The organism is Shewanella hafniensis, from assembly GCF_019655335.1.
GTDB lineage: Bacteria > Pseudomonadota > Gammaproteobacteria > Enterobacterales > Shewanellaceae > Shewanella > Shewanella hafniensis.
In genome coordinates, this window is record NZ_BPFD01000001.1 from 115,344 (window position 1) to 173,014 (window position 57,671).

Genomic DNA, 57,671 nt, shown 5'->3' on the forward strand with positions numbered 1-57,671 from the left:
TTTCAACACAAAAAATAAATCACCGACAACACAGCGTCTTACTCGAACAACTACAGTTTTACCTACAATTTTACTTGTAGAAATCAGCATAGCATTAGATACTGTATAAACAAACAGTATCAGTTGTAATTTTTCGAGGTTCGTCATGAGTGTCTCGCTGATAGGCCGTAGCGGCGCACTTGCCTTCATCAAAGCCAAGCGCCTTCGTATTCCATTGTTTATGGAACGTGTTTCTGCTGGTTTTCCCTCACCAGCGCAGGATTATGTTGAGCAAACGCTCGACCTCAACGAGCTGTGCATCAAGCGACCGGCTGCAACGTTCTTTGTACGTGTTGAAGGTGATTCAATGATTGATGCCGGGATTCACCCAGATGATATTCTGGTGGTTGATCGCTCTGTCCAAGCCGAACACGGTGACATTGTCATCGCGGGAATCCATGGAGAACTCACGGTAAAGGAGCTTCAACTCAGGCCTTGCGTCAAGCTGATCCCAAGAAACCCGGCGTATGAGCCCATTCATATTCCTGAAGGGACAGAGTTAGAGATATTTGGTGTGGTCACCAATGTGGTGCGAAACATGCGCCGCAAGTCGTGACTATCCCATGCCAGTATTTGCCTTGGTGGACTGCAACAACTTTTACGCCAGTTGTGAGAAGCTGTTTCGTCCTGATTTAAAAGATACGCCGGTTGTGGTGCTGTCCAATAATGACGGCTGCGTGGTTGCACGGTCGCGTGAAGCTAAGTTACTCGGTATTAAAATGGGCGTACCCGTCTTTCAAATCAAAGCTGAAATGCAGCGTCATGGTATTTTGGCATTCTCGTCCAATTACGCGCTGTACGCAGATTTGAGCAGTCGAGTGATGCGCACTTTGGAAGAGATGGCACCACGAGTAGAGGTTTACTCCATTGACGAAGCGTTTTTGGACTTAACCGGTATTGAGTCTGCCCTATCCCTTGTCGAGTTCGGACAACAAGTGCGAGAGCGGATAGGTCACTGGATTGGGATCACCGTCTGTGTAGGCATTGCACCGACAAAAACACTCGCCAAGCTGGCTAACCATGCCGCCAAGAAATATCCGGCCACTCAAGGGGTTGTAGATCTAACCAATCCAGATCGGCAACGTCGATTGCTCACATTAGTCCCGGTTGATGATGTTTGGGGCGTTGGTAAACGGCTTTCTAAGCGATTAAATGCGTTGGGTATTACCACAGCCTTAGACCTAGCCAATGCCTCCCCTAGAGCCATCAGAGACCAGTTCTCGGTGGTTTTAGAAAGAACCGTCAGAGAGCTCAATGGTGAGTCGTGCATTGAACTTGAAGATATCCCGCCAACTAAAAAACAAATCGTCTGTAGCCGTTCATTTGGCGCAAAAGTAACGCAATTTGAATTGTTACGTGAGGCCGTATGTGAATACGCAACCCGTGCCACTGAGAAGCTACGCAAAGAACAGCAGCAAGCCAAAGTGCTGACCGTGTTCATACGAACCAGCCCCTTTAAGGACAACGAGCCGCAATACAGCAACTCCGCATCGGGCGAGTTGTTGATACCCAGTTGTGATACGAGGGATTTTATCGAGCTGGCCCGTCACTTACTCAAGCGGATATGGAAGGATGGTTTTCGTTATGCCAAAGCGGGCGTCATGCTGTCTGACTTTTACGATCCAGGCATGTTTCAACCAGGACTATTCGATGACGTATCGACCCGCTCCAATAGCCAACAGTTAATGTCTGTATTGGACACCATTAACCAAAGTGGTGCCGGAAAGGTTTTCTTTGCTGGACAAGGACTCAAGAAAGATTGGTCGATGAAGCGAGAGCATTTGTCTCCCGCTTATACAACACGCTGGGACCAGTTACCGCGAGTGAAGTAGGCCCGGTGATTCAATAGGCATTCACTCTGCGACGTAGCATGTTGAGCTTATCAACCTGCCGTCGAATGTCACTGAAGAATTCTTCTTTCTCCATGGCCAGAGAAAGCTAACCATCTTAGAACCTATTTCTTATGCCGGGTCCAATGCAGTGTAGAACTGTGTATTGAATGAACAGGACGCCGACTTCAAGCGCAATACATTGACTATTCATAAAAGAAAAAATGATCAAAAACTCGATTTTACTACTGAAAAGGGTTCTGGACTGAGAGATCTCCATGATAGCTTTTGAACACGGATACCCAGAAAAAGCTGAAGTTCTACACAATGTGACGATTCAAGATTTGTCTCAAGCTTAAGCCCCTGTTGGCATAACGTACCACCTCTGTGTAACAGGGGATTGAATTAAGCTTTTTCACGTAACTACTGACGAAGCCCAGCTAAAATGCGTTCACAAAACCTAAACCAAAATTCAATTAAGTGCTATTATGTTCAAAATTCAGCACCTATGTTCACATAAAGGCCTAAAAATGAAGTATGCGAGAGAATTATCAAAAATTATTGAAGGTGGAGTGCTTGGAAAGATCAATCAGGTAAAAGCTTATACAGAATTTCTTGCAGACAAATTAGAAAGTGATGGAGAGCATAAGATTGCCAAACGATTAAGAACTTCCATGTCCGATAGTCTTCTGGCTTCTGGCTATAACTTAGCATCGGCACAGCCAGCAAGGCAGTTGAGAGCACCTGTTGATAAAGATAGCCATATGGCGTTAGCTGATATTACCTATCCAGGGTCTAATCATTCTGGTATGGCAGTTCTTGATGCAACAACTAAAGCTCAAGTTGATGAATTTATTTCCTTTGTTTTAAAAGCAGAAAAATTAGCTGATGCAGGCCTAAGTAGTGCCCCATCGCTATTGTTGTATGGTCCTCCTGGTTGCGGTAAAACACTACTTGCTCACAATGTAGCCGCACAACTTGAACTACCGTTGTTCACTGCTCGTTGCGATTCTTTGGTATCGTCGCTTCTTGGCTCAACATCTAAGAATATAAGATCACTTTTTGACTTTGCATCGCAGCAGCCATGCGTTTTGTTTTTAGATGAATTTGATGCTTTAGCTAAAGCAAGAGACGATCAACATGAGTTGGGAGAGTTAAAACGTGTGGTAGTCAGTCTGCTTCAAAACATCGATGCACTTCCTAAAGATACAATAATCATTGCCGCAACAAATCACGAACAATTGTTGGATCCTGCTGTTTGGAGACGCTTCGAGCTTCGAATTAAACTAAATGCTCCAGATTCTGTTACAAGAGAACAGATTTACCGTAATGAGTTAGCAGAGTTTTCTCCATCTAAGCTACAGAAAACAGTTGAGCATTCAGTTGGACTATCGGGAGCAATTATTGCTCAAATATGCGTTGCAGCAAAAAGAAAAGCGATTTTGAATGATGAAAATCAGACTACTGAGCAAGAGTTGTTGTATCGAATTGCAATGGTTCGATACTCAAATGTAATTGAGTCTGAAAAAGAAGCCACGGACAAATTAGTAGAGTTGAAAAATCTAAACTCAGAACTTTTTACAGTGCGACTGCTTTCAAAAATATTTGGAATGTCTACAGGAAAAATATCAAACTTGCTAAATAGGGATGAAAATGAGCAATAAAAATAACCCAATACAAGCTGTAAAAATTACGCAACGCGATTTCAGGGAAACGCCACCTCCCAAAAGCGGACCAAAGCCACTTCGCGAAGTTACCAAGGAGTTGGTTGATAAACTGCAATCGGATATAGATAAGTCTACTTTAGAACTAAAACAGCACTTTCAATCGCATCCCAACGTGCCCGCTGTTCTAAAAGTCAGGTTACTAGAGAATGCATTGGCTAAATCGCACAGACCAGACAATGTATTTAAAGATAATACTTGCCCTATCATTGGAAGCGCTGATTTTGGAATTTTGCTCGTTAGCGCTAATGAGGAGGGGTTAGGCCAACTCAGACAGAGAGTTCAATCTAGGGCAAAAACAGTTCAACCAGATATCGCAGCAATTGAAGAGATTAGCGTATTTTCAAGTGAAGATAGGCTTCAAGTTAGCAGTTTAGATGACGATGATTTTGGTGTTCAGAAATACAAAATTCATCTATTTGATCACTTAAAAGACAGCCAGAATGCTGTTGTTAAGAACTACTTTGATGAATCAACTGCAAACGAATCTCTCGATATCACTTTTAGAGAGTTTTCGCCGCATACCAGATTTCACACGGTAAAAGCCAAGAGCAAACTCTCTATTCAAAACTTGGCAAATAACGTTGCTGTGCGCTCTATCGAAGAAATGCCAACCTACACTCCTACTGACTATAAATTAGCGACAAGCCCAGTTGGTCCGATTGACAATTTATTGCTACCCGACCCAACAACAGGCGTTGATTATCCGGTGGTAGCTGTTGTTGACTCGGGTATTTGCCGGAAATCAATACAGATTAATAAGTGGGTCGTAGGTCGAAAGTCTTTTGTACCTGAAGACCTGCTTGATACATCTCATGGCACAATGGTAGGAGGGTTAATTGCCTCTCCAAGCTCTCTAAACTATCAAGGTAGCGGTTTCCCTAACACGCAAGCAAAACTAGTTGATATTACCGTATTTGATACATCAGGAAGCGCTTCCGAAGACGATCTGATGGATATGATCTCAGAAGCAGTTGAAGAATTTCCCGAAATCAAAATTTGGAATTTATCAATAGGTCGGTCAGAGCCAACTCCACTTAATGCGTTTTCGGACTTTGGATGCTTCCTTGATGACCTCAGTGAGAAGCATGGTATTCTGTTTGTTGTTGCTTCAGGAAATCATAATTCGTTTACTTCGAGCAAACCTGAAGAAGAAAAGCTCCGTGAAAGTCGAGTATCCTCACCAGGAGATTCATTAAGAGCATTAACTGTTGGATCAATGGCTCATAAGGAAAACCCTCTGTCCGCTTCTGAAACAGGCCAATGTTCACCATTTTCGAGAATCGGCCCAGGACCTGCATTTACTCCAAAACCAGAAGTGATCCATTATGGAGGAAACTGCACTCCAAGCGGAAGTTTTGCACAAATAGGAGTCTTATCATGTGGGCCAGACAACCAAATGTTCGAATCTGTTGGGACTAGTTTTGCTACCCCTATAGTTTCTTCTATAGCGGCAAATGCATGGAAATCAATAGACGGAACAATTGTCGCTACACCTGAGAAGGTAAAAGCACTAGTAATTCATTCAGCAGTACTTGGCTGCAATGGTTACGAGTATTCTACAGGGTTTGGAAAGCCTGGAGATATCGACGACTTACTCTATTGCACAGATGATCAAATCACACTGATGTTTGAAGTCGATGTTCGGCATGGATTAGTTGAGTTTGAGCGAAGTCCAATTCCATTGCCAACTTCAGTTCAAGAAGCTGGAATGTTTAAGGGAGAAGTAGCCATGACACTGGTTTATTCGCCTCCTTTTGATAGATCTTTTGGTTCAGAATACAGTCGTGTAAACATTAGCGTCTCAATGGGGGAAACAAAAGATGTTCTGGACGAAAAAACAGGGGAGCTAAAAACTATATTTAAGGGAAAAGTACCGCCTTTGCCTTCTGAGAAAAAAGACTTATATGAAATTAACCAGCTAAAGAACTCCTTTAAGTGGTCACCTACAAAAGCTCACAAGAAAAGATATCCTCAAGGTACTGGAGTTGCTGCATGGAAGCTCAAGATGGAATCGACCATCAGGGCAGAAGAACAAAATCCGGCGACGCCTCAAAAAACAGTTTTACTTGTTACAATAAAATCAATCAAAGAAGGAACAAATCTTTACAGTGATGCTGTGAGATTGCTAAAGACTAATGGCTGGATACTAAACCCAGTTGCAGTAAATGTACCAATTACTATCCAGCAACAGTTATGAGGCATAATAATTGTGGGTCGTAATCTTAATTAGTTCACAACTATTACGAAGATTACGATCTCAATATGCATTAACCCTTCGACGCAGCATGTTGAGCTTATCAACCTGGCGTCGAATATCACTGAACAATTCTTCTTTCTCCATGGCCAGCGCTAACTCCCATTCTTTGGCCAAACCTTGGCAGTCCAAAAATGAGTATCTCAACTTCGTCTTTGAGATACGCAGCCCCTTGCTAAATACCACGCGTTTGCCTCGTTGACCGTGAAAACTGTTGATGTACCACTCGATGCCAAAGCCATACTTAAAGTCTCTGATACGGACACCAAGCAGCCCCCAATCTCTAAAGGGCGCATTTTCGCGAACCTTGTAATGGGTAAACCAAAAGTCATCAACTTCAGCTCGTGCCAGCGCTTTTAGCCTGTCTGTTTCTTGCTGAAGTAAATCTGATACCTCTGCTTTCCATTGTTCATTGACGATTTCTACCAAACCAATTTCCCCATCCAATTAACCCCAAAAGCCAAAACCACTATCCGTTTGGCTTTTGGATCGAAACGCCAAACGTAAAACTGCCGTCACAATCACTGTTTGGCGTCTCGATATAAATCGACTCGCTCAATCCCATACCCGACAAGGGATACAGTCTGATTTCACATAAAAATGCCTGAAAAGACGTATCGTCATGAAGATACAAACCGTTTGGCGAGTTCAGGCCAGAATGCAAACGACGTTTGGCGTCTCGATTTTTTTGACTAGGTCATCCGCCGCCAAACAGAGCCTATTCTCATACTTTTGCGAAAATGCAATAGGCAGATAGATGAAAGGATTTGTCACCTTTCTGCCCACCGCCAGTGCACCGAATCCTGATAATGACATTTGAGTGAACCGCCAGAGCACTTGGAAATGCCCAAGCGTGGCCAGTGCGGTTGATTGAAAACCGTTAGAGCACTTTGAGTGCACAGGAGATAAGTATGTTTGTACTAGGCGTAGATATCGGTTACTCAAACCTGAAGCTGGCAATTGGCCAATCAGGCAGTGAACCGAAAACCATTATTCTGCCTGCGGGTGCCGGTCCTGCGGATCGTATGCCAGAGCGTATCGGTGGAGGCGATGATGAAACTTGTTTGTATGTGTCAGTCGATAATGAGCGCTGGGCCGCTGGTGTTCCTGCTGGACGCCTTCAAGGCTGGGAACGAGAGCTTCACCCGGAATATCCCACCACAAAAACCTATAAGGCACTTTTTCATGCCGCCTTGTTAATGGCTGAAACAGAATCCATCGATTTGGTTGTCACTGGATTACCGGTTTCCCAGTTTCATGAACCACAACGTAAATCTGACCTTGTGAAGCGCCTAAAAGGTGTCCATCAAGTGACGCCTAAACGCAGCATCACCGTTCATGACGTCAAAGTGCTGCCGCAGCCTGCCGGTGCCTATATGGATCTGGTTCAAACAGGTGGTGATTTGGGCTTGATTGAAGAAGGTCGCGTCGTCGTCATCGATCCCGGCTTTTTTTCTGTTGACTGGGTTGCCCTTGAGGCCGGAGAAATTCGCTACAGCTCATCAGGAACCAGTCTTCAGGCAATGTCCGTGCTACTGGAAACCATTGATAAGCTGATTTCAGAAGATCACGGTGCCAAAGTCGGAATGGATCGACTTGAAAAAGCCATGAGAACTGGCGACTTACAGGTCCTGCTATTTGGAGAAAAAGTCGATATTTCACCTTATCTGAATGCTGCCATGAAAAAGGTAGCGCCTGTTGCTCTTACAGCCATGCGCCAATCCATGCGTGACGAAAGCATCAATGCGGACTTGGTATTGATCGCCGGAGGTGGAGCCATGGCTTATAAGGAAGCGGCCAAGGAGATTTTTTCACGAAGCAAGATAATCGTGCCGGAACAGTCTGTTTTGGCGAACGTCCGAGGCTTCTGGTTTTATGGGGCCTGATTATGAGAGTTGTCGTCAACATTCCCCCAGGGAGCCACCCTGAACTGCTCAAAGAATTGGAAAAGACGCCACCACGGGAACGCGCTGAGCGTCTGCGGATGCTGGCCACCTTTGGGTTAATTCACATGAGCCAACCCAATCTATCCACGACATCTGCACCGGTGGATGGCCATGCACCAGATGGTGACGTTACTTCCATGAGTACAGCGCCAGAACCCAAAGCAGAATCACGTAAACAATCATTAAAATCCAAACTAGGGCTGGGCTTATAACATGGCGTTATCAGTTAGCTGGCTCGATGCCAGGTTAAATAAAGAAGCAAAAGAAACCGTAGTAAAAGCCGACCGAGATGGGCTAAGTGCTCGGGTATCGCCCAAGGGCAAAATTGTTTTTCAGTTTCGTTATCGTTTCGATGGCAAGCAACAGCGGGTAGACATTGGTACTTACCCACTTATGAAGCTTGCTGAAGCTAGGAATGAGCTGGATAGGTTAAGGGCGGTACTCGACCAGGGCAGAAACCCCAAGCTCTACCTACAGCAGGAACGGGCCAAGTATTCTGCCAATCAAAGCTTCGAATCGATTTTTCGAGACTGGATAGACTCTGCCGGTAAGCAAGGGCTAAAGGAGAAAACGTGGCACTACCAAAAACGCAGCAGTGAAATATATTTGCTGCCCCGACTTGGCAAGTACCCATTAACTGACATCAATGAATTGTCCTTGCGAAACTGTCTTCGTGAGGTTTCGGAGTCGTCCCCTTCAAACACAGAACGTCTGGTGTCTGTGCTGCACAAGTTTTATGACTGGCTGATTGATGAACAAATTTTGGAAATTAACGCTGCCGCTGGGATCACAGCAAAAAAGGTTGGCGGTAAGAAAGGCAAACGAACTCGGGTTCTAAATGACAACGAGATCAGGATACTTTGGCGCTATTTGCATGAGTCAAAAATCACTGAGAAGAATCGCATCTACATAAAACTGCTTCTCTTATTGGGAGGGCGCAAGGGCGAACTCATTCAAGCTGAAAAGCATCACTTTGACTTGCAATCTGCAATGTGGACAGTGCCCATAGAGATCCGCAAACAAGGTGAGAAAATTGGAGCGCCGATCATGCGGCCATTGATTAAGCCAGCTATTGAGCTGATTGAACTGGCGATGCAGATGAGCAAATCAACCTACTTGTTTCCCGCGAACGGACAAGAAGAGCTTGCCACAAATGGCTTTGATACCACTATTCCTAACAATGTGAAAATTTGGGCTCGCAGGTCGCTTAGTGTCGAGATGGAACATTGGTCTATGCATGATCTTCGCAGAACTATGCGAACGCGAATGTCGGCCATCACGACGCAAGAAGTTGCCGAGTTGATGATTGGCCACAGCAAAAAAGGGTTGGATGCTATCTACAACCAATATCAGTACCTGGATGAAATGCGTCATGCTTACGACGTTTGGTATCAACAGCTAGAGACCATCATCGAGCCGACAGGCTTTCCGTTCAACTGGCGTTTCGGACAATAAAATAAAAGAAAGAGGCTCAGTCCTCTTTCTTCTCATACTCCTCCAAATCTTCAATGTGCCACAGCTTGTTTCGTGTATTTCGGTTGATACGAGGTTGCGGCAAGCTGCCATCTTTTATTCTTCGCCAGAGCGTCGTATAGCTAATGTGGTAACGAGCCATCACTTCGTAAGATGTTAGAAAAGGGGTTACCTGGTGCGCTACTGCTGTCATCTGCATTCTCCAGAAAATCAATGTAAAGCTATCATCGCCTGATTCATCACTTGTTGATGGTCAGAAAGATGCATGATTTGTTCAGAAGATCAGCCTTATCGAAACACGAATGTTGCTATTAGGTACTTTTCAGCTCAAACCTATGAATAACAAGGGCTACAAGGCGGTTTGTGTCATGAATAGCAATCAACACGCCTAACGAGAAAAATTTGTACACACTGTTTGTACACTCGCAACAATGACACATCAAAAACCACAATGACGAACCCTTTAAATTCATAAACTTATAAACAAAAAACTAGAGATGATCGCATTTATTCCGCTTTTGTAATGTCGAAACCAAAGTACCAAAAGCAGGAAGTACTTTCTTCATCAAACCCAGTAAACACAAAGCCTACAGCCAGATTTGTGTCATGGAATTTTCACCAAAGGCCTCTAAAACGGAATTTGTACTCAAGTTTGTACACACTTTCCGAGGTTACGCTTGAACATCATTGAAAAGCAAAGAAACGAGAAAAAGACAAAAAGCCTTTAAATTCAGTACGTAGAGATGTGATTGTGGTGTGCAATGAAAGGTGGTTTTAAGCGTTGAAAGGCTGGGCGGCATCAGGGTGCGATATGATCGCGAAGGTGCGACGTTTATCGACCTCTACTTTATTGCCTGACATGTTAACCTATGCACTAGTATCGCTAAAAAGGCGCAAATTATAGCGCCTCAGTTCGAGCTTGGCTAGGCAAAGCCCGAGATGAGCTCGGGCAGAGGGGGTTATTTTGTGGCTTCGAGCAAACCTTTAACTTTAGCGAGCTCAATCCGCGCATATCTATGTTCAACAAAATCATAAATATTGGTTGCCAGTGCTAAGCGGAAATAGTTAGCAGCATCTTGATATTGCTTGTTTTCTATAGCCATTTTCGCCAAGTAAAAATAAGCCTCACATAAACGTTCTGCATATTCTTTAGGATGAGTTAAGCCGACTTTGGCGGCAGCAAACACCTCATCATGGCTCTTAGTACCTAAATAATAATCAACGATAACGGTCGCCCATGCATCATTGTCTAAATTCTTACGGTTTTCAGCTAACTGTTTTTTAGCTGCGACAGCATCATCTTTAAAATCAATCAAATACAGCCATAATGCGCGATAACCGTCTTTATTATCGCCGGCATAAAATGCCTGCATATCTTTAGTGGCTAAATCGTTACGGTCGCCATAGTACAAGGCAATACCGCGATTCAAATAGGCATAATCGTAATTAGGAGCAAGCTCTAACACGCCATCGAATGCTTCATAGGCGCTAGCGTATTCGCCTTCTTGAGTGTAATAAATCCCTAAGAAATTATAGGCATCGGCGAGATCGGGTTGCAGCTTCAGCGCTTGCATAAAATCGATGCGAGCAAGCAGTCTTAAGCCCACACTGTCGTATATCACACCACGATCGTAATGAAATCTGGCTCTCTGCTCATTAGTTAATTCAACCGTAGCCAAAATCTCGTTGAGCTTCGCTAACGTCACTTCCACTTTATAATCGGGCATAACGGGGGCGATAACCAATTTACCTTCAACATCATTATGGTTATCTAAAGGAGACTGGGTGGTAGCGCATCCGGCTAACAACAGACTGGCGCCCGCCAGCACAGCAACGACAGCGGTTCTAATTTTAAGACTCATCCATTTCTACCTTTTTAGATTCCCAACATACGCAGAAGAATCTTCATGATAGCAATCCCACAACAGGACTGCTATTGGGGAATCAAGATTAATACTGACTTTCTTAATGCCAAAAACAAAAAAGGAGATCATTTGATCTCCTTTTGATGCAATCACTTAGAAAGTGTGTGCCTATAATAAGTCAAAGACTCATTATTCAGCAGCTGCAGCTTCTTTAGTTTGTGCTTCTTTGATTGACAGACGTACGCGGCCTTGACGATCCACTTCCATTACTTTAACAGCAACTTCTTGGTTCAGTTCAAGGTGATCAGACACGTTAGCAACACGCTCATCACTGATTTGTGAAATGTGTACTAAACCGTCTTTACCCGGCAGAATGTTCACGAACGCACCGAAATCAACGATACGGATAACTTTACCGTTGTAGATACGACCCACTTCAACTTCTGAAGTGATTTCTTCGATACGACGGATAGCTTCTTTGGTTGCTTCGCCATTTGAAGAAGCAATTTTCACAGTACCATCATCTTCCAGCTCAATCGTAGTGCCGGTTTCTTCGGTCAGAGCACGGATAACTGCGCCGCCTTTACCGATAACGTCACGGATTTTTTCTGGGTTGATCTTGATAACAGTGATACGTGGAGCGTGATCAGAAATATCATCACGGTGTGAACCAATCGCTTGATCCATCACGTTCAGGATATGTACACGCGCGCCATAGGCTTGTTGCAGTGCGATATCCATGATTTCTTTAGTGATACCTTCGATCTTGATATCCATCTGCAATGCAGTAATACCATCACGTGTACCCGCCACTTTAAAGTCCATGTCACCTAAATGGTCTTCATCACCTAAGATGTCAGAAAGAACAACGAAATCATCGCCTTCTTTCACTAGACCCATAGCGATACCCGCTACAGAAGTTTTGATAGGCACACCAGCATCCATCAGCGCTAGTGAAGTACCACATACTGACGCCATAGAGCTTGAACCGTTAGATTCAGTGATTTCAGATACAACGCGCACGCTGTATGGGAATTCAGCAGCTGAAGGCATAACAGCATTGATACCGCGCCATGCTAACTTACCATGACCGATTTCGCGGCGCTTAGGTGAGCCAACCATGCCTGTTTCACCAACAGAGTATGGAGGGAAGTTATAGTGCAGCATGAAACGGTTAGTGCGCTCGCCCATGATGCTGTCAATCTTCTGTGCATCACGTTCAGTACCTAAAGTACAAGTGACTAACGCTTGAGTTTCACCACGAGTGAACAATGCGCTACCGTGAGTACGTGGCAATACGCCCGCTAATACACTTAAGGCACGGATCATGTCTGGTTCACGGCCATCGATACGTGGCTCACCACGGATGATGCGACCACGAACCACTTTCTTCTCTAAGCTACCCAGCAAGTTGTCGACTTCACGTAAATCAACGCTTGGATTGCTCGCTAACAAGGCTTCTTTTGTTGCTGCTTTAACAACAGAAACTTGAGCATAACGATCTTGTTTAACTTGGATTTTATATGCATCACCTAAACCAGCTTCAGCAAGCTCTTTGATTTGGGCAACTAAATCGGCATCTTGCGTTGGTGCAGTCCAATCCCAAGTTGGTTTACCGGCTTCTGCTTTAAATTCAGCAATCGCTTTGATAACCACTTGTTGTTGATCGTGACCGTAAACAACAGAACCTAACATCACTTCTTCTGGTAATGCTTGGGCTTCTGATTCCACCATTAATACTGCACCAGCAGTACCAGCAACCACTAAGTTCAGTTGGCTGGTTGCAAGTTGCGCAACACTTGGGTTCAACACGTATTCGCCATCAATGTAACCCACACGTGCAGCACCTAAAGGACCGCTGAATGGAATACCAGAAATAGCCAGTGCCGCAGAAGTACCGATCATGGAGATGATATCTGGCTCGATTTGTGGATCGACAGATACTACGGTAATGATAACTTGAACTTCGTTTTTGAAACCATTAGGGAAAAGAGGGCGAATTGGACGGTCAATCAGACGAGCGATTAATGTCTCATCTTCTGAAGGACGGCCTTCACGCTTAAAGAAACCACCAGGAATTTTACCTGCTGCGTAGGTTTTTTCTTGATAGTTAACAGTCAGAGGGAAAAAGTCACGACCAGCTTCTGCTTCTTTTTTACCGACAACAGTGACCAACACAGTCGTGTCACCCATGCTCGCTAAAACGGCTGCATCTGCTTGACGCGCTATAACACCTGTTTCCAGGGTGACTGTATGTTGACCATACTCAAAACTCTTTACAATAGGATTCACGTGACCCATTCCTTAATTAATGACCTTGAATTACGCGCGTAAGTATACTGCAAATCGGATCAATAGATAAAGAGCAGATAATGATGACAAATACGCAACTTTTCACTAAAGTGGTTAAATCAACAAAGAGTTGCGGTTTACATTGATACGGAAATTCTCGCAGATGGTGAATAATTATCATAAAGGATGCGCCCGATGACAGGCCGTTTTAAGTCACTGACGTGGAAACAAACTAACCTAGTCGTATTTACTGCCCTCTTTTTTGCCATTGCCATTTTTATTGTTGAAATCGCTTTAGTCGTTGTATCAACCAAACAACAACTCACGACTACGCAGCAAGAACTCCTTGATTCAGTTGAACAACCCGCAGCAAATGCCGTCTGGGCATTGGATGACAATTTAGCCCGTCAAACCTTAGAAGGTGCCATTAAGGTTGAGCATGTCGGCTCGGCAGTGATCGAGCTGGACGATGGTTCCATGTTTGTATCAGTCAGCAATAATAAAAAGAATAACTCGCAGACTTTTATCAGCTTAAGTAACAAATTATTTGATGATCTCAAGGAAATATCTCGCCCACTCTATCGGCCTTTTTATTTCGAAGGCACTCAACAACAGCAACTCATTGGCACATTAACGGTTTTCTACGACACCCAAGAGCTGACAAACACCCTTTTCTCGCAGTTAAGATTTAGTTTTTTCGCCACGCTTGCCCGCGCACTCTTACTCACCTTAGTATTATCTGTCGTCTTCCATCGTTTCTTGACTCAACCTATCGCGCGTATCAGTGAGGCTATAGATAAGATTGAACCCGACTCACCGGACGAAAATCTCTTACCTATGTCCAATGCGCACAAGGATGATGAACTCGGTCTAGTGACCTCTAAATTCAACCAAATTCTTATCCAATTTAGCCAGACCCAATCCAAACTGCGCAAGATGGCGACCCGAGATCCGCTAACAGGCTTACCCAACCGCACGCTATTGCTTGAAACCATCGCAGTCACAATCCAACGTTCGCGAGTACACAAACGCAGCTTTGCCTTGATGTTTATCGACTTAGATCGTTTTAAGAATATCAACGATTCCCTTGGCCACGCATTAGGCGATCAATTTCTTGCCCGTATTGCCCGTATTCTTGAACGCTTCGTTGGCGATAAAGGCACAGTGTCTCGCTTAGGTGGCGATGAGTTTGTAATTTTAGCCGACACAGTACACACCCCAGATCAAGCCGCTGACTTTGTTGATAAGTTACTGATCCAGCTTAATGTGCCAATCCAGTTAAATGAGCATGCGATTCATCCTGCGGCCTCAATTGGGATATCCATTTATCCTGAAGACGGTAACAGCGCCGAAGATTTAATCCGTCACGCTGACATTGCCATGTACAGCGCTAAGGCTGCAGGCTCGAATCAGTGGGCTTTCTTTAAACAGCAGATGACAGAACGCGCAGCTGTGCGTTTACGCACCGAAGCATCTTTGCATGATGCGTTAAAAAACAACGAATTCTTACTGTATTTCCAACCTAAACTCGATCTGCAAACGGGCAAAGTGATTGCCTGTGAAGCTCTGATCCGCTGGCAAAAAGATGGGCGACTCATCAGTCCGGTTTCTTTTATTCCCGTCGCGGAAGAAACAGGGATCATCATTCCAATTGGACGCTGGGTAATAGAACAAAGCTGCAAGGTCTTGAGGGAGTGGCAGAAAAAATATAACTATGCCATCCCAATTGCGATTAATGTTGCCTCACAACAATTTGCCGATGCTAGTTTAGTGCCCGATATCAAGCAGATGGCATTACGCTATCAAATCCAACCCGAGTTGTTGGAAATTGAAATCACTGAAACCTCGTTGATGAACGACATTGAACTGGCTATCGCTAAACTTGAGCAACTAAAATCTGCAGGATTTGGTATTGCCGTCGATGACTTCGGCACTGGGTATTCATCACTTTCTTACCTACGCCATTTACCCATCACCACTATGAAAATTGACCGCTGTTTCGTGTCCGATTTACCAGGGGATAGTGCAATCGCATCGACCATTTTGATGTTGGGTAAGCAGCTTAATTTGACCATTGTGGCCGAAGGAATTGAAAACGAGCAGCAATTGGATTGGTTGAAGGAGAATCAGTGCCAAGTTGGCCAAGGTTTCTATTTTAGCCAACCCTTGCCCCAAGCGGAATTTGAAGCCCTGTATATAGCGACACAGACAGCAACGATAAGCACTTTAGATGGACTACGTGGTGCTTAGAGTTCTTTAATCAGACCCATGATTTATGCGGCGTTAAGGCCAGTGTAAAGACATAATATCGACATGCTCTGGCCTAAATCCTACACAGCTTGATTTAATCATCTACTGAATTTTAGACAATAAAAAAGGAGGCTTAAGCCTCCTTTTTCACGTTAGTCAACGCGAGATTAACGACGTAGACCTAACTTTTGGATCAGTGCAGTGTAACGTGCTAAATCAGTACGTTTCAGGTAAGCAGTTAACTTACGACGTGAGCTAACCATACGTAACAGACCACGACGTGAGTGGTGATCGTGAATGTGCTCTTTGAAGTGATCTTGCAAATGGTTGATTTGCGCAGTTAACAAAGCAACTTGAACTTCAGTTGAACCAGTGTCGTTTTCGCCACGGCCAAATTCAGCCAAAATTTTTGCTTTTGCTTCAGTACTTAGTGACATGTATATCTCCAAATAAATAATTATGAATCTCTAGCCGATCACTAACTCAGCCAGAGGGCGCGCTATTCTACCCAGAAACCCACCCTAGCGCAATAAAAGGTGGAGACTAATCCATGAACAAATTAATTAATTTGTTCATGGATAGCAGACTAATGCGATTCTACAGGCTCATCATGGATTACTATGAGTCGTTTCGGCGCAAGTAAGCCGTCTTCGTTCATAGTACCAATCCCCACAAATCGGCGGATGTCACCTAAAGTGATACGCACCAGTTCATCGGTTTTCAAGTCTGCATTAACGGGCACCCGAACAGCCTGACCTTGCATTAAGTAAGGGGCGATTGCATCTGGCACATTCACCTCAGGAAAATCGGCCACGGCCGTGTCCATAGGTAACAACAGCGGATCGAGTAAAACACTCGGATCTATCTGTTGTTCATGTGCTTGGGCAACAAGCGCTTCAAGTTGTTCTAAGGTAACCATTCTTGCATAGGGATATTGTGCAACTTGAGTGCGACGCAGCATGATCACATGGGCGCCACATCCGAGCATTTCGCCGAGATCGTCTATGATAGTGCGAATATAAGTGCCCTTAGAACAATGAATGTCTAAGGTCAACTCATCGCCTTCAAGACCGATGAAATTAAGCTCAAATACCGTAATAGGGCGAGATTCGCGCGGCACTTCAATGCCTTCACGGGCATATTTATACAGGGGCTGGCCCTGATATTTAAGCGCGGAATACATGGAAGGCACTTGCTGAGTCTCGCCGCGGAAGAAATCAAGCGCGGTTAATAACTGCGCCTCAGTAAAATCAATGGCGCGGGTTTGCACCACTTCGCCATCGGAATCACTGGTATCAGTTCGCTCACCCAGTTTTGCGGTAACTAAATAACGTTTATCGGCATCTAACAGATGCTGGGAAAACTTAGTCCCTTCGCCTAAGCACACAGGTAACATACCTGTTGCTAACGGATCGAGTGCGCCCGTATGCCCTGCTTTGTTCGCATTAAAAAAGCGCTTTACTCTTTGCAAAGCAAAGTTGGAACTCATGCCAGTGGATTTATCCAGCAACACTATTCCATCAATAAAACGACCTTTTGGACGACGAGCCATTAATCTTTACCTTCCGTTTCATCTGCATCATCGGCAACATCATCACCTAAGACTTCATCTTCAACCGATGCGTCTTCGCTGCCAAATTGCTGCTGCTTCGCTTTGTCTTGGTTGATCACTTGGCTAACTAAGTTAGACATGCGCATACCTTCAACGAGCGAGCTATCATAGATAAAACGCAGTTCAGGCATCACACGCAGCTTCATACGGCCCGCCACTAAAGTGCGGATATAAGGAGCGGCGCTGATCAAAGCGTTTAGCTTTTCTTGAACAACGGCTTTGTCTTCCTCGAAGAAAGTCACGAAGACTTTGGCATAGCTAAGGTCGCGTGAGACATCGACGTCATTCACGGTTACAAAGCCAATACGAGGATCTTTCATGTCGCGCTGTAGCACTTGAGCCAGTTCTTGCTGAAGCTGCTGAGCGATTCGACGAGTACGACTGAATTCTTTTGCCATAATATTTCTTACCATAGCTTAAATTGATAAGGGCGGCTAAAGCCGCCCTTATTATCGTTACAGAGTACGAGCAATCTCGACGGTTTCGAATACTTCGATTTGGTCGCCTACGCGAACATCGTTGTAGTTCTTAACGCCAATACCACATTCCATACCATTGCGAACTTCAGCAACGTCGTCTTTAAAGCGACGTAGCGATTCAAGTTCACCTTCGTAGATAACAACGTTATCACGTAGTACGCGAATTGGTGCGCTACGCTTGATGGTACCTTCGGTAACCATACAGCCAGCAATTGCACCCAGCTTAGGTGATTTGAATACGTCACGAACTTCAGCCAGACCGATAATTTGTTGTTTGAATTCAGGAGACAGCATACCTGTCATCGCTGCACGAACTTCATCAATCAAATTATAGATAACGCTGTAGTAACGTAAATCAACACTTTCGCTGTCGATTGTCTTACGCGCTTGTGCATCGGCACGCACGTTAAAGCCAACCAGGATAGCGTTAGACGCTGCTGCTAAGGTTGCATCCGTTTCAGTCAGTGCACCCACACCGCGAGCGATGATGTTCACTTTAACTTCGTCGGTAGACAGACCGGTTAACGAATCAGTAATCGCTTCGAGTGAACCTTGTACGTCTGCTTTAAGAACGATGTTCAGTTCTTTCACTTCGCCTTCAGTCATGTTCGCGAACATGTTTTCTAGCTTAGATTTTTGCTGGCGTGCCAGTTTCACATCACGGAACTTGCCTTGACGATACAGGGCAACTTCACGCGCTTTACGCTCATCACGTACTACTGTTGCTTCATCACCTGCAGACGGAACGCCTGACAGACCCAGAATTTCAACAGGAATAGATGGACCCGCTTCAGTGATTGAACGACCGTTCTCGTCTTTCATTGCACGGATTTTACCGTACTCAAGACCACACAGAACGATATCACCTTGGCGTAGCGTACCTTCTTGAACCAGAATCGTAGCAACTGGGCCGCGACCTTTGTCCAATTGTGATTCAATGACCACACCGGCAGCCATACCATCACGTACCGCTTTCAGTTCGAGAACTTCAGCCTGCAGTAAGATACCTTCTAACAGTTCGTCAACGCCTTCACCTGTCTTAGCTGAAACGAAGGCAAACATGTTGTCTCCACCCCAATCTTCAGACATAACACCGTGTTGTGACAATTCGCTCTTAACGCGATCGATATCCGCTTCCGGCTTATCCATCTTGTTCACAGCCACGATTAATGGCACGTTACCGGCTTTAGCATGTTGAATTGCTTCGATAGTTTGCGGCATTACACCGTCATCGGCAGCAACAACTAACACAACGATATCCGTTGCCTTGGCACCACGGGCACGCATTGCGGTAAACGCGGCGTGACCAGGAGTATCAAGGAAAGTGATCATGCCGTTTTCAGTTTCAACATGGTATGCACCGATATGCTGAGTAATACCACCGGCTTCGCCAGCAGCCACTTTAGCGCGGCGAATATAGTCGAGTAATGACGTCTTACCGTGGTCAACGTGACCCATGATAGTCACAACAGGAGCACGAGACTCTTGCTTGATGCCATCTTCATCGTCACGATCTTTAAGCACTTGGTGCTCAAGTTCGTTTTCACGGATAAGCACAACTTTGTGGCCCATTTCTTCAGCAACCATTTGGGCAGTCTCTTGATCCAACACTTGGTTGATCGTGACCATAGAACCCATTTTCATCATCTGTTTGATGATTTCAGTCGCTTTAACTGCCATTAAATGCGCAAGTTCAGAAACAGTAACAGTTTCACCGATACGCACATCACGGCTTACCGCTGCAACTGGCTTGTTGAAGCCGTGCGCCATAGACTCAGGTGCAGTACTGCGGTTACGCATGTGTTTTTCACGGCCGTCACGGGCATCTTTGCCACCACGTTTTTTGGCGTTGCTCTTGTTACGAGCACGACGTCCGCGTTTTTCTTCATCCAGATCAGAAGTATCTTCAGCAGCACGAGCTACTTTAGAAGTCGTGATGTGGTGATCACCGTTTTTCTCGGCTTCTAAACGTTGGCGCTCTTCTTCGGCCCAGCGCTTAGAATGTTCTTCAGCCAATAGGCGAGCAGTTTCTGCCGCTTTAGCCGCTTCTTCGTCTTGCTTACGTTTGGTTGCTGCTTCTTGCGCCGCTTTCAAACGTTCAGCTTCTAGACGAGCCGCTTCTGCTTCTGGTGACATATCTTTAACCACTTTCACTTCGGCTGCTGCTTTAGCTTTCGCCTTGGCTTCTGCTTCCACTTTTGCCTTAGCATCTGCTTCAGCTTTCACTTTTGCTGCCGCAGCAGCTTCTGCTTCGGCCTTTGCTTTTGCCAAAGCTTCTGCTTCGGCTTTCGCTTCTTCTTCAGCCTTCAGAGTAGCCTCATTAGCATCACGCTTAACGAAAGTTCGTGTTTTACGAACTTCAACTTTAACATCTTTAGATTGACCACCATTACCGGCCACACTTAGGGTCGATACGGTTTTACGCTGCAGCGTCATTTTCGTTGGCGCATTTTCGCCACCGTGCTGCTTTTTCAGATAATCCAGTAACTGCTGCTTTTCAGCTTCAGTCACGTTATCAGCTTGGCCTTTCTTAATTCCAGCCTGAGAGAATTGCTCAATCAGACGTTCAACACTTTTACCCACTTCCGTGGCCAATTTCTCTACGGTAGTATCTGCCATCAGTTAAATCCCCCTGTTGATCGACTTATGCTTCTTCGCCAAACCAACAGATATTGCGGGCTGCCATGATGAGCTCACCTGCTTTTTCTTCTGTCAATTCTTCAATTTCGATCAAATCATCAATGCCTTGTTCAGCCAAGTCTTCTAGAGTCACAATACCTTTGCTAGCGAAAACATAGGCTAAGTGTCTTTCAACACCTTCAAGTGCTAGTAACTCTTCACTTGGCTCCACACCATCCAGTGCTTCTTCAGTAGCGAGAGCTCGAGTTGAGATCGCCGCTTTTGCACGTTCACGTAAGGCTTCAACGAGATCTTCGTCAAAACCGTCAATCGCCAATAGTTCAGACACAGGCACATAGGCAACTTCTTCGAGCGACGTAAAGCCCTCGTCCGCCAGTACTTGTGCAAAATCTTCATCGACATCCAGTGAGTTAACGAATAAATCAACCACCTTGGCACTTTCTGCCTGGTGTTTCTTATTCATATCGTCCACTGTCATAACGTTCAGAACCCAACCTGTCAGCTGTGTTGCTAAACGTACGTTCTGGCCATTACGTCCAATGGCTTGTGCCAAACTATCTGCTTCAACAGCGATATCCATTGAATGGTTATCTTCGTCAACTATGATAGAGGCCACATCGGCTGGCGCCATGGCATTGATCACGTATTGTGCTGGATTATCATCCCACAACACGATATCAACACGTTCGCCACCCAGTTCATTCGACACAGCTTGTACACGTGCACCACGCATACCCACACACGCACCGATAGGATCGATACGACGGTCATTTGACTTAACGGCGATTTTAGCGCGCGCGCCTGGATCACGAGCAGCGCCCATAATCTCAATCAGTTCATCAGCAATTTCAGGTACTTCTACACGGAAAAGCTCGATTAGCATTTCAGGTTTAGTACGGCTTAAAAATAACTGTGCGCCGCGAGCTTCTGGACGTACTGAGTACAGTAATGCACGTACGCGGTCGCCTGGGCGGAAAGATTCACGTGAAATTAAATCTTCACGGAACAACACGCCATCAGCGTTATTACCTAAGTCAACCACTACGCTTTCACGAGTTGCTTTTTTGACTATACCAGTGATTAACTCACCTTCTTGGTCTTGGAACTGTTCAACCACTTGAGCACGTTCAGCTTCACGTACTTTCTGTACGATCACTTGCTTAGCGGTTTGAGTGGTAATACGGTCAAACACCACTGACTCGATATCGTCTTCGATAAACTCGCCAGGTTGGATATCTGGATTTTCGTATCGTGCCGCTTCTAACGTGATTTCGCGGTAAGGATTTTCTAACGCGGCACCGTTGTCATCAACCACCATCCAACGACGGAAAGTATCATAACCACCGGTTTTACGGTCGATAGCAACACGAACGTCAATATCACCTTCGTATTTTTTCTTGGTTGCTGTGGCCAGAGCAATCTCTAGCGCTTCAAAAATTTTCTCGCGTGGAACGGCCTTTTCATTTGAAACCGCCTCAGCGACTAGCAGAATCTCTTTATTCATCTCGTCTTGCCTCGTTCACCTTGAAACCATCAAAACTTAGCGATTAAGTTGCCTTTGCGGATATTATCCAATGCGACAACTAACTCTTTACCATTCACTTTCAGCGAGAGCATTTGCCCGTCGACCGCAGTGATGGCGCCTTTTAAATTACGACTGCCGTCAACCGGCATAGTCAATTGAAGCTTTACATCCTCGCCCACATAGCCCGCATACTGCTCAGCAGTAAATAAGGGTCTATCAACACCTGGCGAAGAAACCTCTAGGGTATATTCTGTAGAAATAGGATCTTCAACATCGAGTACAGCACTGACTTGGCGACTTGCATTGGCACAATCTTCAATATTGATACCATTCTCACCATCAATGAACACTCGCAGTGTGGAATGCTTACCCGCTTGAACATATTCAATGCCCCATAGCTGAAAGCCTAATGCTTCCACAGGTACTTTGAGCATTTCTGCCAGTCTGAATTCTAACGTTGCCAAGATTGACCCCCGAAAAAACAAAAAAGGGCTTAATAGCCCTAGTACAACGCCACATACGAAGCATGCGACAAATTTAAAAGTCCCAGATAACAAAAAACCCCGTAATCACGAGGTCATTAATTTCAAGAACCTGTAAACCATAACGAATTCAAACACTATTCGTTACTAGGAGCTGGTTGCGGGGGCCGGATTTGAACCGACGACCTTCGGGTTATGAGCCCGACGAGCTACCATGCTGCTCCACCCCGCGTCAACTGTGTGCAAGTATATTGACTATCGTCTTTGCTTGCAATAACTAAGAGAGAACTTATCTCGCCTATCTTAGTTATATTTGGTGCCGAGAGCGGGACTTGAACCCGCACGACCGTTAGGTCACAGCCACCTCAAGGCTGCGCGTCTACCAATTTCGCCACCTCGGCGACACCTTTTACTAGTCAGGAATTTTCGTTTCTGACTTTTGGGTTCCTTGCTCAACAGGTTGGGTCACCTGCTCAGTGTCTGAACCTAAATTTTTCCATGAATCTTCATTTTTTGCGTGGTTTGCACTTAAGTTGCCAATCAGCAGACTTAGAGTGAAAAACGCAATGGCAAGAATCGCCGTAGTGCGTGTCAGGAAGTTACCTGAACCGCTTGAACCAAACAGAGTACCTGATGCACCGGCGCCAAAAGAGGCCCCCATGTCAGCTCCCTTACCTTGCTGAATTAATACTAAGCCAATCAGACCTAATGCAACCAACAAGTAAATAACTACTAGAACTTCATACATATTATGCGCTCATCGCTATGGTACATAGACTTAAAAACTCGCTAGAGTTTAAGCTAGCACCGCCAATCAGTCCACCATCAACATCAGGTTGGGCAAATAAATCTGCAGCATTACTCGGTGTCACACTACCACCGTAGAGAATCCTGATATTTTCTCCGATAAACGGAGATACTTCAGAGAGGCGTTTGCGAATAAACGCATGAACTTCTTGTGCCTGCTCTGGTGTAGCGCTTTTACCTGTTCCTACAGCCCAAAGTGGCTCGTAAGCGATAATGGCGTTATCAAAAGCCATAGTGCCATTTTTCTGGATCACTATGTCCAACTCTTCAGCAATCACCTCAAAGGTACGTCTTGCTTCACGCGCTGGACCTGACTCACCCACACATAAAATAGGAGTTAAGCCATGCTTTTGTGCAGCGGCGAATTTCTCCGCTACGATATTACTCGTCTCTCCGTACATACGGCGACGTTCTGAATGCCCGATAATCACATATCGACATCCTGAATCTTTGAGCATCTGACCTGAAACTTCTCCGGTATAAGCGCCAAAGTCATGTTGACTTAGGTTTTGCGCGCCCATCCTAACAAGTGAACCGTCTAACGCTTCCTTGTTTGCTTCTAGCAGTTGCCTGACGCTCTCTAGATAGATAGAAGGCGGGCATAAAACCACTTCAGCTGAATCATTTTGGAGCTTAGAGGCAAATTTCTTGAACAACTCTTGGGCTAATGCCGCACTGCCGTTCATCTTCCAATTGCCAGCTACCATAGGACGTCTGAGTGCCATCACTGTCTCCTCTGAAAGCGGCGTGAATAATAGCGAACCACTTATTAAGTTACAATAGCTAAATTCGAATTTTTTCAGATATCAGGTTGGAGTGCTTGTTTTTTAGACTCAAAAGCTGATTTCTGTTCATTTGTGCAGCTAACACCTTAATTTTAAATTGGTATCAGCCGCACTCATTATTAAATAGGCAAAGATTAGCTTGCCGATTTTACCGCATCCGCAATCAAATTTGCGTGCGCCAATACTGTACTATGATCGTCACCTTCTACCATGACACGGATCAAAGGTTCAGTACCTGACTTACGTAATAGCACTCGACCACGAACACCAAGCTCTGACTCAACCTGAGCCTGTGCCGCTTTTACTTTATCTGATTGAAGCGGGTCATGCTCGCCCTCAAAGCGCACATTGACTAATACCTGTGGCAACATTTCCATCGCAGAAGTCAGTTGTTCTAGCGTGGCATTTTGGCGGCGCATGGCCGCTAACACTAAAATCCCAGCAACAATACCATCACCAGTTGTGCCGTGGTCAAGATTAAGGATATGCCCAGAGTTTTCACCGCCGATGCGCCAATCGAGTTCCTTCAGCAATTCCATCACATAGCGGTCACCCACTTTCGAACGCGCAAAGGGAATATCTAAGGCTTGCAAAGCTAAATCAAGCCCAAGATTCGACATTAAAGTACCGACCACGCCGCCACGCAATACGCCGCGGGATTTCGCATCACAGGCCAAAATATATAAAATCTGGTCGCCGTCAATGACTTCGCCTTTACTATTGACCATCATAATACGATCGCCGTCACCGTCGAGCGCAATACCTAAATCGGCACTTTCGGCGAGCACAGTTTCACAAATTTTACCCATGGACGTAGCGCCCACTTTGTCATTGATGTTAACCCCATTAGGTTTATCACCAATGGCAATCACCTCGGCACCTAACTCACGAAATACTGCGGGGGCTATGTGATAGGTTGCACCATGGGCACAATCGACCACAATTTTTAACCCAGTTAACGTGTGTTCTGCGGGGAAATTACCTTTGCAATACTCGATATAACGACCACGAGCATCTTCAATACGCGACACTTTGCCAAGCAGATGTGATTCAACGCAAACGAGGGGCTTTTCAAGCTCGGCTTCGATTTCTAGCTCTAAGTTATCGTCTAATTTACTGCCGTCGGTCGAGAAAAACTTAATGCCGTTATCGTAGTAAGGATTGTGCGAGGCGCTGATCACCACCCCAGCTTCTGCGCGAAACGTACGCGTTAAATAGGCGACTGCGGGCGTGGGCATAGGTCCCATTAACATCACATTAAGACCAGCAGCAGAAAGACCCGCTTCTAATGCCGATTCAAACATATAACCTGAAATACGGGTATCTTTACCTATGATCACCTTTTTGGTACCACTGCGGGACAATACACGACCCGCTGCCCAACCTAATTTTAGCGCAAGCTCAGGTGTCATTTGACCTGAACCGACCTTTCCCCGAATACCGTCAGTTCCAAAAAATTTACGTTCTTTCATATCGCCCCACAAACTCAAATGTGTCCCAATAATTTGGGATCATAATATTAATTAAATGCTTAACGAGAGCATAACGATGCTTAAAAATACGCTTGTGTCGCTTGTAACACCTTGAGCATATCCACAGTTTCAGCAACATCATGCACGCGAATGATATGAGCGCCCTTTTGGGCCGCTATCATTGCGCCAGCAAGGCTCCCAGCAAGACGCTCTGAGGTCGGTTTTGCTAAAAGGTTCCCTATCATGCTCTTACGGGACAATCCTATCAATAAGGGCAAATCAAACTTGGCAAAAGAGTCGAGTTTTGCAAGTAATTCATAGTTATGTTCTAAGCTTTTGCCAAAACCAAAGCCCGGATCGAGTATAAGTAATTCACGGGGGATCCCAGCTTGTAAACAAGCGTTAACCCGCTCGGTCAAAAAGGTAGACACTTCTTCAATAACATCATAATACGTCGGCGAAGACTGCATATTCTTCGGCTCGCCCTGCATATGCATTAAACAGATAGGAACGTGCAACTCCACGGCGGCTTGGAGCGCACCGGGTTCCATCAAAGCACGTACATCATTAATTAGGTGCGCACCCGCGGCAACGGCTTGACGCATGACTTCAGCTTTACTGGTATCGACAGAAATCCACACATCATGGTGCGCCGCCACATATTTTACTAACGGGATCACCCGCGCAAGTTCATCGGCTAAACTCACTTCGGCGGCGCCTGGCCTTGTCGACTCTCCACCAATGTCGATCATTCCCGCGCCTTGAGCCACCATATCATCGGCATGCTGACAGGCAAGTTCATAGGACGAATATTGACCACCATCGGAAAAGGAATCGGGAGTGACATTCAGAATACCCATCACAATGGGTGAAGATAACGCGAAGCGTTTAGTGCCAGCAATCAGTTCAAACACGCATTTACTCCAGTAATACGAACACTTACGATTTTACCTATAGGCATAACTTGCGTCATCAGTTTTAGCCTTCACTTTCTATCCAAGGTAATGATGTCAGAGGATAAATATCAGTAACGGCAAAGTGGATAAATGACAGCGCAGTCAAATTACTTACAAGGTAAAACAAGAAAACCCCTTTACGGGGTTTTCTTTTATTTCACAACAAATTACTTAGCAGGTGATTCATCAGGCTCTTTCAAGTCCGGTTCATCAGATGCATTAGTCACAGTATCTGCAGCTTTCTCAGCTGGCTCACCATGACCATTGCCTTTATCGTTAGAACCATTGTCATCAACTTGCCAATCGGCCGGTTGACGTACTTCACGACGCTTCATTAAATCATCAATTTGAAGTGAATCAATAGTTTCGTATTTCATTAAAGCTTCTTTCATCGAATGCAGAATATCGAGGTTATCGGTCAATATCTGTCTCGCTCTCGCGTAATTCTTGTCAATAAAGACTTTCACTTCAGCGTCAATGATAGTCGCAGTTTCATCGGACATGGCTTTGGCTTTACCCATGCTGCGACCTAAGAACACTTCACCGTCTTCTTCGGCATAGAGTAATGGACCTAGTTTGTCCGAGAAGCCCCATTGAGTCACCATGTTACGCGCAATAGATGTCGCGTATTTGATGTCCTGTGATGCGCCAGTCGACACTTTTTCGCTGCCGTAAATAAGCTCTTCAGCTAAACGACCACCGTAAGCAACCGAAATTTGGCTTTCTAGCTTACGACGGCTCTGGCTGACTGAGTCAGCTTCGGGTAAGAAGAAAGTCACGCCCAGCGCACGGCCGCGAGGAATGATAGTGACCTTGTGCACAGGATCGTGCTCAGGAACTAAACAACCCACAATCGCATGACCCGCTTCATGGTATGCAGTCATTTCTTTTTCGGCTTCAGACATCACCATAGAGCGGCGCTCAGCACCCATCATGATTTTATCTTTTGCACGCTCAAATTCTTCCATGCCTACAACTCGGCGATTTCCGCGAGCCGCAAACAGGGCAGCTTCGTTCACTAAGTTAGCTAAATCAGCACCCGAGAAACCTGGCGTACCACGAGCAATCACACTCGCCTTCACATCTTCAGAAAGCGGTACTTTACGCATATGCACTTTCAAAATCTGCTCACGACCACGCACGTCTGGTAAACCAACGACCACTTGACGGTCAAAACGACCCGGACGTAATAACGCAGAATCGAGTACGTCTGGACGGTTAGTTGCCGCGATAACAATAACGCCTTCATTACCTTCGAAGCCATCCATCTCAACCAGCATTTGGTTCAGTGTTTGCTCACGTTCATCATGACCACCACCTAAACCCGCACCGCGTTGACGACCGACCGCATCGATTTCATCGATGAATATGATGCAAGGTGCAGACTTTTTCGCTTGTTCAAACATGTCACGCACACGGGATGCACCGACACCAACAAACATTTCCACGAAATCAGAACCTGAAATAGTGAAGAAAGGCACTTTAGATTCACCCGCAATGGCTTTCGCCAGCAAGGTTTTACCTGTACCTGGAGGACCCACCATAAGTACGCCCGTTGGAATTCGGCCGCCCAATTTTTGGAATTTAGTTGGGTCACGCAGGTAATCAACCAGCTCTTTCACTTCTTCTTTTGCTTCATCACAACCAGCAACATCGGCAAAAGTAGTTTTAATCTGATCTTCGCTCATCAGCTTGGCTTTGCTCTTACCAAAGGACATAGCGCCTTTGCCACCGCCGCCTTGCATCTGGCGCATGAAGAAAATCCATACCCCGATAAGCAATAACATCGGGAACCAAGAGATGAAGATTTGGGTAAGGAACCCTGACTCTTCGGCTTCTTGGCCCTTCATAGTGATGCCTTTACGATCAAGATCATTAATTAAATCTTGGTCATATAACGGCATGATAGTAGTGAATTTTTCACCAGTTCGTTTAGCACCTTCAATAGTACGTTGGTCGCTCTTAACTTCAACAGTTGCGACCTGTCCATCACGGACATTATCTAAGAAGGTAGAATAATCCATCTTCTGCGATGACGAAGAAGAGGGGGAGTAACCCTGAAACACTGACATCAGCACAACGGCGATGACAACCCAGAGTATTAGATTTTTTGCCATGTCACTCAAATTACTAGACCTCATTAAGTCTTGCGATTATTAACGCTAGGTTACTACAACTTGTACCCAGTCGCCACAAGATAGACTTCACGGGAACGCGCCCGCGAAGAGTCCGGTTTACGTGTTTTAACTACTTTGAACGCCTCTTTTACCGCTTTCATGTATTCGTCAAAGCCCTCCCCCTGAAAGACTTTTACCGCAAAACAGCCGTTAGGTGCCAAAACTTGATGACACATATCTAACGCCAATTCCACTAAATACATGGCGCGCGGCTGGTCTACACCATCTGAACCACTCATGTTGGGCGCCATGTCAGACAACACAACGTCAACCTTAGCGTCACCGACTCGGGTAAGCAATGCTTGAAGGACTTTATCTTCACGAAAATCCCCTTGCAAAAAGTCTACCCCGACGATGGGATCCATAGGCAAAATGTCACAGGCGATGACCTTACCTTTTTCTCCGGCTAATTTAACCGCCACTTGAGACCAGCCTCCCGGCGCTGCCCCTAAGTCAACCACAGTCATACCGGAGCGGATAAGTTGATCCTTTTGCTGGATCTCCTCAAGCTTAAACGCAGCGCGAGATCGCAATCCCATTTTTTGTGCGAGTTTGACATAATGATCATCAAAGTGTTCTAGCATCCATCGATTGGAACTGGCCGTACGTTTTTTACCTGACATTTAAAATCCGCAACAATTGAGAGTTACACAAAGGCTATATAAGGGTAGAATAGCCGTTTTTCAACAGTAACTCAGCAAAAGTTGGTAGAAATGAACTTAACAACCAAACAAAAACAGCATTTAAAAGGTCTAGCGCATCCGCTAAAGCCAGTGGTGCTGCTTGGTGCCAATGGATTGACTGAAGGTGTACTCGCTGAAATTGAAAGCGCACTCGCTTATCATGAATTGATTAAAGTGAAAGTAGCCTCTGCCGACAGAGAGCTAAAAAATGCCATCGTTGATGCCATAGTACGTGAAACTCAATCCGCAAAAGTGCAACTTATTGGTCATATTCTGGTGATTTATCGTCAATCACCAGAAATGAAAATTGCTTTGCCAAAGGCAAAATAATTTTTCTTGATTTTTATTGTGTTAACAAAGAGGCCACTCAATTGAGTGGCCTCTTTGTTTTTGCTACGAATGAAAATAAAGCACTAAGGCGTATCAGAAATCACTTGTTCCTTATAATGCTCAGGCGTTAAACCTAAAAACTCAGGCAGTGAGGTGCCAACAGAAATCGATGAGAATGTACCGGTTAAAATACCGATAAACATCGCTATCGAGAATCCTTCCAGCGGCCCGCCGCCCATGATCCACAGCGCACCGACCGTCATTAAGGTTGTCCCTGACGTCACCATAGTACGGGAGAATGTCGCCGCAATCGCTTGGTTATTAATGTCTTGAATGGCAAGCTTTGGCTTAGCAATCAATAATTCACGGATACGGTCAGCAATGATAATCGAGTCATTTAACGAATAACCTAAAATCGCCAGCACAGCCGCCAGTACCGTTAAATTAAACTCCATCTGCGTTAGTGCAAAAAACGCCAGTACGAACACAACGTCGTGTACCAGCGCAAACAAAGCGCCCGATGCGAGTCGCCACTCGAAGCGATAACTTAAATAGCCTAAAATACACAGCATAGCGACTAACAGCGCTAACCCACCCTGCTCCGCCAGTTCTTGACCAATCTGCGGCCCAACAACGCTGCTGTTAAGGACTTGCACTTCAGAGTTAAGTGGCGCTAATGCCTGCTGAATATCGACATTGCTTTGCTCAGTATCAGCACTCTTTATATCACCATAGCGTAATACCCAACGCCCCGGCTCACTGGCCGAGATCACAGAGACTTCCTGCTGATAGGCAGCGTTGAGCAAAGGTTGTAACTCACTGCTGGTGATTTTTCTATCGAGCTGAACCTCAGTCACCACACCACCGGTAAAGTCTAATCCCCAGTTAAAACCCTTTACACCTATGATGGCTAATGACGTTATCATCAACAAAATTGAGATAGCACTGGAGACATAACGCCATTTTGTTAAATTGATATTTTTCATGGTTATACCCTCACATGACGACTAGCATCACGTCCGTAAACTAAGTTAATCAAGGCTCTTGAAGCAAAGATACCGGTAAACATGCTGGTCAACAGACCTAGACCTAAGGTCAAGGCGAAACCTTGTATTGGGCCATTACCGATGGAATACAGCACGACCGCCGTGATCATAGTGGTGAAGTTAGCGTCGAAAATGGTCGAAAACGCACTATCAAACCCCGTATCAATTGCCAGCGCAAAACTGCGTCCTTCTTTTAACTTATCTTTTATTCGCTCAAAAATCAGCACGTTGGTATCAACAGCCATACCGACTGTTAACACCAAGCCAGCAATACCGGGTAAGGTCAACACAGCACCAGGAATAAGCGCCAGTAGGCCGAACAAGATCACCATGTTCGAAATAAGCGCGATATTCGCCACCCAACCGAGACGACGATACCAAAGTGCCATAAACAACAAGGTAATACCCATACCTAGACCAAGCGCAGCAAAACCGTTTTCAATATTTTCAGCGCCTAACGTCGGGCCAATGGTACGCTCTTCCACAATCGTCACTGGCGCCGTCATAGAACCCGCTCTTAGTAACAGGGCTAATTGCTGCGCTTCTTGATAGGTGCCAGCGCCAGTGATGCGGAAGCGGTCTCCAAGCTGGGATTGAATGGTCGCGACGCTGATAATCTCTTGAGTTTGCTTAGCCTTACCTTGTTCATCACGGCTGTATTCGCTGTAAGACGTCGCCATAGGTTTGCCGATATTGGTTCGGGAGAACTCAGACATTTTCTGCCCGCCGACACGGTCGAGGTTAATGTTCACCTCGGCCATGCCCATCTCACCTAAACTCGCTCTGGCATCGACAATGTGATCGCCACCCAGTACTGGCGTGCGGCTCACATAAATAGGCTTACCCGACTTGTCGTTAAGCACCATGGCATTCACAGAACCTGACTCTTTCACCTCAAAGAAAGCCAGACTCGCTGTAGCACCAATGACGTTTTTCGCGGCTGCAGGATCTTGCACGCCAGGCAACTCAATCCGAATTCGATGATCGCCTTGGCGCTGTACTAAGGCTTCTGTGATGCCAAGTTCTTCAATACGACTGCGCATAACTTGCAAGTTTTGCTGCACAGTCAAATTACGCAGTTTAGTTTGTTCCTCTTGGCTCAACTTAATCTGTAAACCCGCGCCATCGGTATTGGATAATTGCCAATTTGGATAGGACTGTTTCATCATCTGACGCACGGCGGCGCGGGCGTCATTATCGGGCAGCGTCAGGTTTAACTGGTTAGTTTGATCCAAATAGACGCTGGCGCCACGGATCTTCTGCTCACGGATGAATTGGCGTAGCGAATCAACTAACGCCTCACCCTGAGTTTGATACACAGGATCAACATCCACATCGAGTAGAAACTGCACCCCACCACGTAAGTCGAGCCCTAGTTTAATCGGCTGAAAACCTAAGTTTTGCAACCAACTCGGCGCGGCACTGGCAAGGGATAAGGTCAACTCTTTGGGCTCTGTCACCATAGAAGAAACCAAGGTTTTGACTAAGGTTTGTTGGTTATCCGCATCGAGGACAATCAGGGTTTCGCCATTCTTTTGGTCGATGCGTTTTACCGTCACGCCTTCAGCTTGCAGCTTATCTCTAAGGGCTACGGGCGTAAGTGTTAACCCCGCCTTCGCGCCCACTTGCACCGCGGCATCCTCACCATAAAATGTTGGCAAGGCACTGAATAACATCACTATGATGGTGACGATAAGGACTATATATTTCCAAGCTGAATAGTGATTTAGCAGCCGTTTATTGGGTTTTCTTTCCATGGGATTAACTCGCTATTTATCACCTAACTTTTAAGTCAAAAGCTAAGCGAACATATTGATATCACTCCGAAACCTATCATTGAGCACCAGCAAATCTAGCCAGTTAGACTCAAGTCATCACAGCGAATGTAGCCGCGATAGAGATGGTTTCGGTGAGAACAAAAATGCAATGGCATGCAAGTTCAACGGGAGCAGACTCCAGTAGATAGCACACCTAAATAGGTGAGTTAAGCGGCTTGCTGACTAAATCGATATTGAAGATTTGAGACTTTCCACCCGGAAATTCGGGCTGGGGAAGATACAGCTGAAAGCGTCCAGTCGGATGTGATATCCAGAACGGTAGGTTCAACGACATCGGGTGTCGGTTCGGCAGTAAAGTCTACCGCGAGTACATAAATCGGTTTCACCTCACGCACATCGTGTTGGGCAAGACTAATAAAACGCGGCGAATTGATTGGGGCAAAATTTAAGTCGTCCGAATGACTCATGTAATCTGAGCTTGGACAAGGTGTTGGCTGGGATGCTGACTCTGAACTGGCACCATGGACATCATGGCTACTCAACGAGCCGCAGCTTTCAACGGTTTGGGCATCAGAATGTGAATGCGATTGAGCAATAGCATCGGGCAAACTTTGAGATTCAGCGCTTGGCTCTGCATCGGGAGTTGAACTATCAGGACTCACAGTGTTCATCTGGGCCGTTTGTTTTAGAGCCGCTTTATTAAGATTTGTATGTGTCTGAATATAATGATGACTTGTATCACTGCGTTGTACTGAGGTTTTTGGCGTATAGCTAGCCGAGTGCGCAATCAGCATGATCGCCACGCAAACTAACATCAATCCCGTACGCCAGTGTTTTACCAAAGCGTGCCCTCTTATTAAAACGAAAAATAACCCCATTCATGCTTAGCATTTGCTAGTTAACGTTAGGGTTTAAAATAAAACTCGTGCTAAATCAAACAACACTGAGTAATTACTGGTTAAGCTTGCTGATGAAGCTAGATTTGCAGCTTAAGTAAAAGTGCAGCAAGAGACAAATTAATCTTTATCCATCTTTCGAGTTCCCCTCTGAAACGCGGTCTCTATCCATAGCTAAATCTTAAATCCATAGCTACATCTTAAATTCACAGCTACATCTTAAATTCACATGCAAAACTCAATCTCTAAACATGCATGCCAACTGGATTTACAGATAACAAAAAACCGCCCTAGGGCGGTTTTAGAACCAGCACAAATCATACTCTCGGCACGACTTAGCAGACTCTATAGCTAAATCGATTCGCTGATTATAAATACTGTACTGAGATGATTTCGTAATCTGTCATGCCACCAGGTGTGGTAATCGACACTTCATCACCTTCATTTTTACCCACTAAGCCACGTGCTATCGGTGAGTTAACTGAAATCAGGTTTTCTTTAATATTCGCTTCATCATCGCCGACTATGCGATAAGTCACTTCAACGTCAGTATCGAGATTCAAAATAGTTACAGTGGCGCCAAAAATGATACGACCGTTGTTCACCATCTTAGTGACATCGATAATTTGCGCGTTAGATAACTTACCCTCAATATCACGGATACGTGCTTCACAAATACCTTGTTCCTCACGAGCCGCATGGTATTCCGCGTTTTCTTTCAGGTCGCCTAACTCTCTCGCTGAAGCAATGGCTTCAGTGATCTTAGGGCGACGGTCAAACTTGAGAATATCTAACTCTTTACGCAGCTGCTCTGCACCGACAACTGTCATAGGAACCTTAGTCATAACTTCTTTCGTCTCCTTTAAAACAAAAGCAACCCGTGCCAACGCTAAGGTCAACACAGTCAAATGAGGGTGGAATTGCGCTATTCTAATCGTTATGCGCCTTTGATGCATCAAGAACAATGCATTGACGCAGCTTACCCAACCTTAAGCGGAGTTACCAGCAATGAAATCTAAATCCGCGAGCCAGATAGGATCATTGTGGTGACATTGATAAAAAGCCGTATAGATAAAGGGAGGCTGAATACAAAAATGCCCACTCGACGTTGCGGCTGTGGGCATTTAACTATGAAGGCTAACTCATTAATAACACTCAATCATTCATCACACTCAGTCATTTATAACGCTTAGTCACTTAAGCGGAAAATGAATCCTATTCAAGCCCAGCTTCAAACGTAAGGAAAATCTCACTTACGGTTTTATCGGCAAGGGAAGTGTCTGAGTTTGGACGTTCAATCGATGCATGTAAAAGATAACGTCCCGCCGCTGGCAAGGTCATGGCTACTTTACCGTCTTTATCTGAGGTCAAGGCGATTTCTTCAGGCTTGTTTCGGTATAGGCTGCCGTCTTTCATAATCGCAACACTCACACCTGCAACGGGTTTACCATCATAAACAAACTGCAATGTGGCGGGTTCGTTTTCAACGATATCCGCAGGATGGGTCACAGGGACTAATTCCAAGTACTCGCCCTTAGGAGCCAAAACCTTATCCGTCGGCTTATTTCGGGTTACGTAGGTTTCCACCCGCGACACATTTAAAGAACCTTCTAATTCAGAGGCGCCCTTTGGCATGACAGCGGCGGTCGCTTTTTTATCTAAACGACTGCGGACAAAGCCTTCTTTGCCTTTCACTTTATAGCGGGAGAAATAACGCGGCGTGACTTCTTTCTCGAACTTATAGGTGCCATCTTGCAGCAATTGCACGTCAAATACCGACTTACGGCCGCCGGTATAACTTGAGCTTGGAGAGCTTGACTCACCATTGGGCAATAACACACGTACATCACTGGCACTGAAAGGTTTATCCATCATAAACACTTGATTACTAGCAGACACATCTGAAGTGATCCACACGGCCTCTTGGCTTTCGGCCGAAACGTTAAAGTGGCTAGGTAAGATCCATCTGTCGTGGCTGCTTGCCAACGGGCTAATACAAAGTGTGCTAAGTAATGCAATAAGACGTAATTTCATGCCTTTTCCTTAAGTTTAACGAGTAATGTACGGGCAATATGTTCATTTGAAGGCTCTGCGAGCCATGCCGCTTAAGCGTATGTCGATAACACCAGTTTCAGTGGTGGCGGGTAACTGCACAGAGAAGTCCCCCGTGGTTAAATCGATATTTTGTCGCACGAGATCGCGACCACCATGCTCACGCACCACTTCAATAAACACAGTATAACGAGCGGGCTCAAGTGCTTTACCCGCCTCATCTTTTAAATCCCAATCGATTTTGTAATGACCCGCAGGGCGTGTGGCAGATGCAATACCATCAACAAAACTCATATCGTCACGACCTGCTTTACGCCACCAACGGCGGATGTCTTTAAGCCATTTATGGCCTTCATCCCAAACCCAAAGGCTTAAGGTTTTTACCGGTTGTCCTTGGGCATCCTCAACCCATACCGCCACATAAGGTCTGTGATATTGGCCTTCGGTAATTTCCGGCAAGGTTAAATCGACAGTCATTTGTGGCGCAGCAAACGCAGCAGAACTCATAAACAAAGCACTCACCGCAACAGTACGAATAAGATGACGCATACTCGGTCTACACTCCTTAGGGAACGAAATAAACATACACAAGTCCGCAACTACCGCTGACGAGTACCATGTATAACAATGACTTTTTGAGGCGCTTGGTTTGAGGCAATAATAAGTAAGCCCCAGTAAGCGAAAATAAAATAATCAGTATGGCGCTAAGGTCGAGTATCCAAGCCCAAGCAATGCCTGTGTTGCGGCCCTTATGCAAATCATTCACTACGGCTACGACACCATAATCTAAGGTTTCGACATAGGCTTGGCCGTCGAGTAAGTCCAACGTCAGGCTACGGTAAGTTCCGGGCCCTTTGCTGACTAAGCTAATTTCATCTTCATCTATATCGGCAGTGGCCATATCCATAGCCCATTCACTTTTCAGCCAATGGCCCGTTGCCAAACGCCACTGCGCATCTTGAGTATCGACGGGTAATAAATAGGCAGGAATGGGCACTTGCTCCCGTTTAGGTTCCTGATCTGTTTGAGAAAACCAATTAGGGTGATTTAACGTTATGCCTGTCACCGCAAAAAACAGCATCAGCAGCAACAAGGCCATAGATACATATACATGGATAATTCGAGCAAAGGACAAAGACGACTTACTGACTCTTAATTTCAATGGTGCACTCTCAAAAGCAACCCGAAGAGAAATGCCTCCAGAATCGGCTTTCCCTATGCAGCCTAAAACTGAAATGAGCTGCATTAAACTAATTTAATGTGCGAGATTAAATGAGATCGATTATCAAATAGAACAAAGTTTACAAACTTTACATATTCAATACTGAAAAAGAAGCTGAAATATAGGATTGAAGAATAAGACTGAAAAAATAAACCGCTTACAGGCAAATCTGCATTTAACACTCAAAAGCCATTATCTTTGATTAAATTAGCAGCAAGTTATTTACGGTATCATCTGTAAATATTCATTAGATTCATAGAGATAAAATCCAACATTCACGCTAACTTTTTGGCATAAAATTTACTTTACGCCCCCACTCGTTTACCTCATGCCAATCGGCTACAATCCGCCGCCGGCGACTTGCTGGTACTCCCAAGGAAATATTATCTTGAGTACATCTCTGCTCAAAAAAATGCGCTGCCTGCATATTCTGTGGCTCGCGTTAATGCTCAACGCCTGTGTTGCTCCACTCTTATTAATGTCACCCCAAGGTCAACTAATGTGGGCCTTGCTCAAGCCCCTTGTCGGTTTAGATCCAAATGATGTCGGCTTATTCGAACAGCCACTCATTAAGAACCGTATGCAGGAATTGTTGGGTAAAAATTACGATACTACCCTGTCGCTGCTCAAAACGGCCGACAAGATCCAGCAGGAAGGTCCACTCATCTATTTAGTGTCAACTTATACTCCTGTACCTGAGATGGCAGAAAAAGCGGGGCTAGTTTGGAACTCTGACACCAACCAAATGGCAGTCATGCTAATGAAAGGCGGCGCGCCCTCAGTGTTTTCTGAGCAATTTAGTAATCAAGCGCAAAAGCTGGTCCCAAGTTGGCCGAAGGAATTAGCCGACTATACCGATCCGCAGAAGTTACAACAAAAAGCCTTAGATGCGGGCGCGAACCAAGTGCAGCAACAGTTAGCAGTGCCTAATGCCGTCAAAGCGGTTGCCAAGGGTGAAGTTAACGCGGTTCAAAGTGCTGTCACTGAGCATGCTGTATTGCCAGCAACGCTCACTGAAGCGGCAGCAAAAGTGGCCACATCTGCAATGCCAGCAGTTCCAGCGGAAATAAAATCGCTGCCTGTCGTGCCAGAAGTCAAAAAGCAATAACACAGATCACCACAGTGCCTAATCAACTGGCACTGTGGTATTCACTGTCGTCTTGTAAAGTGCCAATTCCCCAGTTCGACATTCTGATCCAAGCCCAGCTTCTTATGCCTGCTATTATGCTGGTGCTTATGTTGGCTCTTATGCTCACTCAAAGATTAGTTGTGCTTGCTAACTCTAAGCTTCACTCCACTCTCTGAATCCCAGAACTAAACAGATAAGGCTTATTCAGCTTGCTGACGACTTAAAATCCAATACATCATTATTGAGTTACCCAACCTATAAACGGCTTGATAAAAACAAACGACAGAAATTCAAACCAGCTATAGCAAGGACATTGATAGAAAAGGGAAAAGGGAAATGCTAAACGAAGAAAGCGAAAGAAACCAAACTGCGAATAATGCGAAAGCAGATAGAGAGTGAAATCGAATAGTAAGGATATAGTGAAAAGCCAGAAAGCCAGAAAGCCTGAAAGCAAAAAGCCTGTCCGAAGACAGGCTTTTTAACTTTTGGCTGGGGTACAAGGATTCGAACCTTGGAATGCCGAGATCAAAACCCGGTGCCTTACCACTTGGCGATACCCCAATAAACTGTGTTTAATCTTCTTTCTGAAGATTGCATTTTGATGGTACGGGAAGAGAGACTTGAACTCTCACACCTCGCGGCACCAGAACCTAAATCTGGCGTGTCTACCAATTTCACCATTCCCGCATCAAAATGTACCAAAATTGTTTGTTCAACAGCTTTGGATTTTTCTCTGATAAATCACTTTAACAGAGTTAAATATGGTAGCAATGGCGGGACTTGAACCTGCGACCCCAGCATTATGAGTGCTGTGCTCTAACCAGCTGAGCTACATTGCCATGGCTGGGGTACAAGGATTCGAACCTTGGAATGCCGAGATCAAAACCCGGTGCCTTACCACTTGGCGATACCCCAATCAACTTGGAAACTGAGAAAATGGCTGGGGTACAAGGATTCGAACCTTGGAATGCCGAGATCAAAACCCGGTGCCTTACCACTTGGCGATACCCCAACTAACTCTGTTTCAAACATCCGCTATCGCCGATGTTTCTAAAAATGGTACGGGAAGAGAGACTTGAACTCTCACACCTTGCGGCACCAGAACCTAAATCTGGCGTGTCTACCAATTTCACCATTCCCGCACAGCTTCGTGTTTACATCTTGAAGAGATGCTAGCAATCAATGCTAGAGTAAAATCGCCGTCTATTTTATATAAGAATATGCTTCTTAAATAAAATGGTAGCAATGGCGGGACTTGAACCTGCGACCCCAGCATTATGAGTGCTGTGCTCTAACCAGCTGAGCTACATTGCCACTTCGATATTACGCGCCCCTCTCAGCGAGGAACGGGGCGTATTATGCTTATTCGAGGTATCGAGGTCAACAGCTTTTTTTCGCTATTTCCCTTAGGTTAAGCTGTTCGGCTATTACTTCACCAAACTGAGCAACAGATGTGCTAAATAACACACTGTTACTCGTACTTAGCTTAATTTATCAAGGTTTAGGGCTTGTCTAATCCTAGTTATACGTTAAACAAGAAATGCATCACATCGCCATCTTTAACGATATAGGTTTTGCCTTCCACACGTAACTTACCGGCTTCTTTCGCGCCCGCTTCACCTTTGTGAGCGATAAAGTCATCAAATGCCATCACTTGAGCACGGATAAAACCACGTTCAAAATCGGTGTGGATCACGCCTGCCGCTTGCGGAGCACTCGCACCGACTGGCACAGTCCAAGCACGCACTTCTTTCACGCCTGCGGTGAAATAGGTTTGCAAATTCAGTAATTGATAACCAGCACGGATAACGCGATCTAAACCAGGCTCTTCGATACCCAGATCAGCCATAAACTCATCGCGATCTGAGATGTCCATTTCAGCTAATTCAGATTCAATCGCGGCGCACACAGCAACAACGATAGCGTTTTCTGTTGCAGCAATAGCGCGAACAGCGTCTAAGTGTGGGTTATTCTCAAAACCATCTTCCGCCACGTTAGCAATATACATGGTCGGCTTTAAGGTTAAGAAGTTAAGGTAAGCAACGGCTTCCAGTTCTTCTTTAGATAATTCCATTGAACGCAGCATTTTCGCTTCGTCTAAAATTGGACGCATTTTTTCTAATACTTCCACTTCAAACTTAGCGTCTTTATCACCGCCTTTAGCACGTTTTTGCTGGCGTTGAACCGCGCGTTCTAAGCTGTCTAAGTCCGCTAAGGCTAATTCAGTGTTAATCACTTCGATATCGCCAGCGGGATCAACCTTGTTAGCAACGTGAACAATATTGTCATCATCGAAACAGCGTACTACGTGACCAATGGCATCGGTTTCACGGATGTTAGCAAGGAACTTGTTACCTAAACCTTCGCCTTTAGATGCACCAGCCACAAGACCCGCGATATCCACGAATTCCATCGTGGTCGGTAATATACGTTGTGGATTCACAATCGCAGCTAACGCATCCAGACGTGGATCCGGCACAGGTACAACACCCGTGTTAGGTTCAATGGTACAAAACGGGAAGTTAGCCGCTTCGATGCCAGCCTTAGTTAACGCATTGAAAAGCGTTGATTTACCAACGTTAGGAAGACCAACAATGCCGCATTTAAAACCCATATGCTTACCTTTCTCTCGATTATTGGCTAACGAGTCACACTCATCAGCGAGGTTTAGTCGTCCTGCCCTATGGCAGCACATTACTGAATAATTAAATCACTTTATACTTGGGTCTCGCCAAAGCAAAACCTACTCCGCTTTAAAGGAGTGTAATCTGTTCATGGCTTTCACCATGTCTTGCTTAAACAAAATCTCGGTACAACGCACAGCTTCATCTATCGCCGCATCAATAAGCTCTTGCTCTTTGGCAGGTGCTTTGCCTAGTACGTAACCACTGACTTGGTTCTTATCGCCGGGATGACCGATACCTAAGCGTAAACGGTAGAAATTTTTATCGTTAGCCAGTTTAGCAATAATATCTTTCAAACCATTGTGGCCGCCATGACCGCCACCGAGCTTGAACTTAGCTACACCGGGCGGCAGATCGAGTTCATCGTGAGCAACCAGAATCTCTTCCGGCGTGATACGAAAAAAATTTGCCAAAGCACCCACCGCTTTACCGCTTAAATTCATATAAGTGGTTGGGATCAATAAGCGGACATCTTTACCGTGCAATACGGCTCTGGCGGTCAAACCAAAATACTTACTGTCGGCCACTAAAGTCACACCGCAAATTCGTGCCAGCTCTAGAACGTACCAAGCCCCCGCATTATGGCGAGTGTGTGCATATTCAGCACCTGGATTAGCCAGACCAACTATTAATTTTATTTCGCTCATGACACTCAATATCGTTATTTCGTCGATGGCAGCCGTGCAAAAGCGTCGACTGAACTGACCATAGCTACTAAAAACGCGGCATTTTAGCACTCAAAGCCCAAGTCAACAAATGCCACGTCATCCCACTCAGCCAGAACGCAAAACAACGCAGGATTAATTAAGCCCCATAGCATATTTTAAGACGGTCTTTTTGATCGGAGAATTGATGTTTGCCAACTTTAACGCGCCATTACGCAGCAGCTTAAGCGGCAAGATATCGTTGCTAAAACCGGCGTAAAACACATCCATCGCCGTCATCATCAGCTGGTTATCGCGATAACGTTTGCGCTGATATTGGGCCAGCACTTCATTCGACCACCAGATATTATCTTGGGTTAATGCATCCTTGATGACCGCCAAAAATGCTTCGACATCCTTAAACCCAAGGTTCACCCCTTGACCGGCGAGCGGATTGATAGTGTGGGCGGCATCCCCTAAAATCACCACGTTCTGACTATAGTAGCGCTGCGCATGGCGACGAGTCAGACCAAAACTGCCTTTATTCTCAACGGTAAAATCGGCATCTAGGCGCGCAGGGAAATGCAAACGTATCTGCTCTGCGAGCTGTTTATTATTCAGCTGCATTAACTGTTTTATTCGATTGGCATCGTCGTACCACACTAGCGAAGCGTTATTACCGGGCAGAGGTAACAAAGAGCGCGGTCCTTTAGGTGTAAACTGCTGCCATGTGACATCTTGCTGGCCCTGTGCGGTGCGGATATTGATCAGCATTGCCGATTGAGCGTAATCCCAACCCGATATACCAATCCCCGCCCATTGGCGCACCTGCGAGTGCGCACCATCGGCACCGACCAATAACTTAGCGTTAAGTTTATGATTCGATTGTAAGTGCACACTTACACTGTCGTTCTCACGGGCAAATGCCGCCACTTTATCGGGACAATATAAAGTGATGCCGGCCAATTGCGCCATCTGTTGCCACAGGGCAAGTTGGATTAATCGGTTTTCAACTATATGGCCTAAATGGCTGGCGCCAATTTGTGAACTGTGGAATTGAGTGATACAGCCATCGAGCTCCCAGGTTTCTAAACCAAGGTAAGGCACATTGCGCATTTTCAGCAGTGAGTCCAAGGCGCCAAGACGCTCAAGCAAACTTTCAGAAGCCACACTGATGGCCGAGACTCGCACATCTAACGGCTGCTCGGCTTGATAAGCCTCTGGCGCAAAGGATTCAATCACCGCCACTTTTAAACCTTGCTGAGCTAATCCAATTGCTGTCGCCGCACCGACCATACCGCCGCCGACAAGAATGACATCGAACTCAGTGCCTGCAGCATGATTGCATTCAACACGAGTGACGTCTAAATGAGTCACGTCAGAATGAGTTGTATCGGATGTCATCAGTGCACTTGTTTCATCAATTTGGCTCATCTTACTTACCACCTTAGTTACCACCTTTATTGCCTTGTTTATTAATGCCCAAACGACGTCTTTACACTATCTATGCGCCAGCTATTTTACACCGACAGCATTGACCAAACCTATGCAGGAAAAAGCCACTCACTTTGTATCAAAAGTATGTCTCTTAGCACTCAAACGTGAGCAAATGTTGCTATCACCCCACCTGCTCACAGTTGCTTACAAAGACAAAATTGCCCCATTACAACACTGACTACACTCAAGTCACACCTGCATCATAGCCAATATCACTTAATCCAAAGATTGTGATTCGGTTAGCGTTATGGGTGTTAAATACTTTCACTTAGCTAGCGCCTAGCCCTAAGTCGTATTGGACGAGTTAACAAGTGAATCCACCGTATCGATTAGCGAGGATGTCATGAAAACACTAACTCATTTACCCATAGCCAGTCGCCTATCAATTAGCAGCACTCTTAAGATGAGCACTCAGCTTAGATTAGGCACTGCACTTGCGTTAGGCACAGCACTCACATTAGGTATCACACCGCTAGCCCAAGCCATGGCGGCTAACTCAGCAGCTATCTCTACAGCTGGCCCAAACATTGAAACCATCACAGTGACCTATCGCGACCCGCTCGATTATGCCTTATATCAACATACCACGGAAATGTTGAGCGTATTTCGACTCGAAATCCGTGAAGACATCGGCATTCAGGCACGCAATAGCTTGATGGAAATGGCTAAAGCTCAGCATGTTAATCATCATAACCTCGCCCAAGTGCCAGCGAGTAATAAAAACCTAGCATTTGTATGGGTATCGCCCTCAGCAAAAGCCAATCGGTAAAAGTGTGGACAAAGCTGGTCAGCAGCCATAACAGCAGGTAAAATGTCGCGCTATTTTTATTGGTCATCTTAGGGCGACACAACTGATGAGTAAGAAACTCCATATCAAGACTTGGGGCTGTCAAATGAATGAGTATGACTCATCCAAGATGGCTGATCTGTTAGGCGAATACCAAGGTTATACCCTGACTGAAGAAGCGTCTGAGGCAGACATTCTCCTGCTGAACACTTGTTCAATCCGTGAAAAAGCGCAGGAAAAAGTGTTCCATCAGCTAGGACGCTGGAAGACGCTTAAAGATAAAAATCCCAATTTGATTATTGGCGTGGGCGGCTGTGTTGCTTCGCAAGAAGGCAAAGCCATTAAAGACAGAGCCCAATGTGTCGACATTATTTTTGGACCACAAACATTACACCGTCTGCCCGATATGATCGAGCAAGTACGCCGTGGTGACAAAGCGGTTATCGATATCAGCTTCCCTGAAATCGAAAAATTCGATCGCCTGCCTGAGCCACGCGCCGAAGGCCCAACGGCGTTCGTGTCTATCATGGAAGGTTGCAGCAAATACTGTTCATTCTGTGTGGTTCCTTATACGCGCGGCGAAGAAGTCAGCCGTCCATCGGACGATATCATCCTTGAGATCGCCCAATTAGCGGAGCAAGGCGTACGTGAAGTGAACCTGCTTGGCCAAAACGTCAATGCCTATCGCGGCGCAACCCACGATGACGGCATCTGTACCTTTGCTGAATTACTGCGTTTTGTGGCAGCTATCGACGGTATCGATCGTATCCGCTTTACGACCAGTCACCCGATTGAATTTACACAGGATATTATCGACGTTTATGAAGATACCCCTGAGCTAGTGAGCTTCTTACACTTGCCAGTACAATCGGGTTCTGATCGTATTCTCACGGCGATGAAACGTGGTCACATGGCGATTGAATATAAGTCAATCATCCGCCGCCTGCGTAAAGCCCGTGAAGGTATTCAAATCAGCTCAGACTTTATCATTGGCTTCCCAGGCGAAACCAAAGAAGATTTTGCCGACACCATGAAGTTGATTGAAGACATAGGTTTCGACCACAGCTTTAGCTTTATTTATAGCGCACGTCCGGGCACGCCAGCGGCGGATTTACCTGATGATGTTGATATGGAAGAGAAAAAGCAACGTCTAGCGATTCTGCAAGACCGCATCACCCAGCAAGCCATGCGCTACAGCCGCCATATGATGGGCACAGTGCAGCGTATTCTGGTTGAAGGTCCATCGGTTAAAAATCCAATGGAACTGCGTGGCCGTACCGAGAACAACCGTGTGGTGAACTTCGAAGGTCAGCCAAAACACATTGGTACTTTTGTGGATGTCGAAATCGTCGACGTTTATACTAACTCGCTGCGCGGTAAGTTTATCCGCGGTGAAGATGAAATGGATCTACGCCGTAGCCTACGTCCATCGGATATTTTGGCTAAGCACAAACAAGATGATGAACTGGGTGTGACGCAATTTAAGCCATAAGGGTGAAATCGGCTTAAACACTACCGATATAAACTTGCACAGTACGTATCATAAAGAAGGGCGACTTAGTCGCCCTTTTGCTTTAACGCACTTTTGTTTAAGTCTACCAAGGCAATTGTTATTTTCCGTTAGCAATTATCGGCCATGGCTCGTAAACTGAAATTATCTTGCAAGGGTTTAGCGACATCAACCTTGCTTTCTTATTCGCTATTGGGAGTGCTATTTGTCCAGTAAATTAACTACCATGAATCTGTATCTCGAACCCGCAGAAACCCGCCGTTTGGCTTCACTTTGCGGTCCATTCGATGACAATATCAAACAGATTGAGCGTCGCGTTGGCGTTGAAATCGTCCGTAAAAACAATCATTTTCAGATCACCGGACTGCCACGCAATTGTTTAAGCGCCAACAACTTACTCAAAGAGCTCTATATCGAGACCCAAACGGTCAAAGGCAGCACGCCCGATCTTGAGCCTGAGCAAGTCCATATTGCTATTCAAGAAGCCATCGCCCTAGAGCAAGAAGATGCGAGCGATGACAGCAGCATTAATATCAAAACCCGCCGCGGCGTCATCAAGCCACGCAATCCGAATCAAAGCTTATATGTGGCCAATATTGTGCGCCACGACATTACCTTTGGTATCGGCCCTGCGGGAACCGGCAAAACCTACCTTGCGGTAGCAGCGGCAGTGGATGCGTTAGAGCGCCAAGAAGTGCGCCGTATTTTGCTGACTCGCCCAGCGGTAGAAGCGGGTGAAAAACTCGGTTTCTTACCCGGTGATTTAAGTCAAAAGGTCGATCCATATTTACGTCCACTCTATGACGCACTATTCGAAATGCTCGGCTTTGAGAAAGTGGAACGCCTAATTGAGAAAAACGTCATCGAAGTGGCGCCGCTTGCCTATATGCGCGGCCGTACCTTGAACGATGCTTTTATTATTCTCGATGAAAGTCAAAACACCACAATCGAGCAAATGAAGATGTTCCTTACCCGTATCGGTTTTAATTCCCGCGCGGTGATCACAGGCGACATCACCCAAACCGACTTGCCTAAGCATCAAAAGTCCGGCTTACGCCACGCGATTGAAGTGTTAAGCCAAGTAGAAGAAATCAGCTTTAACTTTTTCGTCTCCCAAGACGTCGTGCGCCATCCTGTGGTTGCTCGTATCGTCGAAGCCTATGAGGCATTTGATTTAAAAGAGCAAACCTTAAAGGCTAAGAAAGAAAGCCAATACCAGAAACAACAGGAAGCCGCAGCACATGAGTCTTGATTTAGCCTTAGATATTCAACATGCAACCGCCTGCGACGGGTTGCCGACGGACGAACAATTTGCCCTTTGGGTCACAACCGCGATTGGCAATAGCATGGATGAAGCTGAATTAACCATACGTATCGTCGACAGCCGTGAGAGTCAGATGCTCAATAGCACCTACCGCGGCAAAGACAAACCGACCAATGTGCTGTCATTTCCCTTTGAGGCACCGCCAGAAATTGAACTTCCTTTACTCGGAGATCTTGTCATTTGCGCGGCAGTCGTTGAAAATGAAGCCCGTGAACAACATAAAACCTTAGAAGCGCACTGGGCACACATGGTTGTACATGGTTGCTTGCATCTGCTAGGGTATGATCACATCGAAGATGAAGAAGCTGAAGAGATGGAGTCGTTAGAGACACAACTCATTGAAGGCTTAGGCTTTACTGACCCATATAAGGAACAATAGTTAGCTAAGATAATCCCTATCAAAAGCTAATGAGAAAACTATGAGTGACGATATCCCCCCGAGTACGAACGCCCACAAGAAAGGTTGGTTTGATAGAGTAAGTCAGCTATTTCAGGGCGAACCTCAAAATCGCGAAGATTTAGTCGATGTGATTGATGGTGCCGAGCAGCGCGATCTGATCACTCAAGACACCCGCGAGATGATAAAAGGTGTATTAGACGTTTCTGATATGCGTGTTCGGGATATCATGATCCCAAGAGCTCAAATTGTCGCCCTCCAGATAGACAACTCGGTCGAAGAATTACTCGCCACCGTGATTGGTTCAGGTCACTCGCGCTTCCCCGTCGTTAACGAAGATAAAGACCATATCGAAGGCATATTACTTGCTAAAGATTTGATACCTTACGGTTTTTCTAACAGTGATGAGCCCTTCTCATTGGATCGGGTGATCCGTCCTGCTGTGGTTGTACCCGAAAGCAAACGCGTCGATGTTCTGCTAAAAGAATTCCGCTCTCAACGCTATCATATGGCGATTGTGGTCGATGAATACGGCGGCGTATCAGGTCTTGTGACTATCGAAGATATTCTGGAAGAAATTGTCGGTGAGATTGAAGACGAATTCGACCACGATAGCACAGAAGAAACCGAGATCCGCAAAGTTGGTAACACGGTTTATATGGTTAAGGCCTTGACGCCAATCGAAGATTTCAACGAAGAATTCAACACTGAATTCAGTGATGAAGAATTTGATACCGTCGGTGGCTTAGTCTCACACGCCTTTGGCCATCTGCCAGAACGTAACGAGAGCATCATCATTGAAGGCATTGAATTTAAAGTTATCAATGCTGACACTAGGCGTTTAATCCAACTCAGAGTTAAACTCCCCGATCCTAATACTGGCGAAGACGTAGAATAATCACTCGTGCTAAAACAAATCCGGGCTTTTGCCCAACAAAAGTCCCGACCTAGTGCTGTGAGACTCGTACTGGCATTTGCCCTTGGCGCCAGTACGGCGCTTTCATTTGCGCCCTATTCCATTTGGATTATCTATCCGTTTGCCATGGCAATTGCCCTCTGGCACAGCCGAGCGCTTGGCGCTAAGGCGAGCTTTTACTATTGGTTAAGCTTTGGATTTGGCTGTTTTGCCGTAGGGATCAGCTGGGTACATGTAAGTATGGATACCTTTGGTGGTATGCCGCTCATCGCCTCCGTTGGATTGATGGCCTTGTTGGCTTTGTATTTAGCCTTGTATCCGGCACTAACAGGTTTAGCGCTGGCTTGGTTAACTAAAACGCGCAGTAAAAATGGCGAAACCACGTTTAGCCTTTGGCGTAATCTCGCACTGTTCCCCGCCCTGTGGACCTTGACCGAATGGGCTCGTGGCTGGGTGATGACAGGTTTCCCCTGGTTATGGGCCGGTTACTCGCAAACCCAAGGGCCGCTAAAACCCCTTGCCAGTATCATAGGCGCACTCGGGTTAAGCTTTGTGCTGGCCATGCTCGCAGGTGCATTAGCCCTTTGTTTTACTAAGCGTTATAAGAGTTTACTGCTTCTACTGCCACTCAGTATTTTGGCTGTTTGGGGGGCATCTAAGGTTTCCGACATTCATCCTACGGGTGAAAATGTTAAAGTGGCACTGGTGCAAGGCAATATTCCCCAAAGCATGAAGTGGGAACCCGATGCCCTGTGGCCGACCCTTTTAAAATACATGGATTTATCCCGCGAACATTTTGATGCCGATATCATTATTTGGCCAGAAGCGGCGGTTCCCGCGCCAGAATCTATGGTGCAGGACTTTTTAGATAACGCCAATAAAGTCGCCAATTTAAACCATACTTCAATCATCACAGGCATTATCAGCCATCAACACAATGACTTTTATAATTCATTGATTGTGCTTGGTAATCATAATCAGAAACAACAAGCTGGCCCTGACTATGAAGGCGATGGCAGCAATCAATTTAAGAAACATCATCTGTTGCCGATTGGCGAGTTTGTGCCCTTTGAAGCGCTGCTGCGCCCGATTGCGCCTTTCTTTAATTTGCCTATGTCCTCCTTTGCCAGAGGCGAATACCAGCAGCCGAACCTAAGTGCCCTAGGCCATAAAATCGCGCCCGCAATTTGTTATGAAATTGCCTTTCCAGAACAGTTACGCGACAGCGTTAATCAAGGGACAGATATACTGTTAACTGTCTCAAATGACGCTTGGTTTGGTAGTTCAAACGGCCCATTACAGCATATGGAAATCGCCCAAATGCGCGCTGTTGAATTGGGCCGCCCTCTATTGCGGGCAACCAACAACGGCGTGACAGCGGTAGTCGATGAACAGGGCAATATCACCGCATCCTTACCCCAGTTTGAAACAGGTGTACTAAGCGCAACCATTCCCTTGGTGACAGGCCAAACTTGGTTCGCAAAATTAGGTCAAACACCCCTGCTACTGCTCTGTGGTTTACTGGTATTACTCGGCTTTGTCCGACGTGTAAAAGCGCAATAGGATCAAGACCATGCGTTACCCAATCAATAAACAAGATGCGGCTGGCTTTACCGTGATAGAACTGGTCGTGGTGATTATTGTACTTGGGATCTTGGCAGTGATTGCCGCGCCTAAATTTATCGGTTTGAGTAAAGAGGCTCGGGTACAAACCTTGAGCCAATTAAAAGCCAGCGTAAAAACTGCCAACACACTCGCCTACTCAAAAACCCAAATGCCCAGCCTGCGAAGCCAAGCCGTTGCAGGCCGCGATGATATTATTGATATCGACCTCAATGGTGATGGCACGCCCGATACCAGATTGAAATGGGGTTACCTTGATAATACCGATGTGGAAAACTGGATCACCTCAGATGATAAGCTCATCATTCAATATCAAGGCGTTGATATCACTTATATAGGTTACGATCTTAACAACAATACCTTAGTAGATGACGATCAATGCTATTTCCGCTACACCCAAGCCAGCGATGCCAACACCCCGCCGCTATATGATATCAACACCCAAGGTTGTTAGGCTGACGCCCTGTTAACCTGTGTTATCCCGCAATTGTCTGCGAATACATTAGGCTGATTGCGCGTTCCACGTTAAGGTGAACGATTAGACGTGGCCTTATACCAATCATAGTTACTGTTCATAGTTACTGTGCCTGCATAGCCAATATGATTGGTACCATTACCTCGTTCCTTAACTAAGGTACACATCAAGGCAACTCTATGGCACTGCTTCGCGTGCGCTACCAAACCCACGAGTTTGGCAATCTCGATATTCATGTCAGAACCCTAAGAGACAATCAGGAATTTGACGACATCGATGGCGAAGCCGAAAAGCTCGGTATTTCCTCCGCAACTTGGCCGTTATTTGGCATAGTCTGGCCATCGAGCCAAGTGCTCTCGCACCACATGGCAGACTACAAAATTGGCAATAAACGTATTCTTGAAGTGGGCTGTGGCATTGGGCTCGCGAGTCTAGTGCTCAACCATAGGCACGCCGATATCACAGCAACCGACTATCACCCAGAATCAGGAAATTTCCTTAAGCAGAATGTCGATTTAAATCATGGTCGGGCGATCCCGTTTGTGCGCACTGGCTGGGCAGATGCAGAAACGAATTTAGGCTTATTTGATCTGATCATTGGTAGCGATCTCTTATACGAACAAGAACATGCCGATCTCTTATCACAATTTATTGAGCAGCATGCTAAACCAATTTGTGATGTAGTCTTAGTCGATCCCGGTCGTGGTAATCATGCCAAATTCAGTAAACGTATGGTCACCTTAGGTTACGAACACACGCAACATAAACCCATTCACACTGAATTTTTATTAGCGCCCTTTGGCGGTCAAATCCTCAACTACTCTCGTACCAACAGTTGATACAGCCTAATTAATGCAAATATGAGCCATTTAGGTCTAATAGAACTCAAAAAAAAACGACGCTGAGGCGTCGTTTTAGCTGCATAACATCACCACCTTGATTAAGGCGTTAGCGGCTCGCGGGTAAATTCTTCATGGTCACATTCAGGACAGTCAGGGATGGGACTTGGAAATTCAATACTCATTTCATTGCCACAGTTAGTGCATACCATGATGCCCTGATTCACTATGTCACCACTTTGATAGTAACCATGATGCTTAAAATCTTGCGCTAGCTCATGCCATTCAACTTGGCTGCGGTCGGTGATTTCACTCAGCCAATGCCAAAGTGTATTCTCCAAAGTAATCACTGTGGGGCTATGACTCAGACTATCTGCATTTTGTTCACGCAGAAAACTCGCTATATCACGCTTTAGGAATTGTTCGACTAAAGCGAGTTCATCTTCTCCTGCCTGTTGTTTAAGGCGTAAAAACTCCTTTCCTTGAGTGACAGATTTAAATAAATTCTTTGCAGTCAGCGTGTTATCTTCTGAAAATTGAGATTTAACTTCGGCAATTAAGGCTTGATACAGTCCTAGTAACACGTTACTTCTATCATTCATAATCAATACTCCTTCATACGAACCTTTTTAATGCATCGCTTCTAGTTTATTCTATGCAGATCTTACTCGCGCTGATATGGCGTTAGATCAAATAATAGGCGGCACTGCCGGAAATAGAGTGATGCAAGAGCAATATAATCCCTCAGAAATTGAAGCCTTAGTGCAAAAGCACTGGCATGACAACAAAACCTTCGAAGTCACTGAAGACGCAAACAAAGAAAAGTTTTATTGCCTTTCGATGTTTCCGTACCCTTCTGGCAGACTCCACATGGGACACGTACGCAACTATACCATAGGTGACGTAGTTGCACGCTTTCAACGTCTTCAAGGCAAAAACGTGCTCCAGCCTATCGGTTGGGACTCATTTGGCCTGCCCGCAGAAAATGCCGCGATTAACAACAAGACAGCGCCTGCGCCATGGACCTATGAAAACATAGAATACATGAAGAACCAGCTGAAACTGCTGGGTTTTGGTTACGATTGGAGCCGTGAAATCGCCACTTGTACCCCTGAATATTATCGCTGGGAACAATGGTTCTTCACTAAGTTGTACGAGAAAGGCCTAGTCTATAAAAAGACAGCTTCAGTCAACTGGTGTCCAAACGATGAAACCGTACTGGCGAACGAGCAAGTTCAAGACGGTTGCTGCTGGCGCTGTGATACCCCTGTGGAACAAAAAGAAATTCCACAGTGGTTCATTAAGATCACTGCCTATGCAGAAGAATTGTTAAACGATATCGACACCTTAGATGGCTGGCCTGAACAGGTCAAAACCATGCAACGCAACTGGATTGGTCGCAGCGAAGGCGTAGAAATGACCTTCGGTGTCGCAGGCCACGATAAAAGCTTCGATATCTATACCACACGTCCAGATACCTTAATGGGCGTGACCTATGTGGCGATTGCCGCAGGTCATCCATTAGCTGAAATCGCCGCGCAAACTAATCCTGAGCTTGCCGCCTTTATCGATGAGTGCAAAAACAGCACAACATCAGAAGCCGAACTCGCGACCATGGAAAAACGCGGTGTCGCTACAGGGCTTTTCGCCATTCATCCTATCACTGGTAAGCAAGTGCCGATTTGGGCAGCTAACTTTGTGTTGATGAACTATGGCACAGGTGCCGTAATGTCAGTTCCAGGCCACGATCAACGTGACTTCGAATTTGCGAAAAAATATGGTCTGGCGATTGAAGCTGTGATCAAGCCAGTTGATGGCGACGTCGATATTAGCGAAGCCGCTTATACCGAAAAAGGCGTACTGTTTAACTCGGGAGAGTTCGACGGTTTAGACTTTGAAGCGGGCTTTAATGCCATCGCTAACAAGTTAGTCGCCGAAGGTAAAGGCAAGCGCCAAGTCAACTATCGTCTGCGCGATTGGGGTGTTTCACGTCAGCGTTACTGGGGCGCACCGATTCCTATGGTGACCTTAGCCGATGGCACTGTGATCCCAACGCCAGCAGATCAACTGCCAGTATTACTGCCAGAAGATGTGGTGATGGACGGGATTCAAAGCCCAATCAAGGCCGATAAAGAATGGGCTAAAACCCAAGTCAACGGTCAAGATGCGCTACGCGAAACCGATACCTTCGATACCTTTATGGAATCCTCTTGGTATTACGCCCGTTACTGTAGCCCGCATGCAGACGAAATGTTAGATCCGGCTAAAGCCAACTACTGGCTGCCTGTGGATCAATACATTGGCGGTATCGAACACGCTTGTATGCATTTGTTATATTTCCGCTTCTTCCACAAGTTGCTGCGGGATGCGGGTCTGGTTAACTCTAACGAGCCAGCCAAACAACTGCTGACCCAAGGCATGGTGTTGGCCGATGCTTTCTACTACATCAACGAAAAAGGCGCCCGTGTATGGGTGTCGCCGTTAGATGTAGCAACCACAGAAAAAGACGACAAGGGCCGCATTACGAAGGCTATCGACAAAGACGGCAATGAGCTGGTTTATACCGGCATGAGCAAGATGTCTAAGTCGAAAAACAACGGTATCGATCCTCAAGTCATGGTCGAAAAATACGGCGCCGATACCGTTCGCCTATTTATGATGTTCGCCTCACCACCAGAATTAACTCTGGAATGGCAAGAGTCTGGCGTTGAAGGCGCACACCGCTTCATTAAACGTCTGTGGAAACTGGCAAGCGAGTATATCGCCCAAGACAACAGCGAAGCCTTAGATGTCAGCAAGTTAGCTGCGGATCAAAAAGCGCTACGCCGTGAAGTTCACAAAACTATCGCTAAAGTGACCGACGATATCGGCCGCCGTCAGATGTTCAACACTGCGGTTGCCGCCGTGATGGAACTGATGAACCATCTGCAAAAAGCGCCACAAACCACAGGTCAAGACAGAGCCATTATCGGCGAAGCCTTATCGGCCATAGTGCGTTTGCTGTACCCTATCATTCCGCATGTGAGCTTTAACCTGTGGAACGAGTTAGGCAATGCAAGCAACATCGAAGACAGCCAATGGCCAGTCGTTGATGAAGCGGCGCTCGTTGAAGACAGCAAGCTCATCGTTGTGCAAGTTAACGGTAAAGTTCGCGCAAAAATCACAGTGGCCGCCGATGCTGATAAAGAATCAGTAGAAGCCTTAGGTATGAGTGATGAGCACGTGATCAAATACCTAGACGGCCTGACGGTGCGTAAAGTGATCTATGTGCCGGGCAAACTGCTTAGCATAGTGGCCAATTAACGGCTGCTAATAACTCGCTATACTCAAAGCCATTGAAGTTGCAGCATAGCTGCAACTTCAAGTCCGCAGGGTATACCACGAATAGGAAACCGCGAAATCTATGCTAATCAAACGCATATGCTTCGCAATCATGGCACTAGTGATTATGACTAGCGCCGGTTGCGGTTTTAAGCTTCAACGCAGTTATCAAATCCCCGATGTCCTCAATCATTTGAGTTTGAGCAGCGCGGATGAATACAGCGAACTCACCCGTTTAGTGCGAGAGCGCCTGCGCTTGAATAATATCCAAGTTGTCGACGCCGCCGATGACGTTCCAGTATTAAGGTTAATCACCGACTCCCTTGAACGCTCGACCTTATCTTTATATCCCACGGGTAACGTCGCCGAGTATGAGCTGATTTATTTAGTCGAATTTGCTGTGGCATTGCCGGGCAAAGAAGCGCAGCCTTTCAAGGTTGAAATTCGCCGCGACTACTTAGACGATCCCCGTACCGCATTGGCAAAGAGTCGTGAAATGGAATTGCTGACGAAGGAAATGCGTATCCAAGCTGCGGATCGTATTCTGCAAGCGATGGCCAGTACTGAGGTGAATTAATGCGGGTCATCAATTAAATGCGGATAATCTACTAAATGCGGATAATCAACTAAATGAGAGTCTATCCCGATCAACTCTCCCGCCACCTTAACCAGTTATTTCCTTGTTATCTGATTTTTGGGGATGATCCTTGGTTGATTGAAACCACCAAAGATCAGATCCGCCAATTTGCCAAGCGTCAGGGTTTCGATGAAAAAGTCCAACTCATTCAAGAGACGGGCTTTAATTGGAACGACTTGACTCAGGAATGGCAGGCCATGAGCCTGTTTTCCAGTAAGCGTCTGATTGAGTTAACCCTTCCACAATCTAAGCCCGGTGCCGAAGGCTCTAGCACACTGCAAGCCCTATTGCAGACGCCCAATCCCGATATGCTGTTGATTATCGAAGGGCCAAAACTCGCCACAGAGCAAACCAACAGTAAATGGTTTAAGACCTTAGATGCCCATGGCATGTATCTGCCCTGCGCCACGCCAGAAGGCGAGCAGTTTATGCGCTGGCTCGATGGCCGCATCAAGCACTTTAAGCTCAATCTGCAGCCGGATGCGCGTGCTATGTTGCATTCTCTGTATGAAGGGAATTTACTGGCTGCCGATCAAGCCATGCAATTGCTGCAACTCCTGAGCCCAGCAAAACCCGTCAGTGCCGACGAACTGGGCCACTATTTTGAAGATCAGTCGCGCTTCACCGTATTCCAACTCACGGATGCATTGCTGAATAATAAACAGGATAGCGCGCAGCACATGCTGGCCCAGCTCAATGGCGAAGGCACAGCCTTACCTATCCTGCTGTGGGCCTTGTTTAAAGAGCTCGGCTTATTATTCAATTTAAAATGCGAGCAAGCCCAAGGCGTTGCGCTGAGTGCACTCTGGGGTAAGCATCGTATTTGGGATAAGCGTAAGCCACTGTATCAAGCTGCGCTGCAACGACTTAGCCTTGAACAACTCGAACATATGCTCGCCCTCGCTTCGAAGCTTGAGCTCAATTTAAAGCAGCAGGGTAAAGAGGATTGGACTGGGCTGAGCCACCTGTGTCTGTTATTTGATCCTAGAGCCCATCGGCATCTGGCGCATATAGCCATAGACTAATCATAAGTTAACCAAAGAGTTGATATGCGCATTGGCATTTTAGGCGGCACCTTCGACCCGATACACTATGGTCATATCCGTCCGGCGATGGAAGTGAAACACGCATTAGCCTTGGATAAAATCCTGCTGATGCCGAACCATATTCCGCCCCATAAGCAGCAGCCCAATTTAACCACAGCGCAGCGGCTCAAGATGGTTGCCGATGTCTGCTCGCAACTGGATGGCTTTGAGCTATGCGATATCGAGGCAAAACGCGACACGCCTTCCTACACAGTTATCACCCTTGAGCAACTGAAAGCCTTACATCCTAAAGACGAACTGTTTTTTATCATGGGGATGGACTCTTTCATCCAATTACAAAGCTGGCATGAGTGGCAACGCTTGTTCGACTTTGCCCACCTCGTTGTCTGCCAGCGTCCGGGCTGGCAGCTCGATGCCGAGCATCCTATGCAGCAAATATTAACGGCCCGCAGTCAAGCCCAAGCACTCACTGAGCATGCTGCTAACCCCGCCCATAGAAATGATGGGCAGATTATCCCTGTGACAATTACGCCACAGGATATTTCCTCGACGCACATTCGTGAGCAACTGGCAAAAGGCGAAATCCCCGCCGATTTACTCATGCCCGTCACGCTAGATTACATCCAAAATCAACGACTTTACTTACCTTAGCTCGAAACGTAAGCAGATATCGCCCACTCAGCTGCCAATGGCAATGTATTCCGGCAAGCAACACTGGTATACTACCGCGCTATTTAAAATTAATGAGGTACGCCAGCGTGCAGAGCGCGGAATTAAAACAGTTTGTTGTCGACAAGATCGACGACTTAAAAGCCAGAGACGTTGTTGTTCTGGATGTCAGCAAGCAATCTAACATCACTGACTACATGGTCATATGTTCAGGTACATCAAAGACTCACGTTAAAGCTATCGCTGAAAACCTTGTGGTTGAAGCGAAGAAAGCCGGTATTCCACCTTTAGGTGTTGAAGGCCGTGAAAGCAGCGAATGGGTTCTTGTGGACATGGGCGATGTGATCCTGCACGTTATGCAAGATCAAACCCGTGATTTCTACCAGCTTGAAAAGCTCTGGTCAGAAAAGCAAGACTGATGAAGTTACAGCTCATCGCAGTAGGAACACGGATGCCCGATTGGGTTACCCGTGGTTTCGAAGAATACCAGCGCCGTTTTCCACGTGATATGGCGCTGGAGCTTATCGAAATACCCGCTGGAAAGCGGGGGAAAAATGCCGACATTGTCCGGATCCTTCAAAAAGAAGGCGAACAAATGTTGGCGGCCATTCCCAAAGGCAATCATATTGTTAGCTTAGATCTCCCCGGAAAAAACTGGACGACCCCCGAGCTTGCAACCGCGTTGACTAAATGGCAACTCGATGGTCGCGACGTCAGTTTACTGATCGGCGGACCTGAAGGATTAGCGCCAGCTTGCAAAGAAGCGGCAAACCAAAGTTGGTGCCTATCGGCATTAACCTTACCTCATCCCTTAGTTAGGGTTGTAGTCGCCGAAAGTTTGTACCGCGCGTGGAGCGTGAACACGAATCACCCCTACCATAGAGAATAGCGGGATCTTGATGTTAACGAGTGTCAACCACCCGTCATGGGATCAGCCGGAGATAGCATAAGTGTCGCCAAAAAAGCGGATAACAATGCATGATCACGCCGCCGAGGCGTCTCTTTTTAAGCGCCGAGCGCTATTCACTTTTTTTTGCGTTTTCGCCCTATTAAGCGTATTAGTCACCAACCTTTATCATTTACAGGTTGAATCCTATAAGGATTATGCAACTCGCTCTAATGATAATCGCATTCGTGTTGTTCCCATTGCTCCTAGTCGCGGCCTCATTTACGATCGTAACGGCGTGCTGTTAGCCGAAAACTTACCCTTCTATTCCCTCGATCTGGTTCCTGAAAAAATCAGTAACATGTCAGAGACCTTAGATGAGCTCGGCAAGTTAATTGAGATCAGTGAAGATGAACGCGAAACCTTTACCGAAGCGCTGAAATTTCATCGCCGCTTCAAACCACTGACGCTCAAAAACCAGCTCACCGAAGAGCAAGTGGCGATTTTCAGTGTTAACCAACACAAATTCCCAGGCATTTCCGTCGAAGCGGGTCTGAAGCGTAATTATCCCTACGGCGCGCAAATCACCCATGTGCTGGGTTATGTTGGCAAGATTAACACCCGAGACAGAGCCCAGTTAGAGCGCAGCGATCTGTGGAAAAACTATGCG

51 protein-coding genes and 9 tRNA genes (1 of these 60 only partly in view) are annotated in these 57,671 nt (G+C 45.9%); 25 read left to right on the forward strand and 35 right to left on the reverse strand.

The genetic code is table 11. The features are described from left to right. Positions 1-145: 145 nt before the first annotated feature. The 4 genes from umuD to iteS all read left to right on the forward strand — a co-directional run bounded on the left by umuD (position 146) and on the right by iteS (position 5,792). Complete coding sequence (gene umuD, locus K5Q99_RS00515) at positions 146-595, forward strand: translesion error-prone DNA polymerase V autoproteolytic subunit (protein ID WP_106651338.1); 450 nt, start codon at positions 146-148, stop codon at positions 593-595. Between the two features lie 7 nt (positions 596-602). After that, positions 603-1,871 (forward strand): translesion error-prone DNA polymerase V subunit UmuC, encoded by a 1,269-nt coding sequence (gene umuC, locus K5Q99_RS00520; RefSeq protein WP_106651339.1) that lies wholly within the window; start codon positions 603-605, stop codon positions 1,869-1,871. A gap of 527 nt (positions 1,872-2,398) precedes the next feature. Next, positions 2,399-3,532 (forward strand): AAA family ATPase, encoded by a 1,134-nt coding sequence (locus K5Q99_RS00525; RefSeq protein ID WP_023266703.1) that lies wholly within the window; start codon positions 2,399-2,401, stop codon positions 3,530-3,532. Further along, positions 3,522-5,792, forward strand: coding sequence for a S8 family anti-phage peptidase IteS (iteS, locus tag K5Q99_RS00530; protein WP_157825789.1), 2,271 nt, complete (start codon positions 3,522-3,524; stop codon positions 5,790-5,792). Before K5Q99_RS00525 ends, iteS begins: the two co-directional genes overlap by 11 nt. Positions 5,793-5,852: 60 nt before the next feature. On the opposite strand, the gene mobI is transcribed toward iteS, so the two are convergent. Further along, the gene (gene mobI / locus K5Q99_RS00535) at positions 5,853-6,278 is read right to left on the reverse strand and encodes a conjugative transfer protein MobI(A/C) (RefSeq protein WP_024008864.1); all 426 of its coding nucleotides are present in this window, start codon (positions 6,276-6,278) and stop codon (positions 5,853-5,855) included. Positions 6,279-6,760: 482 nt separating this feature from the next. Between mobI and K5Q99_RS00540 the strand changes: the two genes are divergently transcribed. From K5Q99_RS00540 to K5Q99_RS00550, 3 genes are read left to right on the forward strand one after another with little or no spacing between them, the layout of a single operon-like run. Then, entirely contained in the window at positions 6,761-7,735 is a 975-nt protein-coding gene (locus K5Q99_RS00540) for a ParM/StbA family protein (RefSeq protein ID WP_000497805.1), read from the forward strand. Positions 7,736-7,737: 2 nt separating this feature from the next. Next, positions 7,738-8,007 (forward strand): hypothetical protein, encoded by a 270-nt coding sequence (locus K5Q99_RS00545; RefSeq protein ID WP_001267005.1) that lies wholly within the window; start codon positions 7,738-7,740, stop codon positions 8,005-8,007. Between the two features lies 1 nt (position 8,008). After that, positions 8,009-9,250, forward strand: a complete 1,242-nt coding sequence (locus K5Q99_RS00550) for a tyrosine-type recombinase/integrase (RefSeq protein WP_024015921.1) — start codon at positions 8,009-8,011, stop codon at positions 9,248-9,250. A 977-nt stretch (positions 9,251-10,227) separates the two neighbouring features. Here the strand turns inward: K5Q99_RS00550 and nlpI are convergent. Both nlpI and pnp read right to left on the reverse strand, forming a co-directional pair. Continuing rightward, positions 10,228-11,130: a lipoprotein NlpI gene (gene nlpI / locus K5Q99_RS00555; protein WP_220775720.1), complete on the reverse strand. Its 903-nt coding sequence runs from the start codon at positions 11,128-11,130 to the stop codon at positions 10,228-10,230. A gap of 192 nt (positions 11,131-11,322) precedes the next feature. After that, positions 11,323-13,425 (reverse strand): polyribonucleotide nucleotidyltransferase, encoded by a 2,103-nt coding sequence (gene pnp, locus K5Q99_RS00560; protein ID WP_220775721.1) that lies wholly within the window; start codon positions 13,423-13,425, stop codon positions 11,323-11,325. A 195-nt stretch (positions 13,426-13,620) separates the two neighbouring features. On the opposite strand from pnp, the gene K5Q99_RS00565 reads away from it, so the two are divergent. After that, positions 13,621-15,675 carry a putative bifunctional diguanylate cyclase/phosphodiesterase gene (locus K5Q99_RS00565; RefSeq protein WP_006086938.1) on the forward strand — a complete coding sequence of 685 codons (2,055 nt, stop codon included), beginning with the start codon at positions 13,621-13,623 and terminating at the stop codon, positions 15,673-15,675. 167 nt (positions 15,676-15,842) lie between these two features. Here K5Q99_RS00565 and rpsO read toward each other — a convergent pair whose 3' ends face one another. From rpsO to rlmE, 14 genes are all read right to left on the reverse strand, one after another. Continuing rightward, positions 15,843-16,112, reverse strand: a complete 270-nt coding sequence (gene rpsO, locus K5Q99_RS00570; RefSeq protein WP_106651344.1) for a 30S ribosomal protein S15 — start codon at positions 16,110-16,112, stop codon at positions 15,843-15,845. A gap of 149 nt (positions 16,113-16,261) precedes the next feature. Then, positions 16,262-17,227 (reverse strand): tRNA pseudouridine(55) synthase TruB, encoded by a 966-nt coding sequence (gene truB / locus K5Q99_RS00575; RefSeq protein ID WP_220775722.1) that lies wholly within the window; start codon positions 17,225-17,227, stop codon positions 16,262-16,264. Further along, entirely contained in the window at positions 17,227-17,685 is a 459-nt protein-coding gene (gene rbfA, locus K5Q99_RS00580; RefSeq protein WP_014620813.1) for a 30S ribosome-binding factor RbfA, read from the reverse strand. Before rbfA ends, truB begins: the two co-directional genes overlap by 1 nt. Positions 17,686-17,742: 57 nt before the next feature. After that, positions 17,743-20,385, reverse strand: a complete 2,643-nt coding sequence (infB, locus tag K5Q99_RS00585) for a translation initiation factor IF-2 (protein ID WP_220775723.1) — start codon at positions 20,383-20,385, stop codon at positions 17,743-17,745. Between the two features lie 25 nt (positions 20,386-20,410). Further along, positions 20,411-21,910, reverse strand: coding sequence for a transcription termination factor NusA (gene nusA, locus K5Q99_RS00590; RefSeq protein ID WP_106651347.1), 1,500 nt, complete (start codon positions 21,908-21,910; stop codon positions 20,411-20,413). Between the two features lie 29 nt (positions 21,911-21,939). Then, positions 21,940-22,395, reverse strand: coding sequence for a ribosome maturation factor RimP (gene rimP / locus K5Q99_RS00595; protein WP_006082718.1), 456 nt, complete (start codon positions 22,393-22,395; stop codon positions 21,940-21,942). Between the two features lie 173 nt (positions 22,396-22,568). Next, positions 22,569-22,645: transfer RNA gene (locus tag K5Q99_RS00600), tRNA-Met, on the reverse strand. Between the two features lie 82 nt (positions 22,646-22,727). Then, positions 22,728-22,814, reverse strand: a tRNA-Leu gene (locus K5Q99_RS00605). An 11-nt stretch (positions 22,815-22,825) separates the two neighbouring features. After that, positions 22,826-23,161 carry a preprotein translocase subunit SecG gene (gene secG, locus K5Q99_RS00610; RefSeq protein ID WP_006082719.1) on the reverse strand — a complete coding sequence of 112 codons (336 nt, stop codon included), beginning with the start codon at positions 23,159-23,161 and terminating at the stop codon, positions 22,826-22,828. Between the two features lies 1 nt (position 23,162). Continuing rightward, positions 23,163-23,945, reverse strand: a complete 783-nt coding sequence (tpiA, locus tag K5Q99_RS00615; RefSeq protein ID WP_006082720.1) for a triose-phosphate isomerase — start codon at positions 23,943-23,945, stop codon at positions 23,163-23,165. Positions 23,946-24,139: 194 nt separating this feature from the next. After that, positions 24,140-25,477 (reverse strand): phosphoglucosamine mutase, encoded by a 1,338-nt coding sequence (gene glmM, locus K5Q99_RS00620; RefSeq protein WP_106651350.1) that lies wholly within the window; start codon positions 25,475-25,477, stop codon positions 24,140-24,142. 80 nt (positions 25,478-25,557) lie between these two features. After that, positions 25,558-26,391, reverse strand: coding sequence for a dihydropteroate synthase (gene folP / locus K5Q99_RS00625; protein ID WP_106651351.1), 834 nt, complete (start codon positions 26,389-26,391; stop codon positions 25,558-25,560). A 209-nt stretch (positions 26,392-26,600) separates the two neighbouring features. After that, positions 26,601-28,574 carry an ATP-dependent zinc metalloprotease FtsH gene (gene ftsH / locus K5Q99_RS00630; RefSeq protein WP_220775724.1) on the reverse strand — a complete coding sequence of 658 codons (1,974 nt, stop codon included), beginning with the start codon at positions 28,572-28,574 and terminating at the stop codon, positions 26,601-26,603. A 29-nt stretch (positions 28,575-28,603) separates the two neighbouring features. Further along, a complete protein-coding gene (rlmE, locus tag K5Q99_RS00635) occupies positions 28,604-29,233 on the reverse strand; it encodes a 23S rRNA (uridine(2552)-2'-O)-methyltransferase RlmE (protein WP_106651353.1) in 630 nt (209 codons plus the stop codon). A 90-nt stretch (positions 29,234-29,323) separates the two neighbouring features. Between rlmE and yhbY the strand changes: the two genes are divergently transcribed. After that, positions 29,324-29,623 carry a ribosome assembly RNA-binding protein YhbY gene (yhbY, locus tag K5Q99_RS00640; RefSeq protein WP_006082725.1) on the forward strand — a complete coding sequence of 100 codons (300 nt, stop codon included), beginning with the start codon at positions 29,324-29,326 and terminating at the stop codon, positions 29,621-29,623. A gap of 83 nt (positions 29,624-29,706) precedes the next feature. Here yhbY and secF read toward each other — a convergent pair whose 3' ends face one another. The 7 genes from secF to K5Q99_RS00675 all read right to left on the reverse strand — a co-directional run bounded on the left by secF (position 29,707) and on the right by K5Q99_RS00675 (position 36,557). Beyond that, positions 29,707-30,609 (reverse strand): protein translocase subunit SecF, encoded by a 903-nt coding sequence (gene secF / locus K5Q99_RS00645; RefSeq protein ID WP_220775725.1) that lies wholly within the window; start codon positions 30,607-30,609, stop codon positions 29,707-29,709. 2 nt (positions 30,610-30,611) lie between these two features. Then, complete coding sequence (secD, locus tag K5Q99_RS00650) at positions 30,612-32,426, reverse strand: protein translocase subunit SecD (RefSeq protein ID WP_107403985.1); 1,815 nt, start codon at positions 32,424-32,426, stop codon at positions 30,612-30,614. A gap of 227 nt (positions 32,427-32,653) precedes the next feature. After that, the gene (locus K5Q99_RS00655; RefSeq protein ID WP_220775746.1) at positions 32,654-33,262 is read right to left on the reverse strand and encodes a hypothetical protein; all 609 of its coding nucleotides are present in this window, start codon (positions 33,260-33,262) and stop codon (positions 32,654-32,656) included. A gap of 449 nt (positions 33,263-33,711) precedes the next feature. Then, on the reverse strand, positions 33,712-34,188 hold the full coding sequence (greA, locus tag K5Q99_RS00660; protein WP_028761461.1) for a transcription elongation factor GreA: 477 nt from the start codon (positions 34,186-34,188) through the stop codon (positions 33,712-33,714). 370 nt (positions 34,189-34,558) lie between these two features. Beyond that, a complete protein-coding gene (locus tag K5Q99_RS00665) occupies positions 34,559-35,377 on the reverse strand; it encodes a DUF4198 domain-containing protein (RefSeq protein ID WP_220775726.1) in 819 nt (272 codons plus the stop codon). Between the two features lie 42 nt (positions 35,378-35,419). Further along, complete coding sequence (locus K5Q99_RS00670) at positions 35,420-35,944, reverse strand: DUF2271 domain-containing protein (protein ID WP_220775727.1); 525 nt, start codon at positions 35,942-35,944, stop codon at positions 35,420-35,422. A 16-nt stretch (positions 35,945-35,960) separates the two neighbouring features. Then, the gene (locus K5Q99_RS00675) at positions 35,961-36,557 is read right to left on the reverse strand and encodes a PepSY-associated TM helix domain-containing protein (protein WP_220590925.1); all 597 of its coding nucleotides are present in this window, start codon (positions 36,555-36,557) and stop codon (positions 35,961-35,963) included. A gap of 472 nt (positions 36,558-37,029) precedes the next feature. On the opposite strand from K5Q99_RS00675, the gene K5Q99_RS00680 reads away from it, so the two are divergent. Next, entirely contained in the window at positions 37,030-37,725 is a 696-nt protein-coding gene (locus tag K5Q99_RS00680; RefSeq protein WP_220775747.1) for an Ivy family c-type lysozyme inhibitor, read from the forward strand. 507 nt (positions 37,726-38,232) lie between these two features. On the opposite strand, the gene K5Q99_RS00685 is transcribed toward K5Q99_RS00680, so the two are convergent. The 10 genes from K5Q99_RS00685 to K5Q99_RS00730 form a co-directional block, all read right to left on the reverse strand. Further along, positions 38,233-38,307 (reverse strand) — tRNA-Gln (locus K5Q99_RS00685). A gap of 41 nt (positions 38,308-38,348) precedes the next feature. Next, positions 38,349-38,433, reverse strand: a tRNA-Leu gene (locus K5Q99_RS00690). A gap of 75 nt (positions 38,434-38,508) precedes the next feature. Continuing rightward, positions 38,509-38,585, reverse strand: a tRNA-Met gene (locus tag K5Q99_RS00695). A gap of 1 nt (position 38,586) precedes the next feature. Next, positions 38,587-38,661, reverse strand: a tRNA-Gln gene (locus tag K5Q99_RS00700). A 22-nt stretch (positions 38,662-38,683) separates the two neighbouring features. Beyond that, positions 38,684-38,758: transfer RNA gene (locus K5Q99_RS00705), tRNA-Gln, on the reverse strand. Between the two features lie 45 nt (positions 38,759-38,803). Next, positions 38,804-38,888 (reverse strand) — tRNA-Leu (locus tag K5Q99_RS00710). A gap of 95 nt (positions 38,889-38,983) precedes the next feature. Continuing rightward, a tRNA-Met gene (locus K5Q99_RS00715) sits at positions 38,984-39,060 on the reverse strand. A 208-nt stretch (positions 39,061-39,268) separates the two neighbouring features. Beyond that, positions 39,269-40,360, reverse strand: a complete 1,092-nt coding sequence (ychF, locus tag K5Q99_RS00720) for a redox-regulated ATPase YchF (protein ID WP_106651360.1) — start codon at positions 40,358-40,360, stop codon at positions 39,269-39,271. 129 nt (positions 40,361-40,489) lie between these two features. Beyond that, a complete protein-coding gene (pth, locus tag K5Q99_RS00725; protein WP_106651361.1) occupies positions 40,490-41,077 on the reverse strand; it encodes an aminoacyl-tRNA hydrolase in 588 nt (195 codons plus the stop codon). Positions 41,078-41,230: 153 nt separating this feature from the next. Then, positions 41,231-42,508 (reverse strand): FAD-dependent monooxygenase, encoded by a 1,278-nt coding sequence (locus K5Q99_RS00730; RefSeq protein ID WP_220775728.1) that lies wholly within the window; start codon positions 42,506-42,508, stop codon positions 41,231-41,233. A gap of 406 nt (positions 42,509-42,914) precedes the next feature. Between K5Q99_RS00730 and K5Q99_RS00735 the strand changes: the two genes are divergently transcribed. From K5Q99_RS00735 to K5Q99_RS00770, 8 genes are all read left to right on the forward strand, one after another. Continuing rightward, complete coding sequence (locus tag K5Q99_RS00735) at positions 42,915-43,340, forward strand: hypothetical protein (protein WP_220775729.1); 426 nt, start codon at positions 42,915-42,917, stop codon at positions 43,338-43,340. Positions 43,341-43,425: 85 nt separating this feature from the next. Then, entirely contained in the window at positions 43,426-44,850 is a 1,425-nt protein-coding gene (miaB, locus tag K5Q99_RS00740; RefSeq protein WP_106651363.1) for a tRNA (N6-isopentenyl adenosine(37)-C2)-methylthiotransferase MiaB, read from the forward strand. A 223-nt stretch (positions 44,851-45,073) separates the two neighbouring features. Next, a complete protein-coding gene (locus tag K5Q99_RS00745) occupies positions 45,074-46,120 on the forward strand; it encodes a PhoH family protein (RefSeq protein ID WP_006082740.1) in 1,047 nt (348 codons plus the stop codon). Then, positions 46,110-46,571, forward strand: coding sequence for an rRNA maturation RNase YbeY (ybeY, locus tag K5Q99_RS00750; protein ID WP_106651365.1), 462 nt, complete (start codon positions 46,110-46,112; stop codon positions 46,569-46,571). The genes K5Q99_RS00745 and ybeY overlap by 11 nt, the downstream gene beginning before the upstream one ends. Before the next feature lie 40 nt (positions 46,572-46,611). Then, a complete protein-coding gene (corC, locus tag K5Q99_RS00755) occupies positions 46,612-47,487 on the forward strand; it encodes a CNNM family magnesium/cobalt transport protein CorC (protein ID WP_006082742.1) in 876 nt (291 codons plus the stop codon). Between the two features lie 6 nt (positions 47,488-47,493). Continuing rightward, complete coding sequence (lnt, locus tag K5Q99_RS00760; RefSeq protein WP_220775730.1) at positions 47,494-49,068, forward strand: apolipoprotein N-acyltransferase; 1,575 nt, start codon at positions 47,494-47,496, stop codon at positions 49,066-49,068. Between the two features lie 10 nt (positions 49,069-49,078). Beyond that, a complete protein-coding gene (locus tag K5Q99_RS00765; RefSeq protein ID WP_220775731.1) occupies positions 49,079-49,582 on the forward strand; it encodes a prepilin-type N-terminal cleavage/methylation domain-containing protein in 504 nt (167 codons plus the stop codon). Positions 49,583-49,782: 200 nt separating this feature from the next. Continuing rightward, a complete protein-coding gene (locus tag K5Q99_RS00770) occupies positions 49,783-50,442 on the forward strand; it encodes a class I SAM-dependent methyltransferase (protein ID WP_220775732.1) in 660 nt (219 codons plus the stop codon). Between the two features lie 101 nt (positions 50,443-50,543). On the opposite strand, the gene K5Q99_RS00775 is transcribed toward K5Q99_RS00770, so the two are convergent. After that, on the reverse strand, positions 50,544-51,044 hold the full coding sequence (locus K5Q99_RS00775) for a zinc ribbon-containing protein (RefSeq protein ID WP_220775733.1): 501 nt from the start codon (positions 51,042-51,044) through the stop codon (positions 50,544-50,546). A gap of 121 nt (positions 51,045-51,165) precedes the next feature. Between K5Q99_RS00775 and leuS the strand changes: the two genes are divergently transcribed. From leuS to mrdA, 7 genes are all read left to right on the forward strand, one after another. After that, positions 51,166-53,745, forward strand: a complete 2,580-nt coding sequence (gene leuS, locus K5Q99_RS00780) for a leucine--tRNA ligase (protein ID WP_220775734.1) — start codon at positions 51,166-51,168, stop codon at positions 53,743-53,745. Between the two features lie 100 nt (positions 53,746-53,845). Beyond that, on the forward strand, positions 53,846-54,340 hold the full coding sequence (locus K5Q99_RS00785; protein WP_006086960.1) for an LPS-assembly lipoprotein LptE: 495 nt from the start codon (positions 53,846-53,848) through the stop codon (positions 54,338-54,340). A gap of 53 nt (positions 54,341-54,393) precedes the next feature. Further along, entirely contained in the window at positions 54,394-55,425 is a 1,032-nt protein-coding gene (gene holA / locus K5Q99_RS00790) for a DNA polymerase III subunit delta (RefSeq protein WP_220775735.1), read from the forward strand. Between the two features lie 24 nt (positions 55,426-55,449). Continuing rightward, positions 55,450-56,097, forward strand: coding sequence for a nicotinate-nucleotide adenylyltransferase (gene nadD / locus K5Q99_RS00795; protein ID WP_220775736.1), 648 nt, complete (start codon positions 55,450-55,452; stop codon positions 56,095-56,097). A gap of 107 nt (positions 56,098-56,204) precedes the next feature. Beyond that, positions 56,205-56,534, forward strand: a complete 330-nt coding sequence (gene rsfS / locus K5Q99_RS00800) for a ribosome silencing factor (RefSeq protein ID WP_006082751.1) — start codon at positions 56,205-56,207, stop codon at positions 56,532-56,534. Next, complete coding sequence (gene rlmH / locus K5Q99_RS00805; RefSeq protein WP_006082752.1) at positions 56,534-57,004, forward strand: 23S rRNA (pseudouridine(1915)-N(3))-methyltransferase RlmH; 471 nt, start codon at positions 56,534-56,536, stop codon at positions 57,002-57,004. The genes rsfS and rlmH overlap by 1 nt, the downstream gene beginning before the upstream one ends. Positions 57,005-57,065: 61 nt before the next feature. Then, positions 57,066-57,671, forward strand: the 5' end (the start) of a protein-coding gene (gene mrdA, locus K5Q99_RS00810) for a penicillin-binding protein 2 (protein WP_106651372.1). Its footprint extends 1,251 nt past the window's final position; only the first 606 of its 1,857 coding nucleotides appear in the window; it begins with the start codon at positions 57,066-57,068; its stop codon lies beyond the right edge, outside the window.

Coding starts and splice junctions, on each gene's coding strand:
- umuD (WP_106651338.1), top strand. CDS start 146: ATGAGTGTCTCGCTGATAGGCCGTAGCGGCGCACTTGCCTTCATCAAA.
- umuC (WP_106651339.1), top strand. CDS start 603: ATGCCAGTATTTGCCTTGGTGGACTGCAACAACTTTTACGCCAGTTGT.
- K5Q99_RS00525 (WP_023266703.1), top strand. CDS start 2,399: ATGAAGTATGCGAGAGAATTATCAAAAATTATTGAAGGTGGAGTGCTT.
- iteS (WP_157825789.1), top strand. CDS start 3,522: ATGAGCAATAAAAATAACCCAATACAAGCTGTAAAAATTACGCAACGC.
- K5Q99_RS00540 (WP_000497805.1), top strand. CDS start 6,761: ATGTTTGTACTAGGCGTAGATATCGGTTACTCAAACCTGAAGCTGGCA.
- K5Q99_RS00545 (WP_001267005.1), top strand. CDS start 7,738: ATGAGAGTTGTCGTCAACATTCCCCCAGGGAGCCACCCTGAACTGCTC.
- K5Q99_RS00550 (WP_024015921.1), top strand. CDS start 8,009: ATGGCGTTATCAGTTAGCTGGCTCGATGCCAGGTTAAATAAAGAAGCA.
- nlpI (WP_220775720.1), bottom strand. CDS start 11,130: ATGAGTCTTAAAATTAGAACCGCTGTCGTTGCTGTGCTGGCGGGCGCC.
- K5Q99_RS00565 (WP_006086938.1), top strand. CDS start 13,621: ATGACAGGCCGTTTTAAGTCACTGACGTGGAAACAAACTAACCTAGTC.
- rpsO (WP_106651344.1), bottom strand. CDS start 16,112: ATGTCACTAAGTACTGAAGCAAAAGCAAAAATTTTGGCTGAATTTGGC.
- truB (WP_220775722.1), bottom strand. CDS start 17,227: ATGGCTCGTCGTCCAAAAGGTCGTTTTATTGATGGAATAGTGTTGCTG.
- rbfA (WP_014620813.1), bottom strand. CDS start 17,685: ATGGCAAAAGAATTCAGTCGTACTCGTCGAATCGCTCAGCAGCTTCAG.
- infB (WP_220775723.1), bottom strand. CDS start 20,385: ATGGCAGATACTACCGTAGAGAAATTGGCCACGGAAGTGGGTAAAAGT.
- nusA (WP_106651347.1), bottom strand. CDS start 21,910: ATGAATAAAGAGATTCTGCTAGTCGCTGAGGCGGTTTCAAATGAAAAG.
- secG (WP_006082719.1), bottom strand. CDS start 23,161: ATGTATGAAGTTCTAGTAGTTATTTACTTGTTGGTTGCATTAGGTCTG.
- tpiA (WP_006082720.1), bottom strand. CDS start 23,945: ATGGCACTCAGACGTCCTATGGTAGCTGGCAATTGGAAGATGAACGGC.
- glmM (WP_106651350.1), bottom strand. CDS start 25,477: ATGAAAGAACGTAAATTTTTTGGAACTGACGGTATTCGGGGAAAGGTC.
- ftsH (WP_220775724.1), bottom strand. CDS start 28,574: ATGAGGTCTAGTAATTTGAGTGACATGGCAAAAAATCTAATACTCTGG.
- rlmE (WP_106651353.1), bottom strand. CDS start 29,233: ATGTCAGGTAAAAAACGTACGGCCAGTTCCAATCGATGGATGCTAGAA.
- yhbY (WP_006082725.1), top strand. CDS start 29,324: ATGAACTTAACAACCAAACAAAAACAGCATTTAAAAGGTCTAGCGCAT.
- secF (WP_220775725.1), bottom strand. CDS start 30,609: ATGAAAAATATCAATTTAACAAAATGGCGTTATGTCTCCAGTGCTATC.
- secD (WP_107403985.1), bottom strand. CDS start 32,426: ATGGAAAGAAAACCCAATAAACGGCTGCTAAATCACTATTCAGCTTGG.
- K5Q99_RS00655 (WP_220775746.1), bottom strand. CDS start 33,262: ATGTTAGTTTGCGTGGCGATCATGCTGATTGCGCACTCGGCTAGCTAT.
- greA (WP_028761461.1), bottom strand. CDS start 34,188: ATGACTAAGGTTCCTATGACAGTTGTCGGTGCAGAGCAGCTGCGTAAA.
- K5Q99_RS00665 (WP_220775726.1), bottom strand. CDS start 35,377: ATGAAATTACGTCTTATTGCATTACTTAGCACACTTTGTATTAGCCCG.
- K5Q99_RS00670 (WP_220775727.1), bottom strand. CDS start 35,944: ATGCGTCATCTTATTCGTACTGTTGCGGTGAGTGCTTTGTTTATGAGT.
- K5Q99_RS00680 (WP_220775747.1), top strand. CDS start 37,030: ATGCGCTGCCTGCATATTCTGTGGCTCGCGTTAATGCTCAACGCCTGT.
- ychF (WP_106651360.1), bottom strand. CDS start 40,360: ATGGGTTTTAAATGCGGCATTGTTGGTCTTCCTAACGTTGGTAAATCA.
- pth (WP_106651361.1), bottom strand. CDS start 41,077: ATGAGCGAAATAAAATTAATAGTTGGTCTGGCTAATCCAGGTGCTGAA.
- K5Q99_RS00730 (WP_220775728.1), bottom strand. CDS start 42,508: ATGAGCCAAATTGATGAAACAAGTGCACTGATGACATCCGATACAACT.
- K5Q99_RS00735 (WP_220775729.1), top strand. CDS start 42,915: ATGAAAACACTAACTCATTTACCCATAGCCAGTCGCCTATCAATTAGC.
- miaB (WP_106651363.1), top strand. CDS start 43,426: ATGAGTAAGAAACTCCATATCAAGACTTGGGGCTGTCAAATGAATGAG.
- ybeY (WP_106651365.1), top strand. CDS start 46,110: ATGAGTCTTGATTTAGCCTTAGATATTCAACATGCAACCGCCTGCGAC.
- corC (WP_006082742.1), top strand. CDS start 46,612: ATGAGTGACGATATCCCCCCGAGTACGAACGCCCACAAGAAAGGTTGG.
- K5Q99_RS00765 (WP_220775731.1), top strand. CDS start 49,079: ATGCGTTACCCAATCAATAAACAAGATGCGGCTGGCTTTACCGTGATA.
- K5Q99_RS00770 (WP_220775732.1), top strand. CDS start 49,783: ATGGCACTGCTTCGCGTGCGCTACCAAACCCACGAGTTTGGCAATCTC.
- K5Q99_RS00775 (WP_220775733.1), bottom strand. CDS start 51,044: ATGAATGATAGAAGTAACGTGTTACTAGGACTGTATCAAGCCTTAATT.
- leuS (WP_220775734.1), top strand. CDS start 51,166: ATGCAAGAGCAATATAATCCCTCAGAAATTGAAGCCTTAGTGCAAAAG.
- K5Q99_RS00785 (WP_006086960.1), top strand. CDS start 53,846: ATGCTAATCAAACGCATATGCTTCGCAATCATGGCACTAGTGATTATG.
- holA (WP_220775735.1), top strand. CDS start 54,394: ATGAGAGTCTATCCCGATCAACTCTCCCGCCACCTTAACCAGTTATTT.
- nadD (WP_220775736.1), top strand. CDS start 55,450: ATGCGCATTGGCATTTTAGGCGGCACCTTCGACCCGATACACTATGGT.
- rlmH (WP_006082752.1), top strand. CDS start 56,534: ATGAAGTTACAGCTCATCGCAGTAGGAACACGGATGCCCGATTGGGTT.